Origin of the sequence: Streptomyces zaehneri (assembly GCF_032248645.1) — a bacterium.
Lineage (GTDB): Bacteria > Actinomycetota > Actinomycetes > Streptomycetales > Streptomycetaceae > Streptomyces > Streptomyces coriariae.
In genome coordinates, this window is record NZ_JASTTJ010000022.1 from 56,711 (window position 1) to 112,612 (window position 55,902).

A 55,902-nucleotide genomic window follows, 5' to 3' on the forward strand; every position below is an offset into this window, starting at 1 on the left:
CCGGCGACCACTTCGGCCCGGAGCAGTGCCTGCGACTCCCAACCCAGCGACCAGCGACGGTAGTAGGCCTCGTACGACTTCAACGTGCGCACGAGCGGCCCGGACTTGCCCTCCGGACGCAGATCGGCGTCGATGAGCAGCGGCGGGTCGGCGCTGGAGATCTGGAGCAGCCGGCGCATCTCGGAGACGACCTTGTTCGCGGCCTCCGCGGCCTCGCGCTCGTCGACGCCGTCCCGGGGTTCGTGCACGAACAGGACGTCGGCGTCGGAGCCGTAGCCCAGTTCATGACCGCCGAAGCGGCCCATGCCGATGACGGTGAAGGCCGTCGGGAGCGTGTCGCCCCAGCCCTCCCGCAGGACCGCGCGCAGAGTGCCGGCCAGCGTGGCGGCCGTGATGTCCGACACGGCCCCGCCCACCAGGTCCACGAGGGCGCCCTGATCCGCCTCGACCGGCTGCGCCTCCGTGCCGTAGGAGGCGACGATGTCGGCGGCGGACGTGCGGAACAGCTCACGCCGGCGGACCCCACGCGCGGCGGTCACCGCCTGCACCACACCGTCGGCCCGTCGCACCGCGGCGAGTATCTCCTGCTCCAACTGCGCCCGCCCGCGCGGCTCGAGCCCGCCGCCGTCCCCGTCGCCGAGCAGCGCCACCGCCTCCGGCGCCCGCATCAGCAGATCGGGGGCGAGCCGTCCGGCGGACAGCACCCGGGCGAGGTTCTCCGCGGCGGCGCCCTCGTCCCGCAGCAGCCGCAGATACCAGGGTGTCTTGCCGAGCGCGTCCGACACCTTGCGGAAGTTGAGCAGGCCGGCGTCCGGGTCGGCGGAGTCGGCGAACCAGCCGAGCAGAACCGGCAGCAGGGTGCGTTGGATGGCCGCCTTGCGGGTGACGCCGGAGGCCAGCGCCTCCAGGTGGCGCAGCGCGGACGCGGGGTCGGCGTACCCGAGCGCGACCAGCCGTTCCCGGGCCGCCTTCGGGCTCAACCGGGTCTCACCCGGAGCGAGTTGGGCGACGGCGTCGAGCAGCGGCCGGTAGAACAGCTTCTCGTGCAGCCGACGCACCACGGCGGCGTGCCGCTTCCACTCCTGGCCGAGCTCGGCGACCGGGTCGGTGCGCAGTGCGAGTGAGCGGCCGAGTCGCCGCAGGTCGGTCTCGGCCTCGGGGACCAGATGGGTCCGCCGCAGCCGGTAGAGCTGGATCCGATGCTCCATGGAGCGCAAAAAGCGGTACGCGACGTCCAGTTGCTCGGCGTCGGCGCGCCCGACGTAACCGCCCGCGGCGAGCGCCTGGAGGGCGTCGAGCGTGGTGCCGCTCCGCAAGGACGCGTCGGCCCGTCCGTGCACCAGTTGCAACAGCTGTACGGCGAACTCGACGTCCCGCAGCCCTCCGGGTCCCAGCTTCAGTTCACGCTCGACCTCGGCGACCGGGATGTTCTCGACGACCCGCCGTCGCATCTTCTGCACGTCGACGACGAAGTTCTCCCGCTCGGCGGCCTGCCACACCAGGGGCCCCACGGCGGCGACGTACTCGGCCCCGAGTGCCAGGTCGCCGGCCACCGGCCGCGCCTTCAACAGGGCCTGGAACTCCCAGGTCTTGGCCCACCGCTGGTAGTAGGCGAGATGACTGGACAGCGTCCGCACCAGCGGCCCGTTGCGCCCCTCGGGCCGCAGGTTGGCGTCGACGGGCCAGATGGACCCCTCAACGGTGGTCTCGGAACAGATGCGCATCAGGTGTGCGGCCAGTTTGGCGGCGGCCCGCAGCGCCTTGCCCTCGTCGGCCCCGTCGACGGCCTCCCCCACGAAGATGACGTCGACGTCGGACACGTAGTTCAGCTCGTGCCCGCCGCACTTGCCCATCGCGATGACGGCGAGCCGGCACATCGCGGCGTCGTCGGGCGCGGCGGCCTGCGCGAGGCCCAGGGCGGCCCGCAGCGTGGCGGTGGCGAGATCGGCGAGCTCGGCGGCGGTCTCGGCGAGATCGGTCGTCCCGCAGACGTCACGCGCCGCGATGGAGAGCAGGCAACGCCGGTAGGCGACGCGCAGCGACACGGGATCCGTGGCCTCGGCGAGGCCCCGCTCGAACTCCTCCACCCCGGGATGCAGGTCCCGCGGCTCGTACGTGACCAGCGCCTCCCAGTCCCGCGGATGCCGGGCGAGGTGGTCGGCGAGGGCGGCGGACGCCCCCAGCACACCCAGCAGCCGGTCGCGCAGCGGCTTGGCCGCTATCAGCGTGTCGAGCAGTTCCCGACGGGCGGTGGGCCCGGGCTGGGCCTCCAGCAGCCGGACGAGACCGTGCAGGGCGAGATCGGGATCGGCGGTGGCGCCGAGCGCCTCCAGCAGAAAGGGATCGTCGCGCACCGGCGACAGCTCGGGCCCGTCCAGCAGCCGCTCGGCGGCGGACGGGTCGGTGAAGCCGTGCCGCAGCAGCCGTGTGAAGGTGCTGCTCCTGCGCCCCGGCGCCATCATCCCCGGCCCTCCCTCGGATCAAGGTCGTACGCACCTGAGCGTAACCCGCGCTTTTCGGTGGCGCCCCGGCACGGTTTCCGGTTCTGTGGTACTTCGGGCTCTGCGGGACTTCGGTGCTGCGGGACCTCGGTTCTGTACAGACGAAGCGACGGCCGCGACAAGGGAGTCAAGCCATGGACATGACCCTAGAGGTGATCCTGCTGCCGGTGTCCGACGTGGACCGGGCCAAGGAGTTCTACCGCGACAAGGTCGGCTTCCACGTCGACCTCGACGGCGAGGTCATGGAGGGCGTACGCATCGTCCAGCTCACCCCGCCCGGTTCCGGCTGTTCGATCGCCCTGGTCGACGGCCTCCAGGTGCCGACGGGAACCCCGCAGCCGGGCACCTACCACGGCATGCAGCTCTGCGTGACGGACGCCAAGGCGGCGTACGAGGAACTGACCGCCCGCGGCCTGGAGGTCAGCGAACCCCAGCAGTTCGCACCGCAGGACGGAGCGACCTTCATGTACTTCAAGGACCCCGACGGCAACGGCTGGGCGATCCAGGAGTACCGCCGCCGGAAGACGGAACCGCTCCACCAGGTCCTGGCGAAACTGACGGCCGGGTAGGGCTCCGGCGGGGTGCGGGAGGCGCCGTCTTCGGGGCCGGACGGCCCGGAGACGGCCCGGAACCGGTGAGACGCCGTGGGGCCGACGGTCCACGACCGTCGGCCCCACGTCTCGTCACAGCGGGAAACCCGCTCCGGCCTGCCCCTACAGCACCGGCAGGTTCTTCCGCAGCTCGAAGGCCGTGACCTCGCTGCGGTACTCCTCCCACTCCTGGCGCTTGTTGCGCAGGAAGAAGTCGAAGACGTGCTCGCCGAGGGTCTCGGCGACGAGGTCGCTGCGCTCCATCAGGCTCAGGGCCTCGCCCAGGTTCTGCGGGAGGGGCTCGATGCCCATCGCGCGGCGCTCGGCGTCGGAAAGGGCCCAGACGTCGTCCTCGGCGCCCGGCGGAAGCTCGTAGCCCTCCTCGACGCCCTTGAGGCCGGCCGCAAGGAGCATGGCGTAGGCGAGGTACGGGTTGGTGCCGGAGTCGAGTGAGCGGACCTCGATGCGCGCGGAGCCCGTCTTGCCGGGCTTGTACATCGGCACGCGGACCAGCGCGGAGCGGTTGTTGTGGCCCCAGCAGATGTACGACGGCGCCTCGCCGCCCGCGCCGGCCGTGCGCTCGGAGCCGCCCCAGATGCGCTTGTAGGAGTTGACCCACTGGTTGGTGACGGCGGCGATCTCGGCGGCGTGCTTCAGCAGACCGGCGATGAAGGACCGGCCGACCTTGGAGAGCTGGTACTCCGCGCCCGACTCGTAGAAGGCGTTGCGGTCACCCTCGAAGAGGGAGAGGTGCGTGTGCATGCCGCTGCCGGGGTGCTCGGAGAACGGCTTCGGCATGAAGGTCGCCTGGACCCCCTGCTCCAGCGCGACCTGCTTCATGACCAGGCGGAACGTCATGATGTTGTCGGCCGTGGAGAGCGCGTCGGCGTAGCGCAGGTCGATCTCCTGCTGGCCGGGGGCGCCCTCGTGGTGGGAGAACTCGACCGAGATGCCCATCGACTCGAGCATGGTGATCGCCTGGCGGCGGAAGTCCATGCCCACGTTCTGCGGGGTGTGGTCGAAGTAGCCGGAGTTGTCGGCCGGGGTCGGCCGGGAGCCGTCGGTCGGCTTGTTCTTCAGCAGGAAGAACTCGATCTCCGGGTGGGTGTAGAAGGTGAAGCCCAGGTCGGAGGCGCGCGCCAGGGCGCGCTTCAGCACGTACCTCGGGTCCGCGAAGGACGGCGAGCCGTCCGGCATGAGGATGTCGCAGAACATCCGGGCGGTACCGGGGGCCTCGGCGCGCCAGGGCAGCACCTGGAAGGTGGACGGATCCGGCTTCGCGATCATGTCGGACTCGTAGACCCGGGCGAAGCCCTCGATCGCGGAGCCGTCGAAACCGATGCCCTCGTCGAAGGCCTGTTCGAGCTCGGCCGGGGCCACGGCGACGGACTTGAGGAAGCCCAGCACGTCCGTGAACCACAGCCGTACGAACCGGATGTCGCGCTCCTCCAACGTCCGGAGCACGAACTCCTGCTGCTTGTCCATCTTGCGCTTCCCCATCCTTGCTGGTCAGGCCGCCTGTTTCCCGTCCCACGGAGAGGCGGTCGGGCACCCGAGCATCACACCACAACACCATTTCATGCGCGTTGCCGACCATGATCGCCTCGGCGACCCGGGCCTGAACGCCGCACGTCCGGCAGATGTACCGCCGCACGTCCGGCGGGCGTACTGCCCTGCTGCCCATCTTGCCTGCTCGCACCGACATCCGTAATGCCCCACCCCCTCCGTCCCGCCACACCCGTTTAATTTGCATCTCAGATGCAAGTTTAACTACCGTGCCGGACAGCAGAACACCGAGTGAGCTTTGAGGAGCCCCGATGCTGTCCGAACAGTCCGCTGCCACCGTCCGCGCCACCCTGCCCGCCGTGGGCGCGGCCATCGGCGAGATCACCGAGCGCTTCTACGCCGGCCTCTTCGCGGCGCATCCGGAACTCCTCCGGGACCTGTTCAACCGCGGCAACCAGGCGGCGGGCACCCAGCGCCAGGCGCTGGCCGGGTCCATAGCCGCCTTCGCCACGCATCTCGTCCAGCCCGCGCAGGACCGCCCGCAGGACCGCCCCGACGCGATGCTCACCCGGATCGCCCACAAGCACGCCTCCCTCGGCATCGCGCCCGAGCAGTACGAGGTCGTCCACGAGCACCTCTTCGCCGCCATCGCCGACGTCCTGGGCGAGGCGGTCACCCCCGAGGTCGCCGCGGCCTGGGACGAGGTCTACTGGCTGATGGCGAACGCGCTGATCGCGATCGAGCGCCGCCTGTACGAGGAGAGCGGGGGCGCCGCGTGGCGCGAGTGGGAGGTCGTGGAACGCGTCCGGGAGACCGAGGACGTCGTCACCTTCGGCCTGCGCCCGGTCGACGGCGCACCGGTACGGGACTTCCGCGCGGGCCAGTACGTGTCCGTCCGCACGCAACTGCCCGACGGAGCACGCCAGATACGGCAGTACAGCCTCTCCGGCGCACCGGGGGCCGACGTGCGCCGGATCAGCGTCAAGCGGGTGCCCGGCGGGGCCACGACACCGGAGGGCGAGGTCTCGAACCACCTCCACGCGTGCGTGCGTGAGGGCAGCGTGCTGGAACTCTCCGAGCCGTACGGCGATCTCGTCCTCGCCGACGCCGCGGGCACCCCTGTGCTCCTCGCCTCGGCCGGCATAGGCGTCACCCCGATCGTGGCGATGCTGGCCCACCTCGCCGCCAGCGGCCACGACGCGCCGGTCACGGTCGTCCACGCCGACCGCTCCCCCGCGGACCACGCCCTGCGCACGGACCACGAGGCGTATGCGGCGAAGCTGCCGGACGCGTCCGTGCACCTCTGGTACGAGCGGGAGGCCCCGGCGCACGCCCGGACGGGTCTGGCCGACCTCACGGACGTCCCCGTCGCGCCGGGCACGCGCGCGTACCTGTGCGGTCCGCTGCCGTTCATGCGGGCGGTGCGGGCGCAGCTGATCGAGAAGGGGGTCGCCCCGGCGGACGTGCACTACGAGGTGTTCGGCCCGGACCTGTGGCTGGCACAGGCCTGAGAAAGGGCCCGCAGGACACCCGCCCCGCCCTCGCCGCACCCGCCCGGCTCAGCTCGGACATCCCGCCGGCCACCACGGCGGTGCGGGGCGTGACCGCCGCCGGGTACACCGACCGCGGCGAGCCCGGGGTCGCGGCGCCGGGCGGGGCGCGGCCACGGGAACGGGTGCGGGCGGCCCGGCTCAGTACGGCCGCGGTATCTCGTGCTCGTCCAACGCGGCGCCGTAGCGCTCCAGCAGGGCGTCGAGGCCGGCCAGGAGGAGCCCGGCGGCGTCGCGGGCGTCTCCCAGGTCACCGCGGTCGCACGCCTCCACCAGCTCCGCCATGTCGGTGCGGAGGATGTGCAGGGAGTCGCCCTGCACCAGAACCCCGGGGAAGCGTCGGCCGGGCAGGCGGACTACGGCGTTGTTGCCGCCGGCGGTGAACAGCTCTGCTTCGATGCGTTCCATCGGGCCATCCAATCCGGCCCGGCGATGTGGCGACAACCGCATTGCCAGGGGAAAGCGTGAAGGATGGGACAGGCGGGACCCGGAAACCGGGGCTGACGTGGGGTGCGAACAGGGATCCGGCCGCGGTGGTCACCGACCGACGGCCGGGCCTCCTCGCCCTCCGCGTCCTCGCCCCGGAGCCGTACGAGACCGCCCGGCCGGCGAGGTGGCGGGCGTACGAAGGCGATCCACGCGGACGTGCGCGGCGCCCCGGCCTCGTCACCGACCCCCACGGAACCGGCGTGAGCGACCCGACCCGTACGACGCCGACCCGTACGCCGCGGAACCGCACGGAACCGCACAGGGCGGGCCCACGGCGCCGGCCCGTACGACGCCCGTGGAATCAGGCGAGCCTCGAGATCCCGAGCAGCAGCGGCCCCGTGGGTTCCGCCACGATGTCCGCGACCGTGATCGGGTCCAGGGAGGCGAAGAACGCCTCCTGAGCCCGGCGCAGGGCGCCGCGCAGCCGGCAGGCCCGGGCCAGGGGGCAGGGGGTGGCGCCCTCGCAGTCGACGACGTCGCCGTCCCCCTCGAAGGCGCGCACCACCGTACCGACGGAGGCGGCGCGGCCCCGGTCGGTCAGGGCCAGGCCGCCGCCCCTGCCCCGTCGGGCCTCCAGCAGGCCCATGTGCTGGAGCTCGGCGACGACCTTGGCCGCGTGGGTGTAGGGGACCTCCATGGCGGCCGCCACGTCACGGGTGGTGGGGGTGGCCTCCGGGGTGTCGCCCGCCACCGCGAGCCGCATGAGGACGCGCAGTGCCAGGTCGGTGGATCGCAACAGCCGCATGGGAGGAAGCGTAGATAATGCGCATCTCCGGTTCAAATTATTCGCCCGAACCCCCTCCCCCCGCGCCCGGCCCTGCCCACGCCACCCCCGCCCGACCGTGGCCGTCGCCCGTCTCTTGGCTGTGACCCGTCTACGACTTTCCCCGTATCCCCATTACGATCAGCGGACTCGCACACCCCGACCGTCCCGCCCCTTTTCCCCAGAAGGACAGGCCTCATGGGTTCCGCCAACAAGACCGGCAGCGCGGCACGCAAGGCGCGCATAGAGGAGATGCGGCGGGCCGAGTAGGTCCGCGAGCGGCGTAACCGGTTTCTCGTGATCGGCGGCAGTGTCGTCGCCGTGGTCGCGCTGGTCGCCGGTGGTGTGTTCGTCGTGAAGTCGCAGTCCGGCGACGACAAGGACACCGCCGCCGACGGCAAGGCGGCCTCGGGTCACTTCGTCACCGGTGCGGACGGGGTCAAGACGTGGAAGGGCACGCTCGGGCGCACCCACGTCACCAAGACCGTGAAGTACCCGGCCGAGCCCCCCGTCGGCGGGGACCACAACCAGGTCTGGATGAACTGCGACGGTGACGTCTACACCAGGGCCCTCGACAACATGAACGCCGTGCACTCGCTCGAGCACGGCGCGGTGTGGGTGACGTACAACAGCAAGGCGAGCAAGGCCGACGTCGACGCCCTCGCCGCCAAGGTCGAGAAGACGCCCTACACGCTCATGAGCCCGGACGACGCCCAGGCCGACCCGATCATGCTCACCGCGTGGGGGCACCAGCGCACGGTGACGAGCGCGAGCGACCCGAACGTGGACACGTTCCTCGAGAAGTTCGTGCAGGGCGAGCAGACGCCCGAGCCGGGCGCCGCCTGCACGGGCGGTCTGTCGAAGTGAGGTACGCGGGAGTGGCGGTGGCCGTGGCCGGAGTGCTCGTCGCCGCCGGGGCCATCACCTACTCCGTCGCCGAGGACGGCGCGGCGGACGACGCACCGCCCGCCGCCGGCTCCGCCGACGCCGGGTTCGCCCGGGACATGGCGGTGCACCACCAGCAGGCCGTCGAGATGTCGTACATCGTGCGGGACCGGACGACCGACGAGGACGTCCGGCGGCTGGCCTACGACATCGCGCAGACGCAGGCCAACCAGCGCGGCATGCTGCTCGGGTGGCTGGACCTCTGGGGCCTGCCGAAGGTGTCGTCCGACGGGCCCATGTCCTGGATGGGCATGGGCGGGATGACCGACGGCGAGGACGGCGCGCTCATGCCCGGCATGGCCACCGACACCGAGCTGACGAAGCTCGGCACGCTCAACGGCAGGCAGGCCGAGATCTTCTACCTCCAGCTCATGACCGACCACCACAAGGGCGGCATCCACATGGCCGAGGGGTGTGTCGCCAAGTGCTCGGTCGGGGTGGAGAAGCGGCTCGCGCAGGGCATGGTCGAGGCGCAGCAGTCGGAGATCGACCTGATGACGGACATGCTGAAGGCCCGCGGGGCCAAGCCTTAGCCGACGCCCCCGTCCCGGCCCGGCCCCGCCCACTCGATCCCGATACCGATCCGGGTCAACTCAGTCCAAAGCAAGGCGACTCAAGTCGACTCAACGCAACCCCGACGCAACCCATAGGGTTTTCCCTCGATTTCGCGGACGTATCCGTCAAATCAGCCCAGCAAGCGGTCACTTGGGCGCTTCTTGGTGTTCGCATTCCCCTGGCATGAACGGTTCATCGCAAGAGTGGCCAGCACGCCGAGTGATCCACTCGCGTCGAACCACATACAGGGGGTCCTATGAGATCCAACCGCGCCGCGCTGCGCGCCGGAGCGAGCATGGCAGCGACACTGCCCATGATCGCCGGCGCGCTGGCGCTCGGCATACCCGCCGCGCACGCCGCCGACAGCCCGACCCGTGACACGCTGGCCGGGACCAAGCCCGCGTGGGCCACGGCGAAGGCGGACAAGGGCTCGACCTCGGACAGTGCCCCGGTCTCCGCCCGCGTCTACCTCGCGGGACGGGACGCCGCCGGCCTCGCCGCGTACGCGAAGGCCGTGTCCGACCCCGCCTCGCCCGCCTACGGCAAGTACCTCTCCGCCCAGCAGTCCCAGGCCCGCTTCGGCGCGACCGAGGCCCAGGTGGTCGCGGTCAGGTCGTGGCTGACGGCGGCCGGGCTGAAGATCACCGGCACGACCCGGCACTATCTGTCGGTCAGCGGTGAAGTGGCGGCCGTCGAGAAGGCGTTCGGCACCCAGCTGCACAACTACACCAAGGGCGGCAGGACCTACCGCGCGCCGTCGAGGTCGGCCTCGGCTCCGGCGAGCCTGGACGGCGCCGTCCTGACCGTCACCGGCCTGGACAACGCACCGCACAAGGCCGCGTCCAAGGACCAGCTGCCGCCGCCGGACGCGGTGTTCAAGAACTCCGGGCCGTTCTCGTCGTACTACGGCTCCAACACCGCGAGCACCCTCCCCTCGGCGTACGGAAAGAAGATCCCGTACGCCGTGCAGGGGTACACCGGCAAGCAGCTGCGGGCCGCGTACGGCGCGGGCGGCTACACCGGCAAGGGGGTGCGCATCGCCATCACCGACGCGTACGCCTCGCCGACGATCGCCTACGACGCGGCCACCTACGCGAAGGCGCACGGTGACGCGCGCTGGAAGACCGGGCAGCTGACCCAGGTCCTGCCGTCGGACTACACCCGGACCGAGGAGTGCGGGGCGGCCGGCTGGTACGGCGAGGAGACCCTCGACGTCGAGGCCGTGCACGCGGTCGCACCGGCCGCGAACGTCACGTACGTGGGCGCCGCGTCCTGCTACGACGACGATCTGCTCGACTCGCTCAGCAAGATCGTCGACAACCACCTGGCCGACATCGTCTCCAACTCGTGGGGCGACATCGAGGCCAACCAGACGCCGGACCTCGCGGCCGCCTACGACCAGGTGTTCCAGTTCGGCGCGGTCGAGGGAATCGGTTTCTACTTCTCCTCCGGCGACAACGGCGACGAGGTCGCGAACACCGGGACGAAGCAGGTCGACACCCCGGCCAACTCCGCGTGGGTGACGGCGGTCGGCGGTACCTCGCTGGCGGTCGGCAAGAACGACAAGTACCTGTGGGAGACCGGCTGGGGCACCGACAAGGCCTCGCTGTCGGCCGACGGCAAGAGCTGGACGGACTTCCCGGGCGCGTACACCTCGGGGGCGGGCGGCGGCACCAGCAAGACCGTCGCCGAGCCGTACTACCAGAAGGGTGTCGTCCCGAAGGCGCTCGCCACGGCCAACAGCGCCGCAGGCAACCGCGTCGTCCCGGACATCTCGGCGATCGCCGACCCGAACACCGGCTTCAGGGTCGGCCAGACCCAGACCTTCCCGGACGGGACCGAGCAGTACAGCGAGTACCGCATCGGCGGCACCTCGCTGGCCGCACCGGTCATCGCGGCCGTGCAGGCCCTGGGCCAGGAGGCGCGCGGCGGCAAGGCGATCGGCTTCGCCAACCCGACGATCTACTCCAAGTACGGCTCGCGGGTCTACCACGACGTCACGGACAACCCGACCGGGTCCGGGCTCGCGGTCGCGCGCGTCGACTTCGCCAACGGCTACGACGCGACGGACGGGCTGCTGACCTCGGTCCGCAGCCTCGGCAAGGACAGCTCGCTGTCCGCCGTGAAGGGCTACGACGACGTCACCGGCGTGGGTACGCCCGCAAACGGTTACGTGGAGTCGTACCGCCGCCGCTGAGCAGGTCGTCCGCGTGCCGTGCGCACGTCGGACGCGGAGGGGGCGTGGGGTATCCAACACCCCGCGCCCCCCATCGCGTCGCATTGACGATTACACTGATGCGCGTGCCTCAACTTCGTCTCGCTCTGAACCAGATCGACTCGCGCGTCGGCGACCTCGTCGGCAACACCGAAACGATCCTCCGCTGGACCCGGCACTCCGCCGAGCAGGGAGCGCATCTCGTGGCGTTCCCGGAGATGGCGCTCACCGGGTACCCCGTCGAGGACCTCGCCCTGCGCTCCTCCTTCGTCGAGGCCTCCCGCACGGCGCTGCGCGAACTCGCCGTCCGCCTCGCCGACGAGGGCTTCGGCGACCTGCCGGTGGTCGTCGGCTACCTCGACCGGTCCGAGGGCGGCCGGCCCAAGTTCGGCCGCCCGGCCGGCTCGCCGCGCAACGCGGCGGCGGTGCTGCACGGCGGCGAGGTGATCCTGACCTTCGCCAAGCACCACCTCCCGAACTACGGCGTCTTCGACGAGTTCCGCTACTTCGTGCCGGGCGACACCATGCCGGTCCTGCGGGTGCGCGGCGTCGACGTGGCCCTCGCGATCTGCGAGGACCTCTGGCAGGACGGCGGCCGGGTGCCCGCGGCGCGTTCCGCCGAGGCGGGTCTGCTGCTGTCCATCAACGCCTCCCCCTACGAGCGCGACAAGGACGACACCCGTCTGGAGCTGGTCCGCAAGCGGGCCCAGGAGGCCGGCTGCACCACCGCCTACCTCGCGATGATCGGCGGCCAGGACGAGCTGGTCTTCGACGGCGACTCGATCGTCGTCGACCGCGACGGCGAGGTCGTGGCGCGGGCGCCGCAGTTCTCCGAAGGGTGCGTGGTCCTGGACCTCGACCTGCCGGCGGCCTCCGCCGACGCTCCCACGGGTGTCGTGGACGACGGGCTGCGCATCGACCGCGTCGTGGTGTCGCAGGACCCCGTCCCGGCGTACGAGCCCGAGCTGAGCGGCGGGTACGCGGAGCGGCTGGACGACGCCGAGGAGATCTACTCGGCGCTGGTCGTGGGCCTGCGCGCGTACGTCGCGAAGAACGGCTTCCGGTCGGTGCTCATCGGACTGTCGGGCGGTATCGACTCGGCGCTCGTCGCGGCGATCGCGTGCGACGCGGTGGGCGCGCAGAACGTGTACGGCGTGTCGATGCCGTCGAAGTACTCCTCCGAGCACTCGAAGGGCGACGCGGCTGAGCTGGCGCGCCGGACCGGCCTGAACTTCCGCACGGTCCCGATCGAGCCGATGTTCGACGCCTACATGGGCTCGCTCGGCCTGACGGGTCTGGCGGAGGAGAACCTCCAGTCACGGCTGCGCGGGACCCTGCTGATGGCCGTCTCCAACCAGGAGGGCCACATCGTCCTCGCCCCCGGCAACAAGTCGGAGCTGGCGGTCGGCTACTCGACCCTGTACGGCGACTCGGTCGGCGCGTACGGCCCCATCAAGGACGTCTACAAGACGTGGATCTTCCGGCTCGCGGAGTGGCGCAACCGCGCCGCGGCGGAGCGGGGCCAGACCCCGCCGATCCCCGAGAACTCGATCACCAAGCCGCCGAGCGCGGAGCTGCGCCCCGGCCAGGTCGACACCGACTCGCTCCCGGACTACCCCGTCCTGGACGCGATCCTCGAGCTGTACGTCGACCGGGACCAGGGCGCGGACGCGATCGTCGCGGCGGGCTACGACCGTGAGCTGGTCGTCAAGACGCTCCGCATGGTGGACACCGCCGAGTACAAGCGGCGCCAGTACCCGCCGGGCACGAAGATCTCGGCGAAGGGCTTCGGCAAGGACCGCCGCCTGCCGATCACGAACGGCTGGCGCGAGTCGGTCTGACGGCCGCCTGCCGGCCCACCTGACGACCAGGGCGGGCCGGCAGGACCCCGGCCGGGAACACCTGACGCCCCGGGGCACCACACCCTGGGGCGCCCACCGCCCACCGCCCACCGCCGACCCACCGACACAGGTGCCTCGCCCCATGCTGCCGACCCACACGGCCGCCCCGACGGACGCGAAGCCGGGCGACGGGACGGCCGCTGCTTCCGCCGTGGCGGGGGACCCGGGCGCCCGGGGGGCCCCCCCCCACGGCTGCTCTGGCGACGGACAACCACGTGGCGCGCCCCGGCCATGCCGCCTCGGGCCTCGCCCGTCGCGCCAGGACCGGCACCCACCCCACACCCGCGGCTGCGCCCCGACCTGCGGCTGCGGCTCCGGCATCGCCGCCTCCCGGAACGCCACCGAGTCCGATGATCCGCTCTCGACATTTAGTCTTCGCGCAGATAATCTACGAACACATCATCTGGTCGAGGAGGCCCGCATGTGGGAGTACGAGCACAGCATCGAGACCGGCGCCACGCCCGAGGCGATCTGGCGGCTCTGGGCCGATGTGCCGAACTGGGGGATCTGGAACGCGGAGATCGAGAGGATCGAGATCGACGGCCCGTTCGCCGAGGGCGCGCAGATCACCATGACACCGCCCGGGGACGACGCGATCGTGCTGCGCGTCGCCGAGGCCGTCGAAGGCGAACGGTTCGTGGACGAGGCACGCTTCGGCGACCTGCTGCCGCGCACCGCCCACCGGATCGACCGGATCGACGGAGGCCGGGTCCGGGTGGTGTACCGGATGGAGATCACCGGCGCCGGCGCGGACGAGGCCGGCCCGCAGATCGGCCCGGCCATCACGGCCGACTGGCCCGACACCATGGCCGCGCTGGCCGGACTGGCCCAGCGCTGATGCCGCTCAGCCCCGGCGAGAGCCCCGGATTCCTGCTGTGGCACACCACCCTGCGCTGGCAGCGCGAGATGGCCGCCGCCCTGGCCCCACTGGATCTCACCCACGTGCAGTTCGTGCTGCTCGCCTGCGCCTGGTGGCTCAACACGCAGGGCGAGCACCCCAACCAGCTGGCCCTCGCCCGTCAGGCCGGCACGGACGTCAAGATGACCTCCCAGGTGCTGCGCACCCTGGAAGCCAAGGGGCTCGTCGAGCGTGAGGTCGACCCGGCCGACACCCGCGCCAAAAGGCTGCGCGTCACCGACACGGGCGCCGACCTGGCCCCGCGCGCGATCGCCGCGGTCGAGCGGGCCGACGCGCTGTTCTTCCAGCCGGTGTCCCGCGACGACGTGACGGCCCTGCTCGGCCGCCTGGCCCGTCCGGAAACCTGAGATGCGGTGGCCCGCGCGTCGCGGGCCACCGCATCTCACCCCTGGAGGGAGGTCAGTGGCGGACGCCCGCCTCCACGGTCCGCGGCACGTGGGTCGCGACGACGCGCTCCCGACCGGTGGTCAGCGGGGTCCGGCGGGCGTCGACCGCGGCCGCGACGCCCGCCACGACCAGACCCAGGGCCGCCAGTACCGCTCCCGCCAGCGCGGGCGAGGTCACGCCGAGGCCGGCCGTGAGGGCCAGGCCGCCGAGCCAGGCGCCGCCGGCGTTGGCCATGTTGAACGCGGCCTGGTTGGCGGAGGAGGCCAGCGACGGGCCCGCGGCCGCCTTCTCCATCACCATCAGGTTGAGCGGCGAACCGGTCACGAACGCCGCCACGCCCAGCAGGACCACGGCCAGCGCGCCGCCCCACGCGGTCGTCATCAGCAGCGGGAACAGGGCGAGGACGACCACCAGGGACGTCAGGCCGCCGAACAGGGTCGGGCGCATCGCGTGGTCGGCGAGACGGCCGCCCACCAGGTTGCCGATCGTCGCGCCGACGCCGAACAGCGCGAGCAGCAGCGTCACGCTGGAGTCGGCGTAGCCGGCGGAGTCCGTCAGCATCGGGGTGATGTAGCTGTAGGCGGAGAACAGGGCGCCGAAGCCGGCCACCGTCGTGCCGAGGGCCAGCCACACCGGAAGCGAGCGCAGGGCGGCCAGCTCGCGGCGCAGCCCGACGGCGGGCGCGTGGGTGTGGTCGCGCGGGATCAGCAGGGCCAGTGAGGCGATCGCCGCCAGGCCGATCACGCTGACGCCGAGGAAGGTCGCGCGCCAGCCGAGGTGCTGGCCCATGAGGGTGGCGACGGGGACGCCCGCGATGTTGGCGACGGTCAGGCCGAGGAACATCAGGGACACCGAACGGGCCTTGCGTTCCGGGGCGACCATGTTGGTGGCCACCACCGCGCCGACTCCGAAGAACGCGCCGTGCGGGAGACCGCTGAGGAAGCGGGCGGCCAGCAGCGAGTCGTAGCCGGGGGCGAAGGCCGACAGGGCGTTGCCCACGACGAACAGGCCCATCAGGGAGATCAGGACGGTCCGGCGGGACATCCGGGCCGTGACCGCGGCGAGCAGCGGCGCGCCGATGACGACGCCGAGCGCGTACGAGGAGACCAGGTGTCCGGCCGTCGGGATCGAGACATGCAGGTCGTCCGCGACATCGGGCAGCAGGCCCATCATCACGAACTCCGTGGTGCCGATTCCGAAGGCACCCACGGCCAGGGCGAGCAGGGCCAGGGGCATGAAGGACTTGCCTTTCAGGGAGAGTGGGTTCCGTTCAGCATACGTCTCGTATGTTCAAGTACGGAACAAAGTCTCCTCGGCCCGCTATTCCGGCGAGTGACCCCCTGATCAGGGTGTGGTGACCTTCACACGCGCCGCCACCGGCAGATGATCGCTGCCCGTCTGCGGCAGCGTCCAGGAGGTGACCGGCTCCACGCCCTTCACCATGATCTGGTCGATCCGCGCCATCGGGAACGACGCGGGCCAGCTGAAGCCGAACCCGCTGCCCGCCGCGCCCTGTGTGGAGCGCATCTGGGAGGTCACGGCGTTGAGCGAGCGGTCGTTCATGGTGCCGTTGAGGTCACCGAGCAGGACCACCCGGGTCAGCTTCTCGTCGGCGATCGCCTCGCCCAGCGCGTCCGCGCTCTTGTCCCGCTGGCGGGCGGTGAACCCGGCCTGGAGCTTCACCCGCACCGACGGCAGGTGGGCGACGTAGACGGCGACCTGCCCCTCCGGCGTCGTGACCGTCGCCCGCATCGCGCGCGTCCAGCCCAGCTTGATGTCGACCGGCTTCACCGCGCTCAGCGGGTACCTGCTCCACAGGCCGACCGTGCCCTGCACCGAGTGGTACTTGTACGTCGCCGCCAGCGCCTTCTCGTACACCGGCACCGCCGTCGCGGTCAGCTCCTCCAGGGCCAGCACATCGGCCTCGGACGCGGCCACGTCACGGGCGGTGCCGGCCGGGTCCGGGTTGTCGGCGTTGACGTTGTGGGTCGCGACGGTGAGGTCGCCGCCGCTGCCGGTCCGGTCGACGAGGAGCCCGCCGAAGAGGTTCAGCCAGACCACGGCCGGCAGGACGACGGCGATCAGCGCGATCGCCGACTTGCGCACTAGCGCCAGCACCAGCAGCACCGGCACGAACAGACCGATCCAGGGCAGGAACGTCTCCGTCAGACTGCCGAGGTTGCCGTAGCGGTTGGGGATGCGCGAATGCAGCCCCATCACCAGGGAGAACGCCAGCGCGAACCCGGTGAGGACCAGACCCCGCCGCCAGATGCGCGGATCACCTCGCCAGCCCGCGCCGATCCGGCCGAACAGGGTGCCGATCAGGCGCCGGAGCCGAACTCCCCGAGGCTCGGGACCCGAGCCTCCGTTGTCGTCCGTCTCCGTCATGTACGCCTGCTGCGCCATACCGTCGCCTCACTGCCTGCCTTGCACACCGTCCGTTTCCCCGGGTACGACCCTAGGGGATGATCGGCTTTGATCTCGCCGTCCCGTGACGGCCGTACGGGCACGAGGACGACCGGCGTGGCCCTACGGGTTCCGGCCCGGGGCGACAGGGACCGGTCTGTGACGAAACGCGCACATTGGGGCTACCGCGTCGGTGAACTGACGGGGCGTAGCCCGGCGAGCAGGGTGTCGACGATGCGCGCGGGGAGGTCCTCGGGGAGGTCGGCGTCGGGGCGCATGATCGCGCGGACGAGCATGGGGCCCACGAAGATGTCGTTCACCAGTTCCACATCCAGGTCGGCGCGCAGTTCGCCGTTCTCCTGACCCCGGCGCAGGACCTCGACGGCCATCCTGCGCCGGGGTTCTATCGCCGTGTTGTGGTAGGCCGCCCAGATCTTCGGGCTGCTCTTCATCTGGGCGTGGACGTTGTGCAGGATCGCCGAGGAACGGTTGGCGAGACCCCGCCGCCGCAGCGCCTCGAGGAGCACGACCAGGTCGTCGCGCATGGAGGTGCCGGGGAGTTCGGGATCCTGCGGTTCGGCGGCGCGCAGCACGTCGACGAAGAGCTCCTCCTTGCCGCTCCACCGGCGGTAGATGGCGGCCTTGCCGACACCGGCGGTACGGGCGATGCGCTCGATGGAGATCTCCGCGAGCGAGACCCCGTCCTCCAGCAGCTTCATCGTGCCCTCGATGATGGCCCGTTCGACGGCCTCGCTGCGGGGCCGTCCCCGGACGGGCTGCTCCCCGCTCACGCCGGTCGCCGTGACGGTGGCCCCCCTGTCGTCGAGGCTCACGTGTCCGATCCTTTCGTCGCAGTGCGGGAATTGTCGCCCGGAGAGCGGGTGGGGCGGCGATTCCCCGCCGCCCCGGCCACCGCCCCCTACGGCTTCGTCCGCACCAGCTCCCCCTCCTGCGCCGCGTCCTCCGCCACGGGCTTCGGCCTGCCCGGCAGGAACACGGCCACCACGACCGCGCCCACGGCCGCGACCCCGGCCCCGCACAGGGCGGTGATGTGCATGGCGTGCAGGAAGGCGTCGTTGGCGGGGGTGACCAGTGCCTTGCCCTGGTCACCGAGTTTCGCGGCGATGCCGAGCGTCGCCTCGATGGACTCGCCCGCGGTGTCGCGCAGGGCCGCCGGCAGCGTGCCGAGGTGACCCTCGATGCCGTTGCGGTACGACGCCGACAGCACCGAGCCGAGTACGGCGATGCCGAGCGCGCCGCCGAGTTGGCGGAAGGTGTTGCTGAGCGCGGAGGCGGAGCCGGCCTTCTCCCGGGGCAGCGCCTGCATGATGACCACGCTGGTGGGGGTCATGACGTGGGCCATTCCGGTGCCCATGCAGAAGAAGACGACCTCCAGGAGCCAGATCGGGGTGTCGGCGTCCAGCGTGGCGAAGGCGGCCAGGGTCGCCGCGAGGACGACCATCGCCCCGGTGGTCGTGGCCCGGACCCCGAAGCGGTCGACGACCAGCCGGGCGCGCGGCGCGAAGACCAGCTGGGCGGCGGCCAGCGGCAGCAGGAGCAGACCGGACTGCAGCGGGGAGTAGCCGCGCACGCTCTGGGTGTAGAAGACCGAGAAGAAGGTGACGCCCATCAGCGCGAAGAAGACGAGCGTGATGACGGCCATCGCGGCCGAGAACACCTTGTTCTTGAAGTAGTCCATGTCGACGGACGGATGGTCGCTGCGCTTCTCGTACACCACGAACGCGACGAGGACGAGCAGGCCGGCCGCTATGGTCGCCAGCACGGTCGGGTCCGTGAAGTCGGCCAGTTCGCCGCCCTTGATGATGCCGTAGACGAGCAGGACCAGGCCGACGACCGACAAGGCGACGCCGACGAGGTCGACGCGGCCGGGGTTCGGGTCACGCGACTCGGGCACCAGCCACAGCATCAGCCCGAACGCGAGCAGCACGATCGGCACGTTGATGAGGAAGACCGAGCCCCACCAGAAGTGGTCGAGGAGCAGACCGCCGGTGATGGGGCCGATGGCGATCGCGAGCCCGACACCGCCCGCCCAGATGCCGATCGCCTTGGGCTGCTCCTCGCGCTCGAAGACGTTCATCAGGACGGCGAGGGTCGCGGGCATCACGAAGGCGGCGCCGACGGCCATCAGCGCACGGAACGCGATGAGCTGGGCGGGCGAGCCGGATTCCGCGGCGAGCGCGGAGCCGATCCCGAAGACGGCGAGCCCGCCGAGCAGGACCTTCTTGCGGCCCAGCCGGTCACCGAGGAGACCGGCGGTGAACAGCAGTCCCGCGAAGACGAGCGTGTAGGAGTTGATCGCCCACTCCAGCTCGCTCTGGGTGGCGCCGAGGCCGGTCGGGGCGGGTGTCGAGATCGTCTTGATCGCGACGTTCAGGATCGAGTTGTCGAGCACCACGATCAGCAGGCTCAGCATCAGGACACCGAGGATCGCCCAACGACGCCGGTGCACCGCTTCCGGTATCCGCGGAGCGGTCGGGACGGCAGGAGTAGTCATGGCGTCGAGCGTAGGACACTTCCGATACGAGACCGTCTCGTATCGATTCCTCTTACCGTTTTTCTTACTGAGGCTTTACCCACAGGGGGCGCTCTGGCCCTCCCTGGCACGAAGTGCCACCATGGGTGGTGGTCCGGGGACGCCGTGAGGGCGCCTCGAGATGACGTAAGGAGCCGTTGCAATGACGCAGCTTTCGGCTGCCCACACCAATGCCCCCGACGGCAGCAAGGCGCTGTACGGAGGCAAGGGCACACGCCGTATCACCGTTCGCGACATCGGCCTCGCCAAGGAGCGCGGCGAGAAGTGGCCCATGCTCACCGCCTACGACGCGATGACCGCCTCCGTCTTCGACGAGGCCGGGATCCCGGTGATGCTGGTGGGCGACTCGGCGGGCAACTGCCATCTGGGGTACGAGACGACCGTGCCCGTCACCCTCGACGAGATGACCATGCTGTCGGCGGCGGTCGTACGGGGCACCAGCCGTGCGCTGATCGTCGGCGACCTGCCGTTCGGCTCCTACCAGGAGGGACCGGTGCAGGCGCTGCGCTCGGCGACCCGTCTGGTGAAGGAGGCCGGGGTCGGGGCCGTGAAGCTGGAGGGCGGTGAGCGCTCGCACCGCCAGATCGAGCTCCTCGTCGAGTCCGGCATCCCGGTCATGGCGCACATCGGCCTGACCCCGCAGTCCGTGAACGCGATGGGCTACCGCGTGCAGGGACGCGGCGAGGAGGCGGCCCAGCAGCTGCTGCGGGACGCGAAGGCCGTGCAGGACGCGGGCGCGTTCGCGGTGGTGCTGGAGCTGGTTCCGGCCGAGCTGGCCGCCGAGGTCACCCGGGTGCTGCACATCCCGACCGTCGGCATCGGCGCGGGGCCGGAGACGGACGCCCAGGTACTGGTGTGGACCGACATGCTCGGACTGACCGGGGGCCGGGTGCCGAAGTTCGTCAAGCAGTACGCGAACCTGCGTGAGGTCATGGGCGACGCGGCGAAGGCCTTCGCCGAGGACGTCGTCGGCGGAACGTTCCCGCTGGACGAGCACAGCGTCCACTGAGCCATTTCCGCACCACCGCAGCCCGCCGATCTTCCCCCGTCGGCGGGCTGCGCTCTTTTGCGCCGGTGGCTGTCGGGAGGATGTCGGTGCTGTCGGTGGCTTGTCGGTGGCTTGTCGGTGGTTTGTCGGTGGAGGTCGGCAGAGTTCCTGTCATGACACGAATCGACAAGCACACCAGTGGCGCGGGAAGCGCTGTCACCGTTCGGGGGTTGGTCAAGCACTACGGCGAGACCAAGGCACTGGACGGCGTCGACCTCGATGTACGGGCCGGAACCGTGATGGGGGTGCTCGGGCCGAACGGCGCCGGGAAGACGACCCTCGTGCGGATCCTGTCCACCCTGCTGGCCGCCGACAGCGGGCAGGCGACCGTCGCCGGCTACGACGTCGCGGGCCAGCCCCGGCAGCTGCGCCGGGTGATCGGGCTCACCGGACAGTACGCCTCCGTGGACGAGAAGCTCCCCGGGTGGGAGAACCTGTACCTCATAGGGCGGCTGCTCGACCTGCCCCGCAAGGACGCCCGCACCCGGGCCGACGAACTCCTGGAGCGGTTCTCCCTGACGGACGCCGCCAAGCGGCCCGCGAGCACGTACTCCGGCGGTATGCGGCGCCGGCTCGACCTCGCCGCGTCCATGATCGGCCGGCCGCAGGTGCTGTTCCTGGACGAGCCGACCACCGGTCTCGACCCGCGCACCCGCAACGAGGTGTGGACCGAGGTCAAGGCGATGGTCGGGGACGGGGTCACCGTGCTCCTGACCACCCAGTACATGGAGGAGGCCGAGCAGCTCGCCTCCGAGCTGACCGTCGTCGACCGGGGCAAGGTCATCGCCGGCGGCGGCATCGAGGAGCTGAAGGCCCGCGTCGGCGGCCGGACGCTGCGGGTACGGCCCGCCGACCCGCTTCAGCTGCGGCCGCTGGCGAGCTGGCTCGACGAGCTCGGCATCACCGGGCTCGCCACCACCGTCGTGGACGCCGAGCGCGGTTCCGTCCTGGTGCCGGTGCTCAGCGACGAGCAGCTGACCGCCGTGATCGGCGCGGTCAGCGCGCGCGGCATCACGCTCACCTCCCTCACCACCGAACTGCCCAGCCTGGACGAGGTCTTCCTGTCCCTCACCGGCCACCGGGCCAGTGCCCCGCAGGACGCCCAGCCCACCGAGACCCGCGAGGAGGTCGCCGTATGAGCGCGGCCACGATCGACATCAGCACGACCGCCGACGCGCGCATCCCGTTGCGCAGCCACCTCCGGCACACCGGCGCGCTGATCCGCCGCAACCTGCTGTGGATCCGGCAGGACCCGGAGTCGATGTTCGACGCGGTCCTCTTCCCGGTGATCTTCACCCTGCTGTTCGTGTACGTCTTCGGCGGCTCGATCGGGCAGTCGCTGGGCGGCGGGCAGGAGGCGTACGTGCAGTACGTCATTCCCGGGCTGCTGGCCATGATGGGGATGAACATGGCGCAGGGCGTGGGCACCGGCTTCAACACGGACTTCAACTCCGGGGTCATGGACCGCTTCCGGTCGCTGCCCATCGGACGGGGCTCGGTGCTCTTCGCCAAGATCGTCGTGGAGCTCATGCGCATGCTGGTCGCGTGCGTGATCCTCATGGTGGTCGCCGTGCTGGTGGGCTTCGACATCACCCACTGGCCCGGCCTGTTCGCCGCCGTCGGTCTTGCCACGGTGTTCGGCTCGGCGCTGATGTGGGTGTTCCTCACCCTCGGCGTGGTGATGAAGAGCGCGCAGTCCGTGCAGGCGATGGGCTTCCTGGTGCTGATGCCGCTCCAGTTCGGCTCGTCGATCTTCGCTCCCACCCAGTCGATGCCCGGCTGGCTGCAGAACTTCACGGAGTACAACCCGCTGTCCTCGCTCGCGGACGCGGCGCGCGGACTGATGGTGGGCGGTCCGGTCGCGCACGGACTGTGGGTGACGCTGGCCTGGTCGATCGGGCTCACCGCGGTGATGGCGCCGGTCGCGATCCACAAGTTCCGCACGAAGACCTGAGCCGGGCGCCGAACGGGTCACGTCGGGACGCGGCAGCACGCGCCGGGATCCATCAGGACGATTCACACCAGGGCGGTGGCCTCCTCGTAGGAGAGGCCACCGCCCTCGGCGTACGCGCTCTCGAACGCCGCGTCGCCGAGCGCACCGCGCGTCCGGGCCATGGCCAGGTCGCGCGCCTCGCGCTCCACGCGCGGGGGTACGTGGCGGGGCGGCAGCAGGGTGTCGGCGGAGCCCAGGCAGCGGGCGGCGTCGGCGGCGCGGCTGCCGCCGTCCACGCCGACGAGGGCGGTCGCGGCGATGAAGAGATAGAAGGAGCGCATCTGCGGGGCGATGGCCACGGACAGCGGATCCGTGGCCCGTTCCAGTGCGGCCCGGATGCCGGTCAGGGCCTGCGCGGACCGGCCGTCGACCGCGTCCAGCCAGGCCTCCGCGCCCAGGATGAAGGAGCGGAAGACCGCGAAGTGACCGTAGTCGAACTCCTGCCGCAGCAGGTTCAGTTGCTCGCGGGCTTCGGTGCGGCGGCCGGTGGCGGCCAGCCAGCCGGCGAGGAAGAGGCGGGCGATGTGCATGGCCTCGTTGACCGCGCGCTCCTCGCCGGCGATCACCTCGCGCAGCACGCGTTCGCCCCGCTCCTCGTCGCCTGCCTCCAGCAGCGCACTGCCCAGCCGGGCGGCGAGGACCGCGGACTGGGAGCGGGCGCCGAGCCGTTCGGCCTGCTCGATGGCACCCTCGTAGTCGGCGGCGGCCTCGAGGTACGCGCCCAGGCGTTCATGGGCCTCGGCGCGGGCCGAGAGGGCTTCCGCGGTGCCCCAGACGTCGCCCAGGCGCTGGAAGATCTCCAGGGCCTCGGCCGCGTCGCGGAAGGCACTCCCGGCCCAGTCGGCGCGGTTGGCGAGGATGTTGGCGCGCAGCTGGAGGCAGGAGGCCAGCTCCCACTCGTAGCCGGGCGTCCGGCGGCAGGTGTCGACGTTGGCGTCGATGATGGCGCGGATGCGGTCCGGGCCGCCGGTCATCATCACGGCGAAGAACCAGAGCAGGCCCGGTGCGCGGCAGGTCTGCGGCAGGCCGGGCTCGTAGGTCTCGGCGATCAGCCGCAGCTTGGCCTGCGACGTCGAGGTCTGCCAGGCCTCCATCTCGGTGTCCATACAGGCCAGATGGGCCAGGTGGACCCCGCGCCGGGCCTCCGCGAGGACCTCCCCGGTCATCGGCGGCGGGGCGTCGATGCAGGACTTCCACAACGGCGCGGCCGGGCGCAGCGGTTCGGCGAACGGGTCGGGGCTCAGGGCCATGGCCTCGACGCACCAGGTACGGGCCTCGATGCGCAGATCGCGCATCTGCCAGTACCAGACGAGCGACAGGGTCAGGCAGAGCACCTCCTGCTCGTCCCGGGCCGCGACGGCGCGGCCCAGCGCCGTGCGCAGGTTCTCGTACTCCAGCTGGAAGCGGTCGATGGCGTCCCGCTGCCCGGGGCCGCGCAGCAACGGCTCGGTGGTGCGGGCGAGTTCGCGGTAGTACGTCAGATGCGCCCGCTCGGCCGCCGCCCGCCGCCCCGACTCGTCCAGCCGCTCGCCCGCGTACTCGGCGACGGTCTCCAGCAGCCGGTAGCGCATGTCACCCCGGGGATCGGGAGCGGCGACGACCAGCGACTTGTCGACCAGCGAGGCGAGCAGATCGAGCGCGGCGAGGGAGTCGTGGCCGGTGCGGGAGCCGTGTCTCTCGTGGAGGTCGGGGGTCTGCGGGCCGCACACCGCCTCGACGGCGGCGAGGTCGCAGCCTCGGGCGAAGACCGACAGGCGGGCCAGGACGTCGCGTTCGTCCTCGTCGAGCAGGTCCCAGGACCAGTCGACGACGGCCCGCAGGGTCTGCTGGCGGGGCAGGACGGTCCGGCTGCCGGAGGTCAGCAGGCGGAAGCGGTCGTCGAGCCGGTCGGCGATCTGGCGGGGCGTCAGCATCCGCAGCCGGGCGGCGGCCAGCTCGATGGCGAGCGGCAGACCGTCGAGCCGACGGCAGATCTCCGCACAGGCCGCCGCGGTGTCGTCGTCGGCGTCGGGCCGGAATCCGGGGCGGGCGGCCGCGCCCCGGTCGGCGAGCAGCCGCAGCGCCACCCGCTCCGGCAGCGGAGCCAGTGGGCGCAGCATCTCCCCGGGCACGCCGAGCGGCTCACGGCTGGTCGCCAGCACCGTCACCTCGGGGCAGCGCGCCAGCAGCTCCTCGACGAGCCGGGCGGCGGCCTCGACCACGTGCTCGCAGTTGTCGAGGACGATCAGCATGCGGCGCCGGGCGCAGTGCTCGACCAGACGCTCCAGGGGGTCGTCGTGGCGCTCGGCGGCGACCCGCATCTCCTCGGCGCCGGCGCCGTACAGCACGGTCTCGCGGGCTCCCACGGCGGTGAGGACGGCCTGCGGGACGGCGTCCGGGTCGGCGACGGGGGCGAGTTCGGCCAGCCAGACGCCGTCGCGCGCGGTGTCCCGTACGGTCTCGGCGGTCTCCTGCGACAGCCGGGTCTTGCCGGCCCCGCCGGGCCCGAGCAGGGTGACGAGCCGCGCGCTCGCGAGGTCCCCCCGGAGGGCGGCGATGTCGGCCTCCCGGCCGACGAAGGAGGTGAGGCGGGCGCGGAGGTTGCCGAGGGGCGGGGTCGGCAGGGCGGGGGAAACCGGTGCGGGCGCCCGGCCCGGACCCGGCGCGGGTCCGACGGGACGGGACGGTGTCCCGGAGCCTCCCGGCGATCCGAGACCTACCGGAGCGCCGAGCCCCCTCGGATCGCCGGACGTTCCCGGATCGCCGGGCATTCCCGGATCGCCGGGGCTTCCCGGATCGCCGGGGCTTCCCGGAGCGCCGGGGGTGAGCAGCTCCGTGTGCAGGGCGCGCAGTTCGGGGCCGGGGTCGGTACCGAGGCGGTCCGCCAGGAGCCGGCGGACCTCTTCGTACGCGGCCAGCGCCTGCGCGGTGCGGCCCGCCTCGCGCAGGGCGCGCAGCCGAAGCGCCTGGAGGGGCTCGTCGAGCGGGTGGGCGTCGCACAGGGCGGTGAGTTCGGGCAGCGAACGCCCGGCCTGGCCGAGGGCGATCGCGGCGGTGTGCCGGGCGCGCACCGCGTCGAGGCGGCGGGCCTCCCAGCGGGCCGCCTCGGCGGCGCGGTCGGGCAGGTCGGCGAGGACCGGTCCCTGCCACAGGGCGAGGGCGTCGTCGAGGATTGCGGCCGCCTTGGCGGGGTCGCCGTCGGCGAGCGCGCGGACGCCGTCGCCGGTCAGCCGCTCGAAGCGGTGCAGGTCGACGTCGTCCGGGGCGGCGGCCAGCCGGTAGCCGCCCTCGGCCGAGTCGACCGCTCCCGCCCCGAGGGCCCGGCGCAGCCGGCCGACCAGCGCCTGGAGCGCGCCCGGCGCGTCGGCGGGCGGGTCACCGGCCCACACCTCCTCCACCAGCAGCCCGGCGGGAACGCTCCGCCCGGCCCGCAGCGCCAGCACGGCCAGCAGGGCGCGCAGCCGCGCTCCGCCGACGACGACGGGGACGCCGTCCGGACGGAGTGCCTGGGTGGTGCCGAGGATGCGATAGCGCACGGGGTCCATTCTCTCCGGTGGGATCGACGTCGGTCACGGGGTTCCGGCGGGGTGGCGCGAGCCGGTCGCCCGCACGTTTCGCGTCCCAGGAACCGAGGGCCGGCCACAGGACGTTTTCCCGGTATGCCCGGGCCGGGTACGGTCGGGCAGTTCCACACCCGCGTACGAGCCCAGGGGGCCCCATGACCACCGCCACCACCCGCAGTGCCGAGCGGAGGATCAGTCCCGTCTTCCTCGGGATCCTGGCCGTGACGGCGGTCACCGGCTGGGCTACCTGGACGGGCTTCGCCGAGCAGCCGGGCGTGGCGGTGTTCCTGTTCGTGACGGCCGCCTGGATCGTGTCCCTGTGTCTGCACGAGTACGCACACGCGCGTACCGCTCTGCACAGCGGTGACATCTCGGTCGGCGCGAAGGGGTACCTCACGCTCAACCCGCTGAAGTACACCCACGCCCTGCTCAGTGTGGTGCTGCCGGTGCTCTTCGTGATCATGGGCGGGATCGGTCTGCCGGGCGGTGCGGTCTTCATCGAGCGCGCGCGGATCCGGGGGCGGTGGCGGCACAGTCTGATCTCGGCGGCCGGTCCGCTGACGAACGTGCTGTTCGCTGTGGTGTGCACGGCGCCGTTCTGGCTGGACGCGCTGGACGGCGTGCCGGCCGACTTCCGGTTCGCGCTCGCCTTCCTCGCCCTGCTCCAGGTGACGGCGGCGATCCTGAACTTCCTTCCGGTACCCGGTCTGGACGGCTACGGGGTCATCGAGCCCTGGCTGTCGTACGACGTCAAGCGGCAGGTGGAGCCGTTCGCGCCGTTCGGGCTGCTGTTCGTGTTCGCGCTGCTGTGGGTGCCGGCCGTCAACGGAGTCTTCTTCGACATGGTCGACGCGGTGCTGCGCGCTCTCGGGATCGGCGACGTCGAGACGTACTGCGGTCAGTCGCTGTACCGCTTCTGGGAGGGCACGAACGAGTTCTGCGCGGTCAGCCGCTGACGTCGGCCCCCGCGGCCCTGCGCAGCTTGTCCCGCCGCACGTAGTACCAGGTCATGTTGGAGGACAGGCCCGCGATCAGCACCCACACGATGCCCAGCAGACTGCCCTGGACGAAGGAGACGACCGCCGCGGCCACGGCGAGCACGCAGACGACGAGCGTGTAGAGGGCGAGTCGACGGGCCGGGCTGGGGGGAAGGGGGGCCATGGGTCCGGTTTCTCCTGTCGGGGGACACTGCTGGGCTGCTCCGACCAGTGTCCCCCATACGCTCACACGTCCGTGACGCGCAGCCCGGCGTGGGCCTTGTAGCGGCGGTTGACGGAGATCAGGTTGGCGACCAGGGACTCCACCTGGTGGGCGTTGCGCAGCCGCCCGGCGAAGACGCCCCGCATACCGGGGATCCGGCCGGCCAGCGCCTGCACGAGCTCCACGTCGGCGCGCTCCTCGCCCAGCACCATCACGTCGGTGTCGATCTCGTCGATCTCCGGGTCCTGGAGGAGGACCGCCGAGAGGTGGTGGAAGGCGGCGGCGACCCGGGAGTCCGGCAGCAGGGCGGCGGCCTGCTCGGCGGCGCTGCCCTCCTCCGGCTTCAGCGCGTAGGCGCCCTTCTTGTCGAAGCCGAGCGGGTTGACGCAGTCGACGACCAGCTTGCCGGCCAGCTCCTCGCGCAGGGACTCCAGGGTCTTGCCGTGGCCGTCCCACGGTACGGCGACGATCACGATGTCGCTGCGGCGCGCGGTCTCGGCGTTGTCGGCGCCCTCGACACCGTGCCCGAGCTCGTCGGCGGCGGCCCGGGCACGGTCGGCGGCACGCGAACCGATGATCACCTTCTGGCCGGCCTTGGCGAGCCGGTAGGCGAGACCCTTGCCCTGCGGGCCGGTCCCACCGAGCACGCCGACGACCAGTCCGGAGACGTCGGGGAGGTCCCACGGGTCCTTGGCGGGGGCCTTCGCCGGGGCGGCCGCGGCGGCGTTGTGTGCACTGTCGGTAGAGGTCATGGGCCGACTTTACGTGGGCGTGCCGAGCGGCCCTTCGTCATGTCGGGTGAACGAGGGGCGAACCCCGGGCGGGCGGCGGCCGGTTGCGGCACGATGCGGCCGCATGGACGCCGTAAGGGTCGCGCTGCTGCGTGAGGTGCTCGCCGGGACCGAGTGGCTGGGGGCCACCCGGAGGTTCGCCGGGGTGCTGCGCGGGTCGGTCGTCTCGTACGGGGGCGGGCTGCTGCTGGTGGGCACGGCGGCGTACGAGCCCTGGCATCTCGCGGCGCACCTGGTGGACGAGGCCGCGTGGTCGGGTACGCCGGAACTGGCGCCGACCCTCGTACGGCATGCCGCGCGCCCTTCCGACCCGGCGCATCTCGCGGTCGGCCTGGGCCGGATCGAGGCGGCCCGGCGGGGCGAGACACTGCTGGTGGCGTCGCCGTCGGGGGACGCACCGCTGCTCGAGCGGGTGTCGGACGCCCGGCGGGCCGGCGTCATGATCCTGGCCCTCGGCCCGGGGGAGCGGGAGCTGACGGCCCTGGCCCACGAGGCGCTGGCCGTGCCGGACGGCTCCGAGCTGGACCTGGACACCGTGCAGCACCTGGTGAGCGCGGCCGCCGGCGAGACGCCGCCCCCGACGAGAGGACGCAGGCGCTTCGCCGACCGGCTGTCCCACCTGGCCGAACGCCTGACGGCACCGCCGCCTCCCCCCTGGTGACCTGCCCGTCCCGGCCCGGTGCGCAGCGGCGGTCCGGCGGCCTGGCGGGGCGTGCGGACGTCCGTCCGGTCGGGCGGGGTGCGGTGCGTGGGCGCGGTGGGGCTGCCGGCGCCGTGCCTGCCGGGACTGATCGCGTACGACGTACACGGACGAACACGCCACGCGGCTGCGCGCCAAGCGGTCGCCGGCCACACCGGCGGTGGACGCGTGATCGGTCGCGTGACCGGTCATGTGATCGATCGCGTGACCGGTCGGGTGATCAGTCGTCGTCGGTGGCACCGCCCGCCGGGGCGTCGTGCCACTTGGGGTCGTTCTCCCACTGGAGGTTGCGCTCGCGGGCGGTCTGCATCGCGTGCTCGGCCTCGACGCGGTTGGCGTACGGGCCGAATCGGTCCTTGGCCGGGCACTCCGGCCCCTCCTCGACCTTCTTGTGCTCCAGGCAGTAGTACCACTCGCCCGGCTTGCCGGCGGTCGACTTCTTGAACAGGGGCATGACGGCTCCTTTCGCCATCGACATGTTCCCCCACGGCCGCTCGTTAGACTCACTGGCATGTCTGGCCAGTCGCTGCTCGTCCCCGGGGAGCTGTCCCCCATCCGTTCGGTGCCCGGAAACATCCGCCGCCCCGAGTACGTCGGCAAGCCCGCGCCGACGCCGTACACCGGGCCGGAGGTGCAGACGCCCGAGACCGTCGAGGCCATGCGCCGGGCCGGCCGGATCGCCGCGCAGGCGATGGCCGAGGCCTCGAAGCTGATCTCGCCGGGGGTCACCACCGACGAACTGGACCGGGTGGCGCACGAGTACATGTGCGACCACGGCGCCTATCCGTCGACGCTGGGCTACCGCGGTTTCCCCAAGTCCCTGTGCACGAGCGTCAACGAGGTCATCTGTCACGGCATCCCGGACTCGACGGTCCTGCGCGACGGCGACATCGTCAACCTCGACGTGACGGCGTACATCGGCGGGGTGCACGGCGACAACAACGCCACGTACCTGGTCGGGGACGTCGACGAGGAGTCCCGGCTGCTGGTGGAGCGGACCCGGGAGTCCCTCGAGCGGGCGATCAAGGCGGTCCGGCCCGGCCGGCAGATCAACATCATCGGTCGGGTCATCGAGTCGTACGCCAAGCGGTTCGGGTACGGCGTGGTGCGGGACTTCACGGGGCACGGGATCAACTCCTCGTTCCACTCCGGGCTGATCGTCCCGCACTACGACAGCCCGCACGCGACGACCGTCATCCAGCCCGGGATGACGTTCACGATCGAGCCGATGCTGACCCTCGGCACCCACGAGTACGACATGTGGGACGACGGCTGGACTGTGGTGACGAAGGACCGCAAGCGGACGGCCCAGTTCGAGCACACGCTGGTGGTGACCGAGTCGGGCGCGGAGATCCTCACGCTGCCATAGCGCGACCGAAGGCCCGTTCCCTGCTGGGGGCGGGTCTTTTCTTGTACGCTTTTACCGACAAGCCGTCGGCAAACCCATTGACTTAGGTAAGCCTTACCTTAAAAGATGTGGGCATGGACTCGTTCTCGACACTCATCCGCACGGCCTCCCACGAGCAGCACGTGGAGGCCGAGACCTCGACGTTCATGAGTGACCTCCTCGGCGGCAGGCTCGGCGTCGAGGCGTACGCGCGGTACACCGAGCAGCTCTGGTTCGTCTACGAGGCGCTGGAGGCCGGCGCCGAGCGGCTGGCCTCCGACCCGGTGGCCGGTCCCTTCATCAGGTCGGAGCTGTTCCGGCTGCCGGCGCTGGAGCGGGATCTCGCGCATCTGCGGGGCGCCAGATGGCGGTCGGGTGCGTCGGCCCTGCCGGCGACCGAGGCGTACGCGGCGCGGGTGCGGGAGTGTGCCGGGCGCTGGCCGGCCGGCTACATCGCCCACCACTACACGCGCTACCTGGGCGACCTCTCCGGTGGGCAGATCATCCGCGACAAGGCGGAGCGGACCTGGGGCTTCGCGCGCAAGGGCGACGGCGTCCGCTTCTACGTCTTCGAGGAGATCGGCAACCCGGCCGCCTTCAAGCGGGGTTACCGGGAGCTGCTGGACGGGGTGCGCGCGGACGACCTGGAGAAGCAGCGGATCGTGAGCGAGTGCAAGCGCGCCTTCGCGCTCAACACCGACGTCTTCCTGGCCCTGGGCGAGGAGTTCTCGCTCTCGGCGTGAGCCGGCTCGCCGGGCGGCCGGAAACGGAGCGGGCCCCCTCGCCGCGGTCACGGCGAGGGGGCCCGGCGCCCGATCAGAAACGGTCGCAGTGCTTGCCGGCCCAGAAGATGTCGGCCGAGGAGGTGTCGACCACGCCGATGTACGGGCTGCAGACACCCTCGTGCCCGCCGAAGTGGTGGTACTCGCGAGGCTCCTCGTGGTGCTGGCGGGGACCCTCGTCGGCGGTGGCGGTCGTCGCGCCGGTGGCGGCGAGGGCGATACCCAGGACGGTCGCGGCCAGAACTGAACGGATACGCATGGCGTTCCTCTCACGGGGCTCAGTGGTCACGCCCAGAGGTCCCCGTTCGTCTCCTCCCGCACACGCCAGACCACCCGTACGGCCGTGCAGAACTACGCGGACGCCCGCGACCGGCCCTAAGGTTCAGCGCTCCAGGAACACCCGGCCGCCGATCTCCACCCACCCGTACGGCTGCGGGGCCGTCAGGATCTGGGAGCCCGCACCCTGGGTGATGTTCAGGGCCCGGCCCAGCCGCTCGGTGAGCAGCAGCGCCGGCGCGCCCGTCGCCTCGATCTCGTCGACGCCGTCACCGCGGCCGGGGAAGGCGCGGGCGCGGATCCGGCCGGCCGGCTCGTCCTCCCAGGCCCAGGCGTAGACCCAGTCGCCGGCCGGCGGCACGGGCAGGTCGTCGACCTCGGCGGCGCTGGCGTACCGGTGGAACACGCACGGCGGGGCCCACTCCGCGCGCGCCTCGATCCAGGTGAACTCGCCGTCCAGGCGGGTACCCACGGCGCCGGCCGGCGTGACGAGCTCGGGCACGTCGAGCAGCCAGGCGACGCCCACGCACGAGTGGTCCGCGAAGGACAGGCGCCGGGTGGGCGTGTAGACGTCGATGATCCCGCGCTCCGGGTCGTCGACGAACACCGTCTCGCCGAAGCCGAGCTTGGCCGCGAGGTCCTGCCGGTCCTCGCGGTCCGGCAGCACCGAACCTTCGCGGACCACGCCCAGTTCATTGCCGTAGCCGCCGTTCGGCGCGCAGAAGACGCGGAGCACGTCGTAATCAGTCACCGGGGAATTGAAGCACCGTCGGCCGGCCGGAGCGGCCGGACCATGACGGGTACAGGTGATGCCGACCCCGGCTTCGGCCGTGGAGGAGGTCGTCCGGACGGGGCGCGGCCCCGCACGCCTCCTCCCCCGCCGAGCACGGCCGCACGGTCGCCGCGGCGACGGCCGCCACCGGGGTGAGCGGATCCGCCGCGCGGCCCTTCTCCGCGCCGAGCGGCGAGCGGGCCCGGGTCGCACGGGACCGGGTGCCGGCGCAGCGCGCGCTGCTGCTCGACGAGCCGACCGCCGCCGGACCTGAGACACCGGGAACCGGTGTTGCGGCTGCGGCGGGAAAGAGCGCGTGAGGGGGACGCGGTGGTCGTGGTGCCGCACGATCCGGGGCTCGCCGCCGCCTGCGCGCACCGGGTCGCGATCCCGCGCGCCGGGCAGGTGGCGGCGGACGGTCCGCCGGGCGAGGTGTTCACCGATCGACGGCTTCCGGGTGTCCACGACCAGCCGGTCGAGGTGCTTCCACGCCCCCGGACCGGGGCCGTACCGGTGACCCCGAAGGACCCCGAAGCGGAATCTTTGAATCTCCTTTGACCATTCCTTGGGGTCCGTTTTGAGTCACCGTGATCGGCTCGTGCTCATACGGCGTCTATGAGAGGTGAATCACTGCGCGGGCGGGTATCACGCAGGTAAGCCTTGGATAAGTTAGGCGAGGCTCACCAACTCTTATGAGCCGCGTCACGCCAATATTCAGCCATCGCTGGGAGCCCGAATGCGAGCCGCCAGACTGTCCGTCGTCACCGCCGTGACCGCACTGACCGCCGTCACCGGCTGCACCTCCAAGAGCGACGCGAAAGACGGTGACCGCGTCATCAGCGTGACCGCCACCGACACCAAGTGCGTGACCTCCAAGAAGGAGATCTCCGCCGGACACGTCGAGCTCGCCATCGAGAACAAGGGTTCCAAGGTCACCGAGGTCTACATCCTCTTCCCCGACGACCGGATCGTCAGCGAGCGGGAGAACATCGGCCCCGGCACCAAGCAGCGGGTCACCGCCGAGGTGAAGGCCGGTGACTACCGGATCGCCTGCAAGCCCGGCATGAAGGGCACCGGCATCCGCCAGGACCTCAAGGTCACCGGCGGCTCGGTCGCCAAGCGTGACCCCCGCCTGGACAAGGCCGTCGCCGCCTACCGCAGTTACGCGCAGGAGCAGGCCGACGCCACGCTGCCGCTCGTCGCGACCTTCGTGACGGCCGTCAAGGCAGGCGACCTCGAGGCCGCCAAGGCGGCCTACGCGCCCTCCCGTATCGGCTGGGAGCGCACCGAACCGGTCGCGGAGTCCTTCGGCGACATCGACCCGAAGGTCGACGTCCGCGAGGACGGCCTGGAGGCCGGCCAGACCTGGACCGGCTGGCACCGGCTGGAGAAGGCCCTCTGGCAGGACAAGAAGATCACCGCCGCGGAGAAGACCCTCGCCGACCAGCTCACCACCGACCTGACCGACTGGCAGAAGCGGGTCGGCAAGGCCGAGATCACCCCGACCTCGATGGCCAACGGCGCCAAGGAGCTCCTCGACGAGGTCGCCACCGGCAAGGTCACCGGCGAGGAGGAGCGCTACTCGCACACCGACCTCGTCGACTTCAAGGCCAACGTCGAGGGCGCCCAGAAGTCCTACGAGCTGCTGAAGCCGGTCACCAAGGAGAACGACGCGGCCCTGGTCACCGAGCTGGACAAGCAGTTCGCCGCGCTGAACACGCTGCTGGACAAGTACCGCCCGAACACGTCCTCGTACGCGTTCACCTCGTACGACAAGGTCGCCGCCGCGGACCGCAAGGAACTGTCCGACGCGGTCAACGCGCTCGCCGAGCCGCTGTCCAAGCTCGCCGCCGCCGTGGCGAAGTAACGGAGGGCCAGGACATGACCGAGACCCAGGGCAGCGTGCCGTCCCGGCGGTCGCTGATCGGATGGGGCGGTGCCGGGCTCGCGCTCGGCGCCGCCGCGGCCGGCGGCGCGGTCGCGATGACCCGCACCGGCGACGACGTGGATCCGGCGGCCGCCGAGGCGGGCGCCGCGGTCGGCTTCCACGGCGCGTACCAGGCGGGCATCGCCACGCCCGTGCAGGACCGGCTGCACTTCGCCGCGTTCGACGTGACGACCACGGACCGCGCCGAGTTCGTCCAGCTGCTGAAGGACTGGACGCAGGCGGCCCGCCGGATGACGGCCGGGAAGGCGGTCGGCGAGGGCGCGTTCGGCGGTCTCGCCGAGGCGCCGCCGGACGACACCGGCGAGGCCCTGGGGCTCAAGCCGTCCCGGCTGACCCTGACGGTCGGCTTCGGGCCGTCCCTGTTCAAGAAGCTCGGCCTCGCCGACCGGCGGCCCGACGCCCTGATCGACCTGCCCACGTTCGCCGGGGACGCGCTCGACGCGGCACGCAGCAACGGCGACCTGTGCATCCAGGCCTGCGCGGACGATCCGCAGGTCGCCGTGCACGCGATCCGCAACCTGGCCCGGCTCGGCATGGGCAAGGTCGTCATCCGCTGGTCGCAGCTCGGCTTCGGCAAGACCTCGTCCACGACGCCCGACGCGCAGACCCCGCGCAACCTGATGGGCTTCAAGGACGGCACCCGCAACATCGCGGGCACCGAGACCGACCGGCTGGAGAAGTTCGTCTGGGTCGGCGAGAAGGACGTCAACGAGAACTCGGCCTGGATGGTGGGCGGTTCCTATCTCGTCGCCCGCCGGATCCGGATGCACATCGAGACCTGGGACCGCACCTCGCTCCAGGAGCAGGAGGACATCTTCGGCCGCGACAAGGGCGAGGGCGCTCCGGTCGGCAAGGCCAAGGAGCGCGACGAGCCGTTCCTGAAGGCGATGAAACCCGACGCGCACGTCCGGCTCGCGCACCCGGACTCCAACCACGGCTCGACGCTCCTGCGCCGCGGCTACTCCTTCACCGACGGCACCGACGGCCTCGGCCGGCTGGAGGCCGGTCTGTTCTTCCTCGCCTACCAGCGTGACGTGCGCGAGGGGTTCGTCCGCGTCCAGCGCAACCTCGCGACCGACGCACTCAACGAGTACATCCAGCACGTGGGTTCGGCCGTCTTCGCCGTCCCGCCGGGCGTCCGCGACAAGGACGACTGGTGGGGCCGGACGCTGTTCTCCAAGGAGGCCTGAGCCGTGTTCTCCAACTACCTGATCGGACTGCGCGAGGGCCTGGAGGCCAGCCTCGTCGTCTGCATCCTCATCGCCTACCTGGTGAAGACGGACCGCAGGGACGCCCTCAAGCCGATCTGGATCGGCATCGGCGTCGCGGTCGCGCTCGCGCTCGGCTTCGGCTGCGTCCTCGAATTCGGCTCCCAGGAACTGACGTTCCAGGCGCAGGAGGCGCTCGGCGGCTCCCTGTCGATCCTCGCGGTCGGCCTGGTGACCTGGATGGTGTTCTGGATGCGGCGCACCGCCCGGCATCTGAAGTCGGAGCTGCACGGCAAGCTGGACGCGGCCCTCGCGATGGGCACCGGCGCCCTGGTCGCCACCGCCTTCCTCGCGGTCGGCCGGGAGGGCCTGGAGACCGCCCTGTTCGTGTGGGCGTCGGTGCACGCGGCCGGCGACGGCACCCCGCGCCCGCTGATCGGCGTGGCCCTGGGCCTGGCGACGGCCGTCCTGCTCGGCTGGCTGTTCTACCGCGGGGCGCTGAAGATCAACCTCGCCAAGTTCTTCACCTGGACGGGTGGCATGCTCGTCGTGGTGGCCGCGGGCGTGCTGGCGTACGGCGTCCACGACCTCCAGGAGGCCGACCTGGTCCCGGGCCTGAACAGCCTGGCCTTCGACATCTCCGGCACCATCCCGCCGGACAGCTGGTACGGCACGCTGCTGAAGGGCGTGTTCAACTTCCAGCCCGACCCGACGGTCCTCCAGGTCACGGTGTGGCTGCTGTACCTGGTCCCGACGCTCGCGCTGTTCCTCGCACCGGTAGGGTTCGCCTCCGGGAAGGGGAAGGTGAAGTCGCCTGATGAGCAGGGAACGCAGCCTGACGACCGGGGTTCCGCGCAGTCGAAGGCTCCGCGCACGTGAGCGGTACGCACTCCTAGCGGCGTCGCTCACCGCCGTCTCGCTCACGGCGAGCGGCTGCGTGGTGGTCCACGGGGAGCTCGAACTGCTCCCGGCCGCCACGAAGACCGAGGCCGTGAAGGCGGTCGAGCAGTTCACCTCCGCCTACAACAAGGCCGACGCGGCGTACGACAGTTCCCTGGACGCCGACTACACCACCGGTGCCCTCGGGGTCATCGACGAGGCGCGGCTGAAGGCGGGCCGCGTCAACAATCCGGACGGCAACCCGCAGCACACACCGCTGGTGCTGTCGGACGTGAAGTACACGATCGTCGAGAAGGCGGGCTGGCCGCGCTGGTTCGTCGCCGACGCGAAGGGCAACAAGGGCGGCGACTCACGCTGGCTGATGGTGTTCAGCCGGGGCGAGCGGGCGGAGCCGTGGCAGGCGACCTATCTGACGCTGGTGGCGCCGGGCTCGGTACCGGAGTTCAAGCGGGCGGGCAAGGACGGCCACGCCGAGGCCGTACCCGCCGACTCCGCCGAACTGGCCGTCGCGCCCGAGGACCTGAGCAAGGACTACGCGGCGTACCTGCAGAGCGGCAAGGGCGCCTTCACGAACGGCGCGTACACCGATGTGCTGCGCTCGACCCGGGCGAAGAACGCCACCAGGCCGGGCCTGGCCACGCAGTACATCGACCAGCCGCTGACCGGCGGCGACTACGCGCCGCTGGCGCTGCGCACCGCGGACGGCGGGGCGCTGGTCTTCTTCACCACGCACCACTACATGAAGCAGACGGCAGCGGCGGGCGCCGCGGTGCCCACCCCGAACAAGAACGTGGCCGCGCTGACGACCGGTGAGATCAAGCAGTCCCTGACGATGGAGTTCGTCGCCAACGACGTCGCCCTGGCCCCCACGAAGGGCGCGGGGAACGGCAAGGTGTCGATGCTCAGCCGTCTGGAGGGCCTGACGGCGGCGAAGGGCGCGTAGCGCTCCGCGGGCCGCATGGTGAGCCACCAGCGGGTGCGTCGGCACCTGCGGGTGCGTCGTGGCCGGTCGCGCAGTTCCCCGCGCCCCTTTCGGGGCGCCGTCAGTGGCGGGAGGGCCAGGCCGTGTTCGCGTGGTCGGGCTCCTGGCCGGCGTGGCGGGCGCAGGCGTCCGTGAGGGTCTCGAGGAGGGTCAGCGGGTCGGGCAGCGCGTGCTCGGGTCCGCGCAGCCAGTGCACGCGACGGCCGTCGTCGCCGGGGAGCCGGGCGGGCGGTACCAGGACGTAGGAGCCACGGCAGTGCCAGCGCAGGCCGGGGTGCTCGTCCATGGTCTCGGGGTGGCAGTCCAGGGCGCACGGCCACCACTCGTCCTCGTCCTCGGGGGTGCCGCGGGTGAGGGTGAAGAACAGCATGCGGCCGTCGTCGCTCTCGGCGACCGGGCCGACCTCGACGCCGGTGTCGAGCAGCCGCTCCAGGGCCTGCCGGCCCGCCTCCAGCGGCACGTCGAGGACGTCGTGCGTCATGCCGGTGGCGGTGATGAAGTTGGCCTGCGGCTGGTGGCGGGCCCAGCGCTCGATCTGCGCGCGGTCGGTCGTGGACTGCGTCTGCCAGGCGAAGGACACCGGGTGCCGGGCGGGGGTCGGACAGCCGACCCGGTCGCAGGAGCAGCCGTAGCCGGGGGCCGGGTGGGCGGCGGGCGCGAGCGGGAGGCCCGCTCCGGCGGCCGCCAGCAGCAGGGCCTCACGGTCGCCGTCGTCGGCGGCCTCCGCCGGGCCGCTCGTACGCAGCCACTCCGAGATCTTGCCCCACAGGCCGGTCCGGCCGCCGAACTCCGCGCTCATCTGTCCCCTCGCCTCGCTGTGGTGCGGACAGCATGCCTCATGGTCCCACCATCCTGCGCATCGGGGGGCCGTAGCCGTGAATCGGGGCAGTTGGGACGGGTGGGGTCAGAGTGACCCATGTGCGGCATGCTCACCGGGGCGCGAGACCGTGGAGCGCGTAGTCGACGAGGGCGTCCGTGTACTCGTAGGAGATCGGGCCCGTGTACTGGAGCCAGCGCTGGGCGAGCGGGGAGATGAAGAACTCCAGGGCGATGCGCGGGTCGAGGTCGGCGCGGACCTGGCCGGCCTCCTGCGCGGCGCGCAGCCGGTCGACGTACAGCCGGATGGACGGTTCCATCAGCTTGGCCGTGAACTCGCGGCCGACCTGTTCGTTGACCACGCCCTCGGCGGCCAGGGCCCGGGAGGGCGCCTCGAACCTGGGGTCCGTGAGCTGGTCGACGGTCGCCCGCAGGACGGCCTTGATGTCGGCGGCCAGGTCGCCGGTGTCGGGGATGACGTACGGCTCCTGCGCCGAGGCCCCCGCGTCCCGCGCCGCCTGTTCGCTGAGGTCGAGGAAGGCCTCCAGCAGGACGTCGGCCTTCGACCCCCACCAGCGGTAGATGGTCTGCTTGCCGACGCCCGCGCGGGCGGCGATGCCCTCGATCGTGGTCCTGGCGTAGCCGGTCTCCGCGACGAGGGCGAGCGCCGCGTCGTAGATGGCGCGCCGGGACCGCTCGCTGCGGCGGGTGGTGTCGGGGGCCGGCTTACCGGACTGGGTGACCATGGGTCGACGGTACCAAGCGGGTGAGACGGGACGTCTCGCGAACGGTCACGCGTCCTCGCCGGGGTACCGCACGCCGATCCGCTCGCGGACCGTGTCGAGGGTCCGCATGACGGCGAGGCTGCCGTCGAGCGGGACCAGCGGGGACTCGGTCTCGCCGGCCCGCAGCGCACGCATGACCTCGCGGGCCTCGTGCCGGAACGTCGTGCGGGGTCCGTCGGCCGGGTCGGCTGCGAACTCCTCGGGGTCACGCCCGTCGCGGTGCAGCACGAGGCGGTCGGGGTGGAAGAAGCCGGACGGGATGTCGATCCGGCCGCGTGAGCCGGTGACGGAGGCGGTGGTGCCCGTACCGCCGGCCAAGGAGCAGTGCAGGGCGGCGAGCGCGCCGGAGTCCCAGGACAGGGCCAGCGCCGTCTGCAGGTCGACGCCCTCGGCGGACAGGACGGCCTGGGCGGCGATGCCCGAGGGCGCGCCGAGCAGGAGGTGGGCGAAGGAGACCGGATAGACGCCGAGGTCGAGGAGGGCGCCGCCGCCCTGGGCGGGGTCACGCAGCCGGTGCGAGGGCGGGAAGGGGCCTTCGAGGCCGAAGTCGGCCTGGACGGTGCGGACCTCGCCGATCGCGCCGTCGTCGACGAGGGCCTTGAGGCGGCGGATCACCGGGTTGCAGTACATCCACATGGCTTCCATGAGGAAGCGGTCGTGCTCCCTGGCCAGCGCGACCAGTTCCTCGGCCTCGCGCAGGTTCAGCGTGAACGCCTTCTCGCACAGCACGTTCCGCCCGGCCGCCAGGCAGAGTCCGGCGGCGGTGCGGTGGGCGGCGTGCGGGGTGGCGACGTAGACGACATCGATGTCCTCGTCGGCGGCCAGCGCGGCCCAGTCGCCGTAGGCCCGGGGTATGCCGAACCGGTCGGCGAACGCCTTCGCGGAGACCTCGGAGCGCGAGGCGACCGCGACGACCTCGGCGTCGGGCAGGTCGATCAGATCCGCCGTGAACGCGGCGGCGATCCCGCCGGTCGCCAGGATGCCCCACCGCACCGTGTCCGTCGTCATACCCTGCCCCGTCCTCGTGCCGTCCCAGCAGTGTGTTCGAGCTGAGAGCATAGGTCGCACAGACGTCGGAGAGGGAGGGGCGGCCGGATGCCGGAGGGTGGGGCCACGCCTGGCGCGGCACCGGAGGCCGGGACGGACCGGGGCACGAGCACGAGCACGGACCGGGGCACGAGCACGAGCAAGGGCCGTGGAGCGGGGCCGGCGCGCCCCGCCCGGCGCCGGACGGGGCTGCTCGTCACCCTCGTGCTGGGCGGGCTGACCGCCACTCCCCCGCTCTCGATGGACATGTACCTCCCGGCGCTGCCGGAGGTGACCCGCTCCCTGCACGCGCCCGCCGCGACCGTGCAGCTCACGCTGACCGCGTGCCTGGCCGGCATGGCGCTGGGGCAGCTGGTGGTCGGCCCGATGAGCGACCGGTGGGGGCGCAGGCGCCCGCTGCTGGCCGGACTCGTCGTCTACGTCGTGGCGACCGCCCTGTGCGCCCTGGCGCCCACCGTCGAACTGCTGGTCGCCTGCCGGCTGCTGCAGGGGCTCGCGGGCGCGGCCGGGATCGTGATCGCGCGGGCCGTCGTACGCGATCTGTACGACGGCATGGCGATGGCCCGGTTCTTCTCCACCCTGATGCTGATCTCCGGGGTCGCCCCGGTCGTGGCGCCGCTGATCGGCGCGCAGATCCTGCGGGGCACGGACTGGCGTGGCGTGTTCGCGCTCCTCACGGTGGTGGGGCTGCTGCTGGCCGTGCCGGTGTGGACCCGGCTGCCGGAGACGCTGCCCGCCGCCGAGCGCCACGCGGGCGGCGTCGGCGAGGCCCTGCGCTCGATGCGCCGGCTCCTCGGCGACCTGCCCTTCACCGGGTACATGCTCACGGGCGGTTTCACCTTCGCCGCCCTGTTCGCCTACATCAGCGCCTCACCGTTCGTGGTCCAGGAGATCTACGGCGCCTCCCCGCAGACGTTCGGCCTGCTGTTCGGCGTGAACTCGGTCGGACTGGTGCTGATCGGCCAGGTCAACGGCAGGGTGCTGGTGGGCCGGGTCCGGCTGGACCGGGTCCTGGCCGTCGGTCTCGGGGTGATCGTGCTGGCCGCGACCGCCCTGCTGCTGATGACGACGGGTGTGTTCGGCGAGGTCGGGCTGGCTCCGGTGGCCGCCGCGCTGTTCGTCCTGATGTCCGCGATGGGCGTCACGCTGCCCAACGCGCAGACCCTCGCACTGCTGCGGGTCCGGCACTCCGCCGGTTCCGCCTCCGCGCTCCTCGGTACGTCCTCCTTCCTCATCGGCGCGATCGCCTCGCCGCTCGTCGGGATCGCCGGGGAGCACACGGCCGTCCCGATGGCCGTAGTCCAGTTGGCTGCCGCACTGGTGGCGGTGGCCTGCTTCGTGGGAATGTGCCGTCCCTGGACGAAGACGGGCGCGGAAGGAGCAGTGAGCTGAGCGCACCGAGACTGCGCGTCGACACACCGGAACGGGCCGGGCTCGACCCGGCGGAGACGCGGCTCCTCGTCCGCGACGTCGTGGACCTCACCACCGGCGACCGGCCCTGGGCGGCGGGCGCCGTCGTGGTCGCCGGGCGCGGCCCGGTGATCGCCGTGCGGGAGGCGGTGGGCTGGGCGGTGCGGTACTCGGCGTACGACCCGGCGGCCGACGCGGGGGTGGAGCTCCCGGCCGGGGCGCGGATCCCGACGACCGTCGACACCCCTTTCGACCTGGCGTCCCTCACCAAGCTGTTCACCTCGGTCGCGGCGGTGCAGCAGATCGAGCGCGGCACCCTCGGCATCGACGCCCGGGTGGGCGCCTATCTGCCCGACTTCCACGCGGCCGCCGCCCACGGCATCACCGTCCGCCAGCTCCTCACCCACACGTCCGGGCTGCGCCCCGAGCTGCCCCTGTACGAGTGCGCGGACGACACCCGGCGGTGGGCGCTGCTACGCGCGGAGACGCCGGTCGGCGCACCGGGCACGTACCTGTACTCGGACCTGAACATGCTGCTGCTCCAGCAGCTCCTGGAGCGCCTGACCGGCCGCACCCTCGACGTCCTCGTGCGGGAGGGGATCACCCGCCCGCTGGGCATGACCTCGACCGACTTCGGTCCGTGCCCCGGCGCGGCGGCGACCGAGGACCAGCGGCGGCCGTGGGCGAAGGCGGACCGGGGGATGCTGCGGGGCTTGGTGCACGACGAGAACGCCTGGGCGCTGGGCGGGGTGGCCGGTCACGCGGGGCTGTTCTCCACGGGCCACGACCTCGCGGTGTTCTGCCGCACCCTGCTGTCGGGCGGTTCGTACGGTCCCGCCCGGATCCTGGGCCCCGACTTCGTGGAACTCCTGCTGACCCCGCCGGGGCTGGGCTTCGCGGTGGACCAGTCGTGGTTCATGGGCGAGCTGGCGGGCGAGGGCGCGGCGGGGCACACGGGGTTCACCGGGACCTCGCTGGTGCTGGATCCGGCGACGGACACGTTCGTGGTGCTGCTGGCGAACACGGTGCATCCGAGGCGACGGGCGCCGGACAGCGGGCCGCGGGCTCTGGTGGGGACGCGGTTGGCGATGGCGGTGCGGTGAGGGCAGTGGCCCGGACCTGAGAAAATCCGGGGGTGAACGTCTCCGTATCCGTTTCCGAGACCCTCCGCGGCGCCCTGACGGACCTGCTCGACGGGCTGCCGCCCAAGCAGGCCGGACAGGCCGTCGAGCGGCTCATCGCCAACTACCGGGGCGCGACCCCCACCGACGCCCCCATCCTGCGCGACCGGGCGGACGTGGTCGCGTACGCCGCGTACCGGATGCCGGCGACCTTCGAGGCGGTGCGGTCGGCGCTGGAGGCGTTCGCGGACGCCGTGCCGCGGTGGTCGCCGGCCGGTCATGTGGACATCGGCGGCGGCACGGGCGCGGCGACCTGGGCGGTGAGTTCCACCTGGGACGGCACGCGCCCGGTGACCGTGCTCGACTGGGCGGAGCCCGCCCTGGCCCTCGGCCGCGAGGTCGCCGCGGCGAACCCGGCGCTGCGCGACGCCCGCTGGCAGCGCGCCCGCATCGGCACGGCCCTCGCCCTGGACCCCACGGACCTGGTCACCGTCTCCTACGTCCTCAACGAGCTGGCCGCCCCCGACCGGGCCGTGCTGGTGGACGCCGCCGCGTCGGCCGCGCAGGCCGTGGTGATCGTCGAGCCGGGCACCCCGGACGGTTACGCCCGGGTGATCGAGGCCCGCGACCGGCTGATCGCCGCCGGGTTCCGGGTCGCCGCGCCCTGCCCGCACAGCGCGGCCTGTCCGATCGTGCCCGGCACGGACTGGTGCCACTTCTCGGCGCGGGTCAGCCGCTCCTCCCTGCACCGGCAGGTCAAGGGCGGTTCGCTGCCCTACGAGGACGAGAAGTTCAGCTATGTCGCGGCCGCCCGTTTCCCCGTCTCCCCCGTCTCCTCCCGGGTGGTCCGGCGGCCGCAGATCCGCAAGGGCCAGGTGCTCCTGGACCTGTGCGAGGCCGAGGAGCGGCTGAGCCGTACGACGGTGACGAAGAAGCACGGCGACCTGTACCGGGCGGCCCGGGACGCCGACTGGGGCGACGCCTGGCCGCCGGCCCCGTGAGCGTGGTGGCGCAGGCGGCTCAGTCGGCTCTGGCGGGCTTGAGCCCCTGGCCGGCGAGGTCCTTCTCGATGCCGAAGCCGTAGTGCACGTGGACGTCGCCGAGAGGACCATCAGGTTCTCGACGCCGGCGGCCTGCGCGCCGGCCAGGATCCGCTCGCGGGAGGCGGGCAGCCGTCGCAGGAGTCCATGGAGGCCTGCGAGGGCACGGTGGTGGAGCTGTACCGCCGGGCCCGTACGCTGCGGGGCCATGAACCCCGAGAACCCTCAGAACCCCGAGACCGCCGAGAACACCCAGGCCACCGGGGCCGCCGGACGGTCCGCCGGACGGACGAAGATCGCGATCGTCACCGGCGCCGGTTCCGGGATCGGACGGGCGGTGTCCGTGGAACTGCTGCGCGCGGGCTGGTCGGTGGCGCTGGCCGGGCGGCGCGCGGAGACCCTGGAGGCGACGGCCGCGCTGGTGCCCGAGGGCGCGCATCTCGCCGTACGGACGGACGTCTCACGCCCGGAGGAGGTGGCGGCCCTCTTCGACGCCGTGCGGGACCGCTTCGGACGGCTGGACCTGCTGTTCAACAACGCCGGCACCTTCGGGCCCGGCGGCGTGCCGTTCGAGGAACTCCCCTACGACGCCTGGCGGCACGTGGTGGACACCAACCTCAACGGGGCGTTCCTGTGCGCGCAGGGGGCGTACCGGCAGATGAAGGAGCAGGATCCGCGGGGCGGCCGGATCATCAACAACGGGTCCGTCTCGGCGCACACACCCCGCCCGCTGTCGGCGCCCTACACGGCGACCAAGCACGCCCTCACCGGCCTGACGAAGTCCCTTTCGCTGGACGGCCGGGCGTACGGCATCGCGGTCGGCCAGATCGACATCGGCAACGCGGCCACCGACATGACGGCGCGGATGCGGACGGGCGCGTTGCAGGCGAGCGGCGAGACCGCGCCGGAACCGGTGATGGACGTCGCCGACGTGGCGCGCACGGTGCGGCACATGGCGGAACTGCCGCTGGAGGCGAACGTGCAGTTCGCGACGGTGCTGGCGACGGCGATGCCGTACGTGGGACGGGGCTGAGGACGCCCGCCGGGGACGGGCCGCGGTCGGCGCGCCGGCCGACCACAGGTCGTCAACTCCTCAACCTGCACAAGCGGAGTTTCTCCGTCCGTACCATTGCGGCCGGTGGCGGCCCTATGCTCAACTCTTCTACACGAGAACTTCACACTTGATGTACGACAGTTCCGCCCCGCACCACCACAGGCCACACCGAGGGGGAGGGGCAGCCGTCCCAGGGCACCGGGTGGGGGTGGACCTCGCCGGGACCGCGAGGTACGCACCGGCGCCGTGGGACGGCTGCCGCACCATCAACTCGGCGGCGCCGCCTCGGCGGAACCGCGGGACCGGCGCCGGCGCAGCGCGTACGCCCCGCCCGCCAGCAGCGCCACCGCCCCCGCGGCCCCGCCGAGCGCGCCCCAGCCTTCCGGGCCCGCGCCGTCCGCCGCCGAGGCCTCCGACCCGGCATGCGGCGCCTTCCCCGCGGACGACCCGCTCGCCCTGGTGCCGCCCTCGCTCAGCGCCTCGACCAGCGTCCCCACCGCCCGCGCCGAACTCCCTTGCGCGAAGCCCCAGTCGAGCAGCGCCGCCGCCTCCTCGTAGACCGCGTTGTGGCCGCTCTTCGGATGCAGCACGGTGACGACGAGCGTGCGCCCCGCGCGGGTCGCGGCGCCGGTGAAGGTGTTGCCGGCGTTGCTGGTGAAGCCGTTCTTCACGCCGATCATGCCCGGGTACGGCGTCACCCCGTAGGTGCCCGACAGCAACCGGTCGGTGTTCTCGATCCGGAAGGTCTTCCCGCCGCCGCCCGGGAACTCGGCGGCCCTGGTGCCGCAGTAGGCGCGGAAGTCGGCGTCGCGCAGCCCGTGCCGGGCGAAGAGGGCGAGGTCGTAGGCGGAGGACAGCTGACCGTCGTGGTCGTAGCCGTCGGGGCTGACGACACGGGTGTCGAGCGCCTGCAGGTCGACCGCCCTCGCCTGCATCTCGGCGACCGTCTTCGCGACCCCGCCGTTCATCCGGGCGAGCACCTGCACGGCGTCGTTGCCCGAGCGCAGGAACACGCCCTGCCACAACTGCTCGACGGTGTAGGTGATCCCGGCCTTGACGCCGACGAGGCTGGAGCCCGACGGAATGCCGGCCAGGTCCGCGTCGGTCACCCGGTAGCGCTCGGTGCGCTCGAACCGGTCCAGCAGGGTGTCCGCGAACAGCATCTTCAGCGTGGAGGCGGGCGCGACCCGCAGATGCGCGCGGTAGGAGGCGAGCACCTCGCCGCTGTCCTGGTCTGCGAGCAGCCAGGCCCGGGCGGTGAGCTTCCCCGGCAGGGCGCCGCCCCCGTTCACCTGAACGCCGTCGGCGACGAGCCGCGCGCCGCCGACCACCACGTCGGAGGCGGCCGTGGCCGGTGTCGCCGTGAGCGGTGCGGCGGTCAGCGGCGCGGTGGCCGCGAGGGCCAGCAGGGAACGCCGGGACAGGCGCGGAGAGGGGCGCGAGAATGCGTGCACTGCGGGACCGTACAAGGGGATTCGAGGAAAAAGGAAATCCCCAGCCAACCGCTGCCACCTGGGAAAAGCCCCTCCACAGCCTAGGAATCAGCTGTCTCAAGGAATTCTGATCCGACGCCCCGCATTCTCAGTCCTTACACATCCTTTACTCAGGATGACTCAAAGGTTTCTCCCTAGGTTGTGGCCGCGCCCACAGAGGGCGCCAAGAACCTTAGGGAACGGGATGTTTGGCATCTATCTCAAGCGTGAACTGGGCCGGCGCAAGAAGGCCGCCCTGGTCATCGCACTGGGTCTGGCGCTCGGAATCGCGCTGGTCATCACCGTCAACTCGGTGTCGGCCGGCATGACACAGGCTCAGGACAAGGTCCTCCAGTCGCTGTACGGTCTCGGCACCGACATGACCGTCACCAAGGCGCGAACGGCGCCCACGGCCAACAGTTCCGGCGGCCCCAGATTCGAGTTCGACGCCAAGGGCGAGGACGACGACGACACGGAGCAGAGCTCGGACCGGGTCTCGACGCAGGGCGGTCAGGTCCTGAAGGCCGCGCTCGTCACGCAGGTCGCCGACCAGAAGGGCGTGGCGGCCGCGGTCGGCGCCCTCACCCTGAACGTCACCAAGGTCGACGGCTCCTTCACCCAGGGCAAGGCACAGAGCTCCAGCGGAACCAGCGGCAACGGCGGCCAGGGCGGCCCCGGCGGCGGCAGCGGCGGCGGGTCCACCGCGGCCCCCCAGGTCCAGGGCGGCGGCGCCTCCTTCGACGTCAACTCGTACTCCGTGGCCGGTGTCGACGTCACCAACCAGGACCTCGGCCCGCTGGCGAGCTCGAAGATCTCCTCGGGCGTGACGTTCACCACGGCGCAGGCGAACGCCAAGGTCGCCGTCGTCAGCAAGTCGTACGCCAAGGAGAACTCGTACAAGGTCGGTTCGACGCTGACGATCTCCAGCACCAAGTACAAGATCATCGGTATCGCCACCCCCGACAGCAGTGACTCCACCACGGACGTGTACCTGCCGCTGAAGCAGGCGCAGACCCTCGCCGACGCGGCGGACCAGGTCACCACGATCTACGTCAAGGCGACCGACTCCAAGCAGATCGACACCGTCAAGGCGACGATCACGAAGAACATCTCCGGTACGACGGTCACCACCTCCGCCGACCTGGCCGAGACGGTCTCCGGCTCCCTGTCCACCGCCTCCAACCTGGCGACCAGCGTCGGCAAGTGGCTCTCGATCGCCGTCCTCGTCGCCGCGTTCCTGGTGGCCGCGCTGCTCACCTCCTCCGCCGTGTCCCGCCGGGTGCGCGAGTTCGGCACCCTGAAGGCGCTCGGCTGGCCGAGCCGCCGGGTGACCCGGCAGGTCGTCGGCGAGTCCATGGTCAACGGTCTCCTCGGCGGCGCCCTCGGCATCGGTCTGGGCCTGGCGGCCGCGTACACGGTGACGGCGATCAGCCCGAAGCTGACCGCCGAGCTCGGCAACACCGGCGGTGGCGGCATGGGCGGCGGCCCCGGCGGCGGCGGTCCCGGTCAGCAGTCCGCGTCCAACACGATGGAGATCGCCCTCTCGGCCCCCGTCTCCGTCACCACGATCGCGCTCGCGGTGGGCCTGGCGGTCGCCGGCGGTCTGATCGCCGGCGCGATGGGCGGCTGGCGCGCCTCCCGGATGCGCCCGGCGGACGCGCTGCGCAGCGTCTCCTGACCCGCGCCCGACCAGTCGTCACGGATTCCGTCGTCTCCCCCACGGAGCAGACGGAGAACACGGAGAACCCGGAGATCCCATGTACAACCTCACCGGCGTCACCAAGCGCTACACGCGCGGCAAGGAGACGGTCGAGGCGCTGCGCGGCATCGACCTCACGATCGCGCAGGGCGACCAGCTCGTCATCCAGGGCCCCACGGGCGGCGGCAAGTCGACGCTGCTCCAGATGATCGGCGGCCTCGACCGCCCGACCGAGGGCAGCGTCGAGCTGGACGGCGTCGACCTGGCGCGGATCAGCGAGGCGAAGCTGACCCGGCTGCGTGCCGAGAAGATCGGCATCATCTTCCAGTCGTTCAACCTCATCCCGACACTGACCGCGCAGGAGAACGTCGAGACGGCGCTCGTCCCGCTCGGGGTGAAGCCCGCGGAGCGGCGCGAGCGCGCGGCGGAGGCCCTGCGCTCGGTCGGCCTGGGCGAGCGCCTCACGCACGCCCCGGCGGAACTCTCCGGCGGCCAGCAGCAGCGCGTGGCGATCGCCCGCGCGCTGGTCAAGAAGCCGAAGGTGCTGCTCGCCGACGAGCCCACCGGCAACCTCGACGAGGGCATGCGCGACGAGATCATGGAGGTCCTCGAAGGGCTGTGGCACGAGTACGGGCTGACGTTCATCATGGTCACCCACGACTCGTCGATCGCCCGCCGGGCCCCGCGCCTGGCCACCATCAAGGCCGGCCAACTCACCCTGACGGAGCAGGCGGCCGCCCGCGCCTGGTGAACTGCCGCAGTCCGAGGGGCCGTTGACCGCCTGCCCGGCGGTGAACGGCCCCTCGGCCGTGGTCTCCCGCGTTACGCCTGACCGGTCTCGAAACGGGAGATCCGGCCGTCGTCCTCGACGACGAAGCTCCACCTGGTGCGCATCTCGCCCCAGGTGTCGTTGCGGTAGTCGGCGATGAGGGCGCGCCCGCCGGCCGACTCCTTGGTGACGTCCATGTGGCCGTGGGAGGAGAAGATCTCCCGGTCGGCCCACTGGGCGAGGTCATGGTCGGAGCCGTCGTCCGCCATGGTCGCGTCGGGGGTGAACAGGCTGCGGAACGCCGCCTCGTCATGGGCGTTGACGGCGGCGACGAAGGCCCGCACGGCCGGGTCGCTGAGTCTGTCGATCTGGATCGCCATACGGGCCACCCTCACACCGTGGTCCGGGCCCCGCCACCCGAACGGCGCCCAGGACGGGCCGGACGGGTGTGAGGGGTGCGACGGTGGAAACGCGGAGGGGGCTGTTTCTGTTCTGTTCCTTGGTTCTGTTCCTTGGTTCTGTTCCTTGGTTCTGTTCCTTGGTTCTGCTCCTCGTGCTGTTCCTTCTCCTACGTCCACGTCCGCCGTTCTCTGCTCAGGGAGTCACCGTGACCTGTTACGACCGTCGTGATCTGGGACTGCTGCTGCTCCGGCTCGGCACCGGCGGAGTGCTGGCGGCCCACGGCGCGCAGAAGCTGTTCGGCTGGTTCGGCGGGCACGGCCTGGAAGGGACCGGCCAGTTCATGGAGTCCGTCGGCTACGCCCCGGGCAAGGCCAGCGCGACGGCGGCGGGCCTGGCGGAGGCCGGCGGCGGCACGCTGCTGGCGCTGGGCCTGGCCACCCCGGCCGCGGGTGCGGCGGCGGCCGGCGCGATGGCGGGCGCGTCCGCGGTGCACGTCCCCAACGGCTTCTTCGCGCAGAGCGGCGGCTACGAGCACGCGGCCTCCCTGGGCCTGGCCGCCGCGGGCCTCGCCATCACCGGCCCGGGCCGTCTCTCCCTCGACCACGCCCTCGGCCACACGGTCGACCGCAGCTGGATGGTTCCGGCGGCGCTCGGCGCGACGGCGGCGGTGACGGCGGTGGTCGTCGGCATGCGGAACAAGCGGCTGCGCAGGCAGGAGGAGGGCGAGCAGGAGGCGCTGTTCGAGGAGTGAGGCCCCGGGGACGGCCGGGAAGCCCTCCGAGGGGGGCGGCCGAAGGGCTGCCGGGGGCCGGTCCCGGCCTGGCACCCTTCCTCCATGAGCACCCAGCCCCGGCCCCCCAGGCCCGCACCCCCCGTACCCGAGGCCTCCGGCGACACCGAGCCCGAGGCCGCCGGCCCCATCGATCTGTGGGCCACCGTCGACGCCCTGTGGACCTGGCTGGAGGCCGACGCGGCACACGGCGGCCGCGAGGGCCTGCTGCTGCGCGTGCTGAAGCTGTCGGAGGAGGTCGGCGAGGTCGCGCAGGCGGTCATCGGCGCGACCGGCCAGAACCCCCGCAAGGGCGTCACCCATACGTGGGAGGACGTGCAGGGCGAACTGTGCGACGTGGCCATCACGGCGCTGGTGGCGCTGCGGACGCTCACCCCGGAGGCGGAGGGGGTGTTCGCGGGGCAGCTAGCGCGGGTGGCGGAGCGGTCGGTGGGGCGCGCGGGCGCCGGGACCGGAGTTCGCTGATTCCGGCAGCTCACCTGTTCTTCGAACCGCCCGCCCGCTCCCGGCGTCCCTCTGTACGATCACCGCACGCGAGGCGGGGGCCGTAGGCGGAGGGGGCGTGGATGGACGACAACGCTGGCAGGGACAGGGCGGCTTGGCCGTGGCGGGCCGTCGCTTCGGCGGCCGCGGCGGCCGTGGTGCTCGGCGGCTGCGGTTCCGGGGACGACGACAAGAGCGCCGAGCCGAGCCCTTCGGCATCCTCCCGGTCCTCGGCTCCGGCCGCGTCCGGCTCGTCCTCGTCCCCCTCCTCGACGGGTGGTGACGCGAAGACGCTGACCCCGTTCCGGGCGGACCCCGCCCAGGTGCCCAGAACGAAGGCGCAGGCCGAGGCGCTGGCGGCGGCGGTCGCGCTCGGGCCGGAGGCGTGGGGCGCGGACTTCCGGGCCCAGCGGCCGGCCGCGAGCACGGCGCGCACCGTCGCCGTGCTCGACGAACAGTGCCGGTGGGAGCGCCGGCCTCTCCCCAAGGGTGTCCTGGCCTCCCTGTCCCGCTACAGCGAGCTTCCCGGCGCCGGGGGCAAGGGCGAGATCAAGGTGACCGCGGCGGTCACCGTGCACACCACGGTGCTCGACGCCGACGACCAGCTGTCCACCACGCTGGAGGAGCCGTTGCGCTGCCGGGAGCAGCAGGTCCGCACCGACGAGCGGATATCCGAGCTCATGTCGACCGGCAATGTCTACGGCCAGGGCAACAACACCTACTCCGACGACCAGGTCGTGGAAATAGGCTCCTACCTCACCGGGACGGCCAAGCAGAAGTACTTCTGGTTCGTCACCCGGCTCGGCACGGTGACCCTGGCGGTGTCGGTGAAGGGCGCCGAGGGCTACACCGAGAGCGAGTTGAACACGTACGCGTCGCAGGCCACCAGCACGATGCTCGGCCGCGTGGAGTTCGAGCTCGGAGGGAAGAACTGATGGAGGCGCTGCGTTCGTCGGATCCCGCGCTCATCGCGGGACATCGTCTGCTCGGGCGGCTCGGCGCCGGCGGCATGGGCGTGGTGTACCTGGCCCGCACGCCGGGCGGAGCGCTGGTGGCGCTGAAGGTGCTGCTCGCCGAGTACGCCGAGGAGCCGGACTTCAGGGAGCGGTTCCGCCGGGAGGTCGAGGTCGCCCGGCGGGTCGAAAGTCCCTGGGCGGTACCGCTGGTGGACGCCGACCCGGACGCCGAGGCGCCCTGGCTGACGACGGCGTTCGTCCCGGCACCGTCGCTGGGCGAGGCGGTGGCCGCGTACGGGCCCCTGGCCGAGCACGGGGTGCGGCTGCTCGGCGCCCGCCTGGCCGAGGCGCTGGGCGCGGTGCACCGGGTCGGTCTGGTGCACCGGGACCTCAAGCCGGGCAACGTGCTGATCGCCCACGACGGTCCCCGGCTCATCGACTTCGGCATAGCCCGGGCGCCGCAGGACACGGCGCTCACGGCGACCGGTCTGGTGGTCGGCACTCCCGGCTATCTGTCGCCCGAGCAGGCCCAGGACGGCGGCGACGGCATCGGCCCGGCGAGCGACGTGTTCTCCCTCGGGTGTGTCCTGGCGTTCGCGGCGACCGGCCGGGCACCGTTCGGCAGCGGACCGGTGGACGCCCTGCTGTACCGGGCCGTGCACGATCCGGCGGACCTCGACGGGGTGCCCTCGGAGCTGCTGGCGGTGCTGGAGCGCTGCCTTGAGAAGGACCCGGCCCGGCGGCCCGACGCCGGGGAACTGGCGCGGGAACTGGTGCGGGATCCGGCGGCCGACGGCGCTCCGCGGGACGCGGAGACGGCCGAGTGGCTGCCCGAGCCGGTGACCCGGCTGATCGCCGAGCGATCGGCCGCCGCGCTCGCGCTGCCGGACATCGAGCACACGCAGGTGCCGTCGGCCGCGTCGGCCACCTCGGCGCCGGCGGATTCCGGGCCCGCCGGGTCCGGGCCCGCGGACTCCGGGCCGGCCGGCCCGGACCCGGCTGACGCCGACCCGGCGGGCTCCGGCACGCACGGGGCGTCCGCGTCGCCGGAGCCGCAGGACGCCCGGCCGGCCGGCCGGCGCCGCTTCCTCCTGCTCGCCGGTGGGGCCGTGGCGCTGGCGGCGGGCGCGGGCGGGACCTGGTGGGCGGTCGCCCGGGACGGCGACTCGGGAGACGACGGTCCTGCCGCCGCCGCGTCCTCGGGGCGCCCGGTGCACACCGTCGCGCTGCACGGTGACCTCAGCGGCCCGCGGCGGGAGACGGGCCGGGCCCAGGAGCGCGGACTGCGGCTGGCCGTCGCGGAGTTCAACGCGCGCGGCGACGCCCCGTTCACCGTGAAGGTCAGGGCCGTGGACGACGGAGGCGACCCGACGGTCTCGGCCCGGATCGCCGCGGAACTCGCGGACGATCCGGCGGTCCTGGCCGTGGTCGGCCCGACCACGGACGCCGCGGCGCAGACGGCGCTCGCCAAGTACGACGCGGGACTGCTGCCGGTCGTCGGCGTGTCCCCCGGCGCGACCAACCTCACCTACCTGGGGTTCCGCTCGTTCCTCCACGCCCGGCTGCCCGACGCCGTGCTGCCTGTCTTCGCCGGCAACTACCTGCGGGGCACGGCGCGTTCGCGCAAGGTCGGCATCGTCCTCGACCGCCCGGCCGGCAACTACGGCACAGAGCTCGGCAGTACCCTGAGCCGGTCCCTCGTCGACGCAGGGCAGCCGTCGGTGCCGGAGGTGGTCAGCGCGCTGCGGCGCGACTTCGGGAACACGGTGGACGCGCTGCTCGCCGCCGACGCCGACTCCGTCTTCTTCGCCGGCCTGGCCGACCGGGGGGCGTCGATCGCCGTCACGTTGCGGGAACGCTCCTTCCAGGGTGCCCGCGTGTCCGGCCCCGCGCTGCTCGACGGGCAGTTCCTGACGGCTGCTCAGGAGGCCGCCGAGGGCTGGGTGATGGTGGCTCCGGTCATCGACGCGACCCGCAAGCCCGAGGCGGAGGAGTTCGCCGCCGCCTACCGCGAACGCTTCGAGGAAGCGCCGCCACGGTACGCGGCTGAGGCGTACGACGTGACGGCGATGCTGCTGAAGGCCCTGTCCGGGCTGCCCGCGAAGAGCCGCACCCGGGCGAACCTGCTCGCGGCCGTGCGGGCGGTCAAGTACCAGGGCATCACGAAGACGTTCGCCTTCCAGAAGACCGGTCAGCTCGTCATCGACGGCACCGGTGGCTTTCTCTGGCGGGTCGAGCAGGGCGACTTCGTGTACGGCGGCCCCGCGCCGATCACCGCCTGATGGAGCCGCTGCGCACCGGCGACCCGTCCCGGATCGGCCGCTACCGTCTGCTGCGGCGGCTGGGCGCCGGCGGCATGGGCGTGGTCTTCCTGGCCCGTGCGCCGGGCGGAGCGATCGCCGCGGTGAAGACGGTCCGGTCCTCGTACGCCGACGAGACGGGCTTCCGGACCCGTTTCCGCCGCGAGGTCGAGGCAGCCCGGCAGGTGCGCAGCCCGTGGGTGGTCCCGTTGCTGGACGCGGACGCCGACGCGGAGACGCCGTGGCTGGCGACCTCGTACGTACCGGGACCCTCGCTCTCCGAGACGGTGGAGGCCTTCGGGCCGCTGTCGCTCGCCTCCGTGCGGGTGCTGGGCCTGCGGCTCGCCGAGGCGCTCGACGCGGTGCACGTGGCCGGTCTCGTGCACCGCGACGTGAAGCCGGGCAACGTCCTGCTGGCCCCGGACGGGCCGCGGCTCATCGACTTCGGCATCGCCCGCGCGCCGGAGGCCACGGCGCTCACCTCCAGCGGCGTGATCGTCGGCTCGCCCGGCTTCCTGTCGCCCGAGCAGGCGCGGGCGCGGGGCGGGGAGATCGGCCCGCCGAGCGACGTGTTCTCGCTGGGGTGCGTGCTCGCGTTCGCCGCGACCGGCGTCCGGCCGTTCGGCGGCGGCGGGGCGGCCGGCATGCTGCTGCGCACGGTCTACGAGGAACCGGATCCGGCGGCGGTCCCGGACGGCCTGGCGCCCCTCCTGCGAGCCTGTCTGGCCAAGGATCCGGCCGCCCGTCCCACCGTCGCCCACCTGCGCCGGACACTCGACGAGGAGGTGCCGGAGACCGACTCCGCCGAGCGCTCTGAGTGGCTCTCCGCTCCGGTCACCCGGCTGATCAACGACCGGGCCGCCGCCGTGCTGACCCTCGGCACGATCGAGCCGACCCAGGTGTCCGCGCCGGCGAGCACCGTGCCGACGGTGTCGCCGGAGGCCGCGACCATGACGGCCGTCACGGCTGCGCCGCCCCCCGCCCGCGCCGTCGGCCGCCGCGGCTTCCTGCGCCTCGGTTCGACGGCGGGAGTCCTGGCGGCGGGGGGTGGCGGGGCCTGGTGGTGGAGCACCCGGCCGAAGACGGGAGCGGCCTCGCCGTCCGGGACCGGCCGTCCGCGCCCCGAACTGGTCGTGGCCTTCCACGGAGATCTGACCGGCGCCCGGAAGGAGGACGGGAACGCCCAGCTGAGCGGCGCCCGACTGGCCGTCGAACAGCTCGACGCCGAGAACGCGCGCCCCTTCCGGCTGAAGCTGCGGACGTACGACGACGGCGGCGACCCGGAACGGGCCGACGAACTGGCCGCCCGGCTGGCGAAGGACGCCGACGTGCTCGCCGTGCTGGGACCCACCACCGACGCCTGCTTCCTCTCGACCGAGGTCACCTACACCAAGGCGGCGATGCCCGTCGTGTCCGTGTCGGTGGGCGCCGACACCCGGAGCAGGACGATCGCGGAGAGCGAGTTCCACCACTCCCATGCGGCGCTGCGCGTCGCGGACCCGCTCCTCGCCGCCCCCTGCAGCCGCTACCTCGGCAACCACGTCGACGCCCGCAAGGCGTTCCTCATGGACGACCGGGCGCAGGGCGACTTCGCCTGGTCCCTGTGCGACCAGACCCAGCGCGCGCTGCGGCAGTCCGGCCGGGACGCCACGGTGACCCGGGTCCCCGCCGGGAAGATCGACTACGCCTCGCTCGCCGCCGCGGTGATGTCCGCCCGGGCGGACGCGGTCCTCTTCTCCGGCGACGCGGCCCGGGGCGCCGGACTCGCGTCGGCGCTGAGCACCGCCGGGTTCACCGGCACCCGGATGGCGACGGAACGCGCCTTCGCTCCGCGGTTCCTCACCTCGGCCGGCCCGGCCGCGACCGGCTGGGTCTTCGCCACCTCCTTCACCGACCCGACGGTCCGCCCCTCGGCCCGCGCCTTCACCAAGGCCTACCGCGCCCGGTACGGCACCGGCCCCGGCTGGTACGCGGCGGAGGCCTACGACGCCGTGATGTTCCTGGCCGAGGCCTGCGCCAAGGACGGCTCGGCGGTGACGGAACGGGGCGCGATCGCCCGCCGGATGCCCGAGATCACGTACTCAGGCATCAGCAGGACCGTCAAGTACGAGCAGGGGTACGGCTACAACCACGACGCGATGTTCGTGTTCCGGGCGACCGGGGGCGCGTTCCGGTACCTGGGGCAGTACCAGGAGGCGGCGGTTTCCTGAAGTCCCGGGCGGGCAGCGGCAGGTGGGTGCGGGCCGCTGCCGTCCGGCCGTGTGCGGAGCCTTCGTCCGACGTTAGGGTGGTCGGCGGTACAGGGGAGGGGGAGCGAATGGCGCGTCCCGCAGTCGTCAGGCTCGGTGTCACCGGCCACCGTTCGATCCCGGCCCGGCTCCTGCCGTCGGTCCGTCGCGGCATCCTCCGGTAGCTCGCCGCCGGGGACGAGCTGGAAATCCTCAGCAGCCTCGCGGCCGGCGCCGACCAGTTGTTCGCGGACCTCGCCCTGGACCACGGTCTGCCGGTGACAGCCGTCATTCCGGGGCTGGACCACGAGGCCCATCTGGACGACGACGAGGCGAGGACCGCGTACCGCCGACTGCTCGGGTCGTGCGCGGCCCGCGTCGACCTGCCGCCCGAGGCGACGCACGAGGAGGCGTACTGCGCGGCGGGGCGCTGGATCGTCGACCACGCGGACCGTCTGATCGCGGTGTGGGACGGGTGCCCGGCCCGCGGTCCGGGCGGCACGGGCGACGTCGTGGCGTACGCCCGGAGCCGGGGCGTTCCGGTGACGGTGCTGTGGCAGTCGGGCGTCCGCAGGGACTGACCCCGGCCCAGGTGCGACCGGGAACGGATGTCCGTTGCCGGTCAGCCCCCGAAGCGCACCAGCCACTCCGTGTGCGACGGCGACACGAGCCGCTCCGCCTCGGCCACCGCCTCGGCCCAGCCGTCCTCCGTGACGGTGG

Annotated in this window: 49 protein-coding genes and 3 pseudogenes (2 of these 52 only partly in view); 32 read left to right on the forward strand and 20 right to left on the reverse strand. The window is 72.3% G+C overall.

The annotated features are described in order from the left end of the window. A protein-coding gene (locus QQM72_RS30445) for a bifunctional [glutamine synthetase] adenylyltransferase/[glutamine synthetase]-adenylyl-L-tyrosine phosphorylase (protein ID WP_314224048.1) crosses the window boundary here: on the reverse strand, nt 1–2,462 show its 5' portion. It extends 535 nt beyond the left edge of the window; only the first 2,462 of its 2,997 coding nucleotides appear in the window; it begins with the start codon at nt 2,460–2,462; its stop codon lies beyond the left edge, outside the window. Nucleotides 2,463–2,635: 173 nt separating this feature from the next. Between QQM72_RS30445 and QQM72_RS30450 the strand changes: the two genes are divergently transcribed. Then, nucleotides 2,636–3,070: a VOC family protein gene (locus tag QQM72_RS30450; protein ID WP_314224049.1), complete on the forward strand. Its 435-nt coding sequence runs from the start codon at nt 2,636–2,638 to the stop codon at nt 3,068–3,070. 144 nt (nt 3,071–3,214) lie between these two features. On the opposite strand, the gene QQM72_RS30455 is transcribed toward QQM72_RS30450, so the two are convergent. Continuing rightward, nucleotides 3,215–4,576 (reverse strand): glutamine synthetase family protein, encoded by a 1,362-nt coding sequence (locus QQM72_RS30455; protein ID WP_314224050.1) that lies wholly within the window; start codon nt 4,574–4,576, stop codon nt 3,215–3,217. Nucleotides 4,577–4,908: 332 nt separating this feature from the next. Here QQM72_RS30455 and QQM72_RS30460 point away from each other — a divergent pair, with 332 nt between their 5' ends. Next, a complete protein-coding gene (locus QQM72_RS30460) occupies nt 4,909–6,108 on the forward strand; it encodes a globin domain-containing protein (RefSeq protein ID WP_314224051.1) in 1,200 nt (399 codons plus the stop codon). 180 nt (nt 6,109–6,288) lie between these two features. On the opposite strand, the gene QQM72_RS30465 is transcribed toward QQM72_RS30460, so the two are convergent. Further along, nucleotides 6,289–6,555, reverse strand: coding sequence for a DUF6959 family protein (locus QQM72_RS30465; RefSeq protein ID WP_020126760.1), 267 nt, complete (start codon nt 6,553–6,555; stop codon nt 6,289–6,291). Nucleotides 6,556–6,937: 382 nt separating this feature from the next. Then, nucleotides 6,938–7,381, reverse strand: a complete 444-nt coding sequence (locus tag QQM72_RS30470) for an RrF2 family transcriptional regulator (RefSeq protein ID WP_314224052.1) — start codon at nt 7,379–7,381, stop codon at nt 6,938–6,940. Between the two features lie 315 nt (nt 7,382–7,696). Here QQM72_RS30470 and QQM72_RS30475 point away from each other — a divergent pair, with 315 nt between their 5' ends. The 6 genes from QQM72_RS30475 (at nt 7,697) to QQM72_RS30500 (ending at nt 14,281) form a co-directional block, all read left to right on the forward strand. Further along, nucleotides 7,697–8,266: a DUF3105 domain-containing protein gene (locus QQM72_RS30475; RefSeq protein WP_314224053.1), complete on the forward strand. Its 570-nt coding sequence runs from the start codon at nt 7,697–7,699 to the stop codon at nt 8,264–8,266. Between the two features lie 11 nt (nt 8,267–8,277). After that, entirely contained in the window at nt 8,278–8,877 is a 600-nt protein-coding gene (locus QQM72_RS30480; protein ID WP_314224054.1) for a DUF305 domain-containing protein, read from the forward strand. A 278-nt stretch (nt 8,878–9,155) separates the two neighbouring features. Further along, the gene (locus QQM72_RS30485) at nt 9,156–11,096 is read left to right on the forward strand and encodes a S53 family peptidase (protein WP_314224056.1); all 1,941 of its coding nucleotides are present in this window, start codon (nt 9,156–9,158) and stop codon (nt 11,094–11,096) included. Nucleotides 11,097–11,200: 104 nt separating this feature from the next. Further along, nucleotides 11,201–12,955 carry an NAD+ synthase gene (locus QQM72_RS30490; protein ID WP_314224057.1) on the forward strand — a complete coding sequence of 585 codons (1,755 nt, stop codon included), beginning with the start codon at nt 11,201–11,203 and terminating at the stop codon, nt 12,953–12,955. Nucleotides 12,956–13,436: 481 nt separating this feature from the next. Beyond that, nucleotides 13,437–13,853, forward strand: a complete 417-nt coding sequence (locus QQM72_RS30495) for an SRPBCC family protein (RefSeq protein ID WP_314224058.1) — start codon at nt 13,437–13,439, stop codon at nt 13,851–13,853. Continuing rightward, nucleotides 13,853–14,281: a MarR family winged helix-turn-helix transcriptional regulator gene (locus QQM72_RS30500; protein WP_314224059.1), complete on the forward strand. Its 429-nt coding sequence runs from the start codon at nt 13,853–13,855 to the stop codon at nt 14,279–14,281. The genes QQM72_RS30495 and QQM72_RS30500 overlap by 1 nt, the downstream gene beginning before the upstream one ends. A gap of 52 nt (nt 14,282–14,333) precedes the next feature. On the opposite strand, the gene QQM72_RS30505 is transcribed toward QQM72_RS30500, so the two are convergent. From QQM72_RS30505 to QQM72_RS30520, 4 genes are all read right to left on the reverse strand, one after another. Beyond that, nucleotides 14,334–15,557, reverse strand: a complete 1,224-nt coding sequence (locus tag QQM72_RS30505) for an MFS transporter (protein WP_314224060.1) — start codon at nt 15,555–15,557, stop codon at nt 14,334–14,336. Between the two features lie 108 nt (nt 15,558–15,665). Further along, nucleotides 15,666–16,727: an endonuclease/exonuclease/phosphatase family protein gene (locus QQM72_RS30510; RefSeq protein WP_314224061.1), complete on the reverse strand. Its 1,062-nt coding sequence runs from the start codon at nt 16,725–16,727 to the stop codon at nt 15,666–15,668. A 182-nt stretch (nt 16,728–16,909) separates the two neighbouring features. Continuing rightward, nucleotides 16,910–17,560, reverse strand: coding sequence for a TetR/AcrR family transcriptional regulator C-terminal ligand-binding domain-containing protein (locus QQM72_RS30515; protein ID WP_399079215.1), 651 nt, complete (start codon nt 17,558–17,560; stop codon nt 16,910–16,912). Between the two features lie 86 nt (nt 17,561–17,646). Continuing rightward, nucleotides 17,647–19,242, reverse strand: a complete 1,596-nt coding sequence (locus QQM72_RS30520) for an MFS transporter (RefSeq protein ID WP_314224062.1) — start codon at nt 19,240–19,242, stop codon at nt 17,647–17,649. Nucleotides 19,243–19,423: 181 nt separating this feature from the next. Between QQM72_RS30520 and panB the strand changes: the two genes are divergently transcribed. From panB to QQM72_RS30535, 3 genes are all read left to right on the forward strand, one after another. Beyond that, on the forward strand, nt 19,424–20,290 hold the full coding sequence (gene panB / locus QQM72_RS30525) for a 3-methyl-2-oxobutanoate hydroxymethyltransferase (protein WP_314224063.1): 867 nt from the start codon (nt 19,424–19,426) through the stop codon (nt 20,288–20,290). 152 nt (nt 20,291–20,442) lie between these two features. Then, entirely contained in the window at nt 20,443–21,468 is a 1,026-nt protein-coding gene (locus tag QQM72_RS30530) for an ATP-binding cassette domain-containing protein (RefSeq protein WP_314224064.1), read from the forward strand. After that, nucleotides 21,465–22,283, forward strand: a complete 819-nt coding sequence (locus QQM72_RS30535; RefSeq protein WP_314224065.1) for an ABC transporter permease — start codon at nt 21,465–21,467, stop codon at nt 22,281–22,283. Before QQM72_RS30530 ends, QQM72_RS30535 begins: the two co-directional genes overlap by 4 nt. Nucleotides 22,284–22,345: 62 nt before the next feature. Here the strand turns inward: QQM72_RS30535 and QQM72_RS30540 are convergent, their stop codons facing one another. Further along, nucleotides 22,346–25,846, reverse strand: a complete 3,501-nt coding sequence (locus tag QQM72_RS30540) for an AfsR/SARP family transcriptional regulator (protein ID WP_314224066.1) — start codon at nt 25,844–25,846, stop codon at nt 22,346–22,348. 173 nt (nt 25,847–26,019) lie between these two features. On the opposite strand from QQM72_RS30540, the gene QQM72_RS30545 reads away from it, so the two are divergent. Beyond that, nucleotides 26,020–26,820: a site-2 protease family protein gene (locus QQM72_RS30545; protein WP_314224067.1), complete on the forward strand. Its 801-nt coding sequence runs from the start codon at nt 26,020–26,022 to the stop codon at nt 26,818–26,820. Here the strand turns inward: QQM72_RS30545 and QQM72_RS30550 are convergent. Next, nucleotides 26,810–27,025, reverse strand: coding sequence for a hypothetical protein (locus QQM72_RS30550; protein ID WP_314224068.1), 216 nt, complete (start codon nt 27,023–27,025; stop codon nt 26,810–26,812). The two genes, QQM72_RS30545 and QQM72_RS30550, sit on opposite strands and share 11 nt — an antisense overlap. A 62-nt stretch (nt 27,026–27,087) precedes the next feature. After that, nucleotides 27,088–27,816, reverse strand: coding sequence for an NADPH-dependent F420 reductase (npdG, locus tag QQM72_RS30555; RefSeq protein ID WP_314224069.1), 729 nt, complete (start codon nt 27,814–27,816; stop codon nt 27,088–27,090). Between the two features lie 103 nt (nt 27,817–27,919). Between npdG and QQM72_RS30560 the strand changes: the two genes are divergently transcribed. Next, the gene (locus QQM72_RS30560; RefSeq protein WP_314224070.1) at nt 27,920–28,516 is read left to right on the forward strand and encodes a hypothetical protein; all 597 of its coding nucleotides are present in this window, start codon (nt 27,920–27,922) and stop codon (nt 28,514–28,516) included. 259 nt (nt 28,517–28,775) lie between these two features. On the opposite strand, the gene QQM72_RS30570 is transcribed toward QQM72_RS30560, so the two are convergent. Then, nucleotides 28,776–29,009, reverse strand: a complete 234-nt coding sequence (locus QQM72_RS30570) for a hypothetical protein (protein WP_314224071.1) — start codon at nt 29,007–29,009, stop codon at nt 28,776–28,778. Nucleotides 29,010–29,066: 57 nt separating this feature from the next. Here QQM72_RS30570 and map point away from each other — a divergent pair, with 57 nt between their 5' ends. Next, complete coding sequence (gene map, locus QQM72_RS30575) at nt 29,067–29,924, forward strand: type I methionyl aminopeptidase (RefSeq protein WP_314224072.1); 858 nt, start codon at nt 29,067–29,069, stop codon at nt 29,922–29,924. Nucleotides 29,925–30,037: 113 nt separating this feature from the next. Beyond that, nucleotides 30,038–30,685: a biliverdin-producing heme oxygenase gene (locus QQM72_RS30580; protein ID WP_314224073.1), complete on the forward strand. Its 648-nt coding sequence runs from the start codon at nt 30,038–30,040 to the stop codon at nt 30,683–30,685. A 73-nt stretch (nt 30,686–30,758) separates the two neighbouring features. On the opposite strand, the gene QQM72_RS30585 is transcribed toward QQM72_RS30580, so the two are convergent. Both QQM72_RS30585 and QQM72_RS30590 read right to left on the reverse strand, forming a co-directional pair. Further along, on the reverse strand, nt 30,759–30,983 hold the full coding sequence (locus QQM72_RS30585) for a hypothetical protein (RefSeq protein WP_314224074.1): 225 nt from the start codon (nt 30,981–30,983) through the stop codon (nt 30,759–30,761). Between the two features lie 123 nt (nt 30,984–31,106). Further along, a complete protein-coding gene (locus QQM72_RS30590) occupies nt 31,107–31,751 on the reverse strand; it encodes a PhzF family phenazine biosynthesis protein (RefSeq protein ID WP_314224075.1) in 645 nt (214 codons plus the stop codon). A gap of 46 nt (nt 31,752–31,797) precedes the next feature. On the opposite strand from QQM72_RS30590, the pseudogene QQM72_RS30595 reads away from it, so the two are divergent. The 5 genes and pseudogenes from QQM72_RS30595 to QQM72_RS30615 form a co-directional block, all read left to right on the forward strand. Then, nucleotides 31,798–32,330: pseudogene (locus QQM72_RS30595) on the forward strand (hemin ABC transporter ATP-binding protein); the annotation flags it as partial. 178 nt (nt 32,331–32,508) lie between these two features. Continuing rightward, nucleotides 32,509–33,639, forward strand: coding sequence for an iron uptake system protein EfeO (gene efeO, locus QQM72_RS30600; protein WP_314224076.1), 1,131 nt, complete (start codon nt 32,509–32,511; stop codon nt 33,637–33,639). A gap of 14 nt (nt 33,640–33,653) precedes the next feature. Then, nucleotides 33,654–34,910 (forward strand): iron uptake transporter deferrochelatase/peroxidase subunit, encoded by a 1,257-nt coding sequence (gene efeB, locus QQM72_RS30605; protein ID WP_314224077.1) that lies wholly within the window; start codon nt 33,654–33,656, stop codon nt 34,908–34,910. Between the two features lie 3 nt (nt 34,911–34,913). After that, nucleotides 34,914–35,807 (forward strand): iron uptake transporter permease EfeU, encoded by an 894-nt coding sequence (gene efeU / locus QQM72_RS30610; RefSeq protein WP_314224078.1) that lies wholly within the window; start codon nt 34,914–34,916, stop codon nt 35,805–35,807. After that, a complete protein-coding gene (locus QQM72_RS30615) occupies nt 35,746–36,771 on the forward strand; it encodes a hypothetical protein (RefSeq protein WP_314224079.1) in 1,026 nt (341 codons plus the stop codon). Before efeU ends, QQM72_RS30615 begins: the two co-directional genes overlap by 62 nt. Nucleotides 36,772–36,871: 100 nt before the next feature. Here the strand turns inward: QQM72_RS30615 and QQM72_RS30620 are convergent, their stop codons facing one another. From QQM72_RS30620 to QQM72_RS30630, 3 genes are all read right to left on the reverse strand, one after another. Further along, complete coding sequence (locus QQM72_RS30620) at nt 36,872–37,609, reverse strand: bifunctional DNA primase/polymerase (RefSeq protein ID WP_314224080.1); 738 nt, start codon at nt 37,607–37,609, stop codon at nt 36,872–36,874. Between the two features lie 130 nt (nt 37,610–37,739). After that, entirely contained in the window at nt 37,740–38,372 is a 633-nt protein-coding gene (locus QQM72_RS30625) for a TetR/AcrR family transcriptional regulator (protein WP_314224081.1), read from the reverse strand. A gap of 45 nt (nt 38,373–38,417) precedes the next feature. Continuing rightward, entirely contained in the window at nt 38,418–39,419 is a 1,002-nt protein-coding gene (locus tag QQM72_RS30630) for a Gfo/Idh/MocA family protein (protein WP_314224082.1), read from the reverse strand. Between the two features lie 87 nt (nt 39,420–39,506). On the opposite strand from QQM72_RS30630, the gene QQM72_RS30635 reads away from it, so the two are divergent. The 4 genes from QQM72_RS30635 (at nt 39,507) to QQM72_RS30650 (ending at nt 44,062) form a co-directional block, all read left to right on the forward strand. Next, nucleotides 39,507–40,850, forward strand: coding sequence for a multidrug effflux MFS transporter (locus tag QQM72_RS30635; RefSeq protein ID WP_314224083.1), 1,344 nt, complete (start codon nt 39,507–39,509; stop codon nt 40,848–40,850). Beyond that, complete coding sequence (locus tag QQM72_RS30640) at nt 40,805–41,971, forward strand: serine hydrolase domain-containing protein (protein ID WP_314224084.1); 1,167 nt, start codon at nt 40,805–40,807, stop codon at nt 41,969–41,971. Before QQM72_RS30635 ends, QQM72_RS30640 begins: the two co-directional genes overlap by 46 nt. Before the next feature lie 32 nt (nt 41,972–42,003). After that, nucleotides 42,004–42,990 carry a small ribosomal subunit Rsm22 family protein gene (locus tag QQM72_RS30645; protein WP_314224085.1) on the forward strand — a complete coding sequence of 329 codons (987 nt, stop codon included), beginning with the start codon at nt 42,004–42,006 and terminating at the stop codon, nt 42,988–42,990. Between the two features lie 247 nt (nt 42,991–43,237). Further along, nucleotides 43,238–44,062 (forward strand): SDR family oxidoreductase, encoded by an 825-nt coding sequence (locus tag QQM72_RS30650; protein ID WP_314224086.1) that lies wholly within the window; start codon nt 43,238–43,240, stop codon nt 44,060–44,062. Nucleotides 44,063–44,349: 287 nt separating this feature from the next. Here QQM72_RS30650 and QQM72_RS30655 read toward each other — a convergent pair whose 3' ends face one another. Beyond that, nucleotides 44,350–45,537: a D-alanyl-D-alanine carboxypeptidase family protein gene (locus tag QQM72_RS30655; RefSeq protein WP_314224087.1), complete on the reverse strand. Its 1,188-nt coding sequence runs from the start codon at nt 45,535–45,537 to the stop codon at nt 44,350–44,352. Nucleotides 45,538–45,760: 223 nt separating this feature from the next. Between QQM72_RS30655 and QQM72_RS30660 the strand changes: the two genes are divergently transcribed. Further along, a complete protein-coding gene (locus QQM72_RS30660) occupies nt 45,761–47,233 on the forward strand; it encodes an ABC transporter permease (RefSeq protein ID WP_314224088.1) in 1,473 nt (490 codons plus the stop codon). Nucleotides 47,234–47,312: 79 nt separating this feature from the next. After that, nucleotides 47,313–48,005 (forward strand): ABC transporter ATP-binding protein, encoded by a 693-nt coding sequence (locus QQM72_RS30665; protein ID WP_314224089.1) that lies wholly within the window; start codon nt 47,313–47,315, stop codon nt 48,003–48,005. Between the two features lie 71 nt (nt 48,006–48,076). Here the strand turns inward: QQM72_RS30665 and QQM72_RS30670 are convergent, their stop codons facing one another. Then, the gene (locus QQM72_RS30670; RefSeq protein ID WP_314224090.1) at nt 48,077–48,403 is read right to left on the reverse strand and encodes a nuclear transport factor 2 family protein; all 327 of its coding nucleotides are present in this window, start codon (nt 48,401–48,403) and stop codon (nt 48,077–48,079) included. Nucleotides 48,404–48,630: 227 nt separating this feature from the next. Here QQM72_RS30670 and QQM72_RS30675 point away from each other — a divergent pair, with 227 nt between their 5' ends. From QQM72_RS30675 to QQM72_RS30700, 6 genes and pseudogenes are all read left to right on the forward strand, one after another. Then, complete coding sequence (locus QQM72_RS30675) at nt 48,631–49,176, forward strand: DoxX family membrane protein (protein WP_314224091.1); 546 nt, start codon at nt 48,631–48,633, stop codon at nt 49,174–49,176. 84 nt (nt 49,177–49,260) lie between these two features. Continuing rightward, the gene (locus tag QQM72_RS30680; protein WP_314224092.1) at nt 49,261–49,680 is read left to right on the forward strand and encodes a MazG-like family protein; all 420 of its coding nucleotides are present in this window, start codon (nt 49,261–49,263) and stop codon (nt 49,678–49,680) included. A gap of 101 nt (nt 49,681–49,781) precedes the next feature. Further along, nucleotides 49,782–50,633 carry a hypothetical protein gene (locus QQM72_RS30685; protein WP_314224093.1) on the forward strand — a complete coding sequence of 284 codons (852 nt, stop codon included), beginning with the start codon at nt 49,782–49,784 and terminating at the stop codon, nt 50,631–50,633. Then, nucleotides 50,633–52,936, forward strand: coding sequence for a bifunctional serine/threonine-protein kinase/ABC transporter substrate-binding protein (locus QQM72_RS30690; RefSeq protein WP_314224094.1), 2,304 nt, complete (start codon nt 50,633–50,635; stop codon nt 52,934–52,936). Before QQM72_RS30685 ends, QQM72_RS30690 begins: the two co-directional genes overlap by 1 nt. Continuing rightward, nucleotides 52,936–55,164 carry a bifunctional serine/threonine-protein kinase/ABC transporter substrate-binding protein gene (locus QQM72_RS30695; RefSeq protein ID WP_314224095.1) on the forward strand — a complete coding sequence of 743 codons (2,229 nt, stop codon included), beginning with the start codon at nt 52,936–52,938 and terminating at the stop codon, nt 55,162–55,164. The genes QQM72_RS30690 and QQM72_RS30695 overlap by 1 nt, the downstream gene beginning before the upstream one ends. 107 nt (nt 55,165–55,271) lie before the next feature. After that, nucleotides 55,272–55,763 (forward strand): annotated as a pseudogene (locus QQM72_RS30700) (hypothetical protein). Nucleotides 55,764–55,804: 41 nt separating this feature from the next. Here the strand turns inward: QQM72_RS30700 and QQM72_RS30705 are convergent. Continuing rightward, nucleotides 55,805–55,902 (reverse strand): annotated as a pseudogene (locus QQM72_RS30705) (SLATT domain-containing protein) (its annotated part continues 277 nt past the right edge of the window); the annotation flags it as partial.

What these genes read in the sequence shown, in the direction of transcription:
- QQM72_RS30450 (WP_314224049.1), top strand. Translation starts at nt 2,636, where the DNA reads ATGGACATGACCCTAGAGGTGATCCTGCTGCCGGTGTCCGACGTGGAC.
- QQM72_RS30455 (WP_314224050.1), bottom strand. Translation starts at nt 4,576, where the DNA reads ATGGACAAGCAGCAGGAGTTCGTGCTCCGGACGTTGGAGGAGCGCGAC.
- QQM72_RS30460 (WP_314224051.1), top strand. Translation starts at nt 4,909, where the DNA reads ATGCTGTCCGAACAGTCCGCTGCCACCGTCCGCGCCACCCTGCCCGCC.
- QQM72_RS30465 (WP_020126760.1), bottom strand. Translation starts at nt 6,555, where the DNA reads ATGGAACGCATCGAAGCAGAGCTGTTCACCGCCGGCGGCAACAACGCC.
- QQM72_RS30470 (WP_314224052.1), bottom strand. Translation starts at nt 7,381, where the DNA reads ATGCGGCTGTTGCGATCCACCGACCTGGCACTGCGCGTCCTCATGCGG.
- QQM72_RS30485 (WP_314224056.1), top strand. Translation starts at nt 9,156, where the DNA reads ATGAGATCCAACCGCGCCGCGCTGCGCGCCGGAGCGAGCATGGCAGCG.
- QQM72_RS30495 (WP_314224058.1), top strand. Translation starts at nt 13,437, where the DNA reads ATGTGGGAGTACGAGCACAGCATCGAGACCGGCGCCACGCCCGAGGCG.
- QQM72_RS30500 (WP_314224059.1), top strand. Translation starts at nt 13,853, where the DNA reads ATGCCGCTCAGCCCCGGCGAGAGCCCCGGATTCCTGCTGTGGCACACC.
- QQM72_RS30505 (WP_314224060.1), bottom strand. Translation starts at nt 15,557, where the DNA reads ATGCCCCTGGCCCTGCTCGCCCTGGCCGTGGGTGCCTTCGGAATCGGC.
- QQM72_RS30510 (WP_314224061.1), bottom strand. Translation starts at nt 16,727, where the DNA reads ATGGCGCAGCAGGCGTACATGACGGAGACGGACGACAACGGAGGCTCG.
- QQM72_RS30520 (WP_314224062.1), bottom strand. Translation starts at nt 19,242, where the DNA reads ATGACTACTCCTGCCGTCCCGACCGCTCCGCGGATACCGGAAGCGGTG.
- panB (WP_314224063.1), top strand. Translation starts at nt 19,424, where the DNA reads ATGACGCAGCTTTCGGCTGCCCACACCAATGCCCCCGACGGCAGCAAG.
- QQM72_RS30530 (WP_314224064.1), top strand. Translation starts at nt 20,443, where the DNA reads ATGACACGAATCGACAAGCACACCAGTGGCGCGGGAAGCGCTGTCACC.
- QQM72_RS30535 (WP_314224065.1), top strand. Translation starts at nt 21,465, where the DNA reads ATGAGCGCGGCCACGATCGACATCAGCACGACCGCCGACGCGCGCATC.
- QQM72_RS30540 (WP_314224066.1), bottom strand. Translation starts at nt 25,846, where the DNA reads ATGGACCCCGTGCGCTATCGCATCCTCGGCACCACCCAGGCACTCCGT.
- QQM72_RS30545 (WP_314224067.1), top strand. Translation starts at nt 26,020, where the DNA reads ATGACCACCGCCACCACCCGCAGTGCCGAGCGGAGGATCAGTCCCGTC.
- QQM72_RS30550 (WP_314224068.1), bottom strand. Translation starts at nt 27,025, where the DNA reads ATGGCCCCCCTTCCCCCCAGCCCGGCCCGTCGACTCGCCCTCTACACG.
- npdG (WP_314224069.1), bottom strand. Translation starts at nt 27,816, where the DNA reads ATGACCTCTACCGACAGTGCACACAACGCCGCCGCGGCCGCCCCGGCG.
- QQM72_RS30560 (WP_314224070.1), top strand. Translation starts at nt 27,920, where the DNA reads ATGGACGCCGTAAGGGTCGCGCTGCTGCGTGAGGTGCTCGCCGGGACC.
- QQM72_RS30570 (WP_314224071.1), bottom strand. Translation starts at nt 29,009, where the DNA reads ATGCCCCTGTTCAAGAAGTCGACCGCCGGCAAGCCGGGCGAGTGGTAC.
- map (WP_314224072.1), top strand. Translation starts at nt 29,067, where the DNA reads ATGTCTGGCCAGTCGCTGCTCGTCCCCGGGGAGCTGTCCCCCATCCGT.
- QQM72_RS30580 (WP_314224073.1), top strand. Translation starts at nt 30,038, where the DNA reads ATGGACTCGTTCTCGACACTCATCCGCACGGCCTCCCACGAGCAGCAC.
- QQM72_RS30585 (WP_314224074.1), bottom strand. Translation starts at nt 30,983, where the DNA reads ATGCGTATCCGTTCAGTTCTGGCCGCGACCGTCCTGGGTATCGCCCTC.
- efeO (WP_314224076.1), top strand. Translation starts at nt 32,509, where the DNA reads ATGCGAGCCGCCAGACTGTCCGTCGTCACCGCCGTGACCGCACTGACC.
- efeB (WP_314224077.1), top strand. Translation starts at nt 33,654, where the DNA reads ATGACCGAGACCCAGGGCAGCGTGCCGTCCCGGCGGTCGCTGATCGGA.
- QQM72_RS30615 (WP_314224079.1), top strand. Translation starts at nt 35,746, where the DNA reads ATGAGCAGGGAACGCAGCCTGACGACCGGGGTTCCGCGCAGTCGAAGG.
- QQM72_RS30620 (WP_314224080.1), bottom strand. Translation starts at nt 37,609, where the DNA reads ATGAGCGCGGAGTTCGGCGGCCGGACCGGCCTGTGGGGCAAGATCTCG.
- QQM72_RS30625 (WP_314224081.1), bottom strand. Translation starts at nt 38,372, where the DNA reads ATGGTCACCCAGTCCGGTAAGCCGGCCCCCGACACCACCCGCCGCAGC.
- QQM72_RS30630 (WP_314224082.1), bottom strand. Translation starts at nt 39,419, where the DNA reads ATGACGACGGACACGGTGCGGTGGGGCATCCTGGCGACCGGCGGGATC.
- QQM72_RS30635 (WP_314224083.1), top strand. Translation starts at nt 39,507, where the DNA reads ATGCCGGAGGGTGGGGCCACGCCTGGCGCGGCACCGGAGGCCGGGACG.
- QQM72_RS30650 (WP_314224086.1), top strand. Translation starts at nt 43,238, where the DNA reads ATGAACCCCGAGAACCCTCAGAACCCCGAGACCGCCGAGAACACCCAG.
- QQM72_RS30660 (WP_314224088.1), top strand. Translation starts at nt 45,761, where the DNA reads ATGTTTGGCATCTATCTCAAGCGTGAACTGGGCCGGCGCAAGAAGGCC.
- QQM72_RS30665 (WP_314224089.1), top strand. Translation starts at nt 47,313, where the DNA reads ATGTACAACCTCACCGGCGTCACCAAGCGCTACACGCGCGGCAAGGAG.
- QQM72_RS30670 (WP_314224090.1), bottom strand. Translation starts at nt 48,403, where the DNA reads ATGGCGATCCAGATCGACAGACTCAGCGACCCGGCCGTGCGGGCCTTC.
- QQM72_RS30680 (WP_314224092.1), top strand. Translation starts at nt 49,261, where the DNA reads ATGAGCACCCAGCCCCGGCCCCCCAGGCCCGCACCCCCCGTACCCGAG.
- QQM72_RS30685 (WP_314224093.1), top strand. Translation starts at nt 49,782, where the DNA reads ATGGACGACAACGCTGGCAGGGACAGGGCGGCTTGGCCGTGGCGGGCC.
- QQM72_RS30690 (WP_314224094.1), top strand. Translation starts at nt 50,633, where the DNA reads ATGGAGGCGCTGCGTTCGTCGGATCCCGCGCTCATCGCGGGACATCGT.
- QQM72_RS30695 (WP_314224095.1), top strand. Translation starts at nt 52,936, where the DNA reads ATGGAGCCGCTGCGCACCGGCGACCCGTCCCGGATCGGCCGCTACCGT.